We start from the raw sequence: 56424 nt of genomic DNA, 5'->3' as shown, positions 1-56424 counted from the left end.
GCAGTGGTACAGCCGGAGCCGGCGACGGGCTCAACACCGCACCCGGCCCCGGGCCGGCCGGCGCATTCGACGACGGATTCACCGGAGCACTGGCCCGCGCCACCACCCGCCCGGGCGCACCGCAGGCGCCGAGCAGCAGCAACACCACCAGCCCGATCAGCACACGCACGGCGGAATTCTCGGCCGTCCGCCCCGATCGATCCGCAACCGCCCGCCGTAACCACGCGGGTGCGCATAGCCCGGTGGCCGCGGGCCGTGCGTCCGCTCCCCGCTAGGCGAACTGGGTCAGGGACAGGTTGTTGCCATCCGGGTCGACGCCTCACAATGACACGCCCCACCCCGCCCCGCCCTCCAACCAAGGTCGACACTGCACAGCTTTATCCAGGGCCTAGTGGCCACACGGCCCCATGCGCTATGGTGCCGGTCGTGAGCATCCCGGTGATGGGGCACATAGGGCCGTGGAACGAGGAGATGTACTTCTCGCTCGGCGAGACCAACGAGCGTATCGAGCTGTACGACGGGTACCTGTTCCTGAGCCCGGCGCCCAGGAAGCGTCACCAGCGGATCCTGTCGCGGCTGTGGGCGGCGGTGGACGGGCCGGCCGCGGCGGCCGGTCTGGTGGCCTTCACCGCCGTCGACGTCCGGCTGTCCACCGACCAGATCCTGATCCCCGATCTGGTGGTGGCCGACACCGGCGAGGAAGGCTTCGTGATCGACGCCGCCGAGGTGCGGCTGGTCGCTGAGGTCGTGTCGCCGGTCAACCCGGGCGCCGACCGCATCGTGAAGCTGCGGATGTACGCGGCCGCGGGCATCACACACTGCCTGTTGGTCGAGCAGGAGCCGGAGGAGGACCTGGTCGCCCTGCGGCTGTTCCGGCTCGACGGCCGGTATTACGTGGAGCACGCCTTCGCCGAGGTCGGCGAGGTGCTCCAGATCCGGGAACCGTTCGTGTGTGATCTGCCGGCGGACACCCTGCTCGGCCAGGATTAGCGGCGAGTCGGGCAGGGGCTTGAGGGCGTGCAAGGCGACCAGCGCCTCCGACAGCGCCGCCGGGTCGCAGGCGCCATCGGGCACCTCCGCCCGCGCCCGCCACGCCGCCCGCTCTCCGACCTCCCACACCAAAGCCGCGGCACGGCACCCTAAGCGGGGGTCTTCGGGGAGTCGAGCCACGTGTTGATGAGGTCGGTGAAGTCGCGGCCGGTCTGCCGGTTGACGAACGTCACGAAGTCGGCGCGGGTGCGGGCCGTGCCGGCGTTGGACGCGGCCCAGGCGCGGCCGAGGGCGAAGAAGCGCTCGTCGCCGATGGCCTTGTGGATCTGGCGGAGCATCAGCGCCGGGCAGACGTACACGTTGTTCTCGGCGAAGCTGTCCGCGCGCGGGTGGCCGGGCGGCCCGGCGCTGTCCCGGGCGGCGGCGTCGAGGTCGCGGGCGGCCTGCTCCCAGCGGTCCATGGCGGCCGGGTCGGACTTGGCCCGGTAGAGCTGCTCGGCGTAGCTGGCCCAGCCCTCGTTGAGCCACACGTCCTGCCACGTCGCGGGGCCGACGGCGTCACCGAACCACTGGTGGGCGAGCTCGTGGACCAAGACGCCGGCACTGCCCGACCCGCCGTCCACGACGCTGTCGCCGATGGTCATCATCTGCTGGGTCTCCATCGCCGACTGCGACGGGACCAGCACGGCACCGGTGCTGGCGAACGGGTAGGGGCCGAAGCGCTCCTCCAGCCACTGGAGGTACACCGGAAGCGCCTTGAGGTTGTCGAGACGTTGCCCGCCGTCGGCCGCTCTGGTCCAGAGGGTGATGGGCAGGCCGTGCGGGCCCTGCAGCTCCGTCTTCGTGTATTGCCCGACGGCCAGGGTCGTCAGGTAGGACGCGACCGGGACGGCGGAGGAGTAGCGGAACGTGACGCCGTCGCTCGGGCCGGGGGTGCCGCTGGCGATCGCCGCCCAGCCGGACGGGACGGTGACCGCGATGTCGTAGAGGGCCTTGTCGGAGGGCTGGTCGTTGGCCGGATACCAGGTGCTGGCCCCGTACGGCTCCTGCATCGTCCACAGCGAGCCGTCCGCGGTCACGGTCAGGCCCAGCGGCTCCACGTCCCGGCGGTGCGACGGCATGGCGACGGTCGTGGGGATGCCCGTGTATCCGACCGCGAGGGTCACCGTCGACCCGGCCGTCACCGCCTTGTCGACGACCAGGTCACCGTCCGCGATCCGGCCGGGGACGGCCGCGCCGTCGACGCTGATGGCCCGCAGCGTGTAGGCCGCGGAGAAGTCGAGCCGCAGCTGCGCGACGGCGCGCACCGCGCGGACCTTGATCGTGGCCGTGCCGGTGAGCGTGCGCGTCGGCGGTGACCAGGTCAGGGACAGGTCGTAGTGCAGGACGTCGAGCGCCGGGTTGCCGTAGGCCGGGTAGATCGGGTCGGCGACCGGGGCCGACGTGCCGTCGCGGTTGGTGCGGTCGGTGCGGTCCTCGGCGGTCGCGCTCACCGCGGTGAGCGGCTGGCCCTGGGAGCGCACCGGGGCGGACGAACACCCGGCGAGCAGGACCGCCGCCGTGATCGTCGTTGCTAGAGCCCGTCGCACGCGACCCAGGTTAGCGGCCGGATCAGGCGCAGGAGAGGGCGTCACGGAGGGTGGCCAGGTTGGTCCGCATGGCCGTGAAGTAGGTCTCACCGTCCTCGACGCCTTCGATCGGGTCGAGCACCGCCGCCTTCGCACCGATCTCGCGGGCCACGGTCTCCGACAGCTTGGGGCTGACCAGGGATTCGAAGAAGATCGTGGTGACACCGCGGGCCTTCGCGACGCGGGCCACGTCCCGGATCTGCTGCGGCCCGGGCTCCTCGTCGGGGTTGATACCGGTCACGGGGATTTGCGCAAGTCCATAACGCGCTGTGAGATAGCCGAACGCCTCATGGCTGGTGACCACGTCATGACGTTGGCAGTGCCGCAAGCCTTGGGTGTACTCCTCGTCGAGCGCTCGCAGCCGCGAGTCCAGATCCGCCACCCGCCCGCGGAACTCCTCCGCGTGCGCGGGGTCGGCGGCGGCGAGCCGGTCCGCGACCCGGTCGGCGATCGTGGACAGCCGCAGCGGGTCGAGCCAGACGTGCGGGTCGGCGCCGTGCAGGGCGGCGACCTTGGCCACGTCGAACGTCTTGGCCTGGTTCTGCAGGTCGGCGCCCTCGTCGACGGCGGGCTGAAACCCGCGCAGGTAGAGGACCAGGTCGGCGTCCTCGAGCGCGGCCAGCTGGCTCGGCTGGAGCTCCAGGTCGTGCGGCTCGGCCCCGGCCCGGGTGAGGTTCTCGACCGCGACCCGGTCCCCGCCGATCTCCGCGGCGACGAACTGCAGCGGGTAGAACCCGGCGACGACGTGCACCCGCCCGTCCTGCGGCTGGTCGTGCCCCGCGCAGCCGGCGAGTGCGAGAACGGCTGCTCCCAGCACCGCGGCCGCCTTCACACGCATGCCCGCAAGTCTCTCCGGTGATGACAATCATTGTCAAAAACGCATGGATGTCGAGAACGCCGCACCGGTACCGACCGATCGGCGAAACTGACACCGCGACGAAAGGAACCACCATGCCGCAGCTGCGGGTGCACGACTTCTGCCTGTCACTCGACGGCTTCGGCGCCGGAGAGGCCCAGAGCCTCGCGGAGCCGATCGGGGCCGGCGGCGAACGCCTGCACGACTGGCTGTTCAAGACCCGGACGGGTCTGGCCATGTTCGGCCGGGAGGGCGGCACGACGGGCCTCGACGACGAGTTCGTCCGCCGCGGCTTCGAGGGCATCGGCGCCACCATCATGGGCCGGAACATGTTCGGCCCGGTCCGCGGCCCCTGGTCCACGAATGCCGAGTGGTCGGGGTGGTGGGGGCCGAATCCGCCGTACCACCACCCGGTCTTCGTCCTGTGCCACGAACCGCGCGCCTCCATCGAAATGGAGGGCGGGACCGTCTTTCACTTCGTGACCGACGGCATCGAACGGGCTCTGGAGCGTGCGTTCGACGCGGCCGGCGGCCAGGACGTGCGCCTCGGCGGCGGCGTGTCGACGATCCGGCAGTACCTGCGCGCGGGCCTCGTCGACTGGCTGCACCTGCCGATCGTCCCCATCCTCCTGGGCCGGGGCGAACGCCTGCTGGACGACGGCCTGACCGGCTACCGGACGACGTCGTTCGCCGCGTCCGACGAAGTGCTGCACGTGGTGATGGAGCGCGTCCCGTCCTGACCCGCGATCGCGTTCACGACCGGCGCCGGCCGGACGGGCCGAGCAGGACCTCCGGCCGGAGTTCGCACACGATGGGCGTATCCAGTTTCAGGACCTCACCGACGCCGGCGACGGCGTGCTCGACATAGTGCCGCCCGTCGAGGCGGAACAGCCGCAGCGTGATCGAATCCGCGGGCTCGCGCTCCACCAGCAAATAGTGTTCGATGCCCGCGGCGGCGTAGGCGTGCATCTTCTTGACTCGGTCGTTGCGGGCGTTGCTCGGCGACACGACTTCGACGACCAGCAGGACTTCGTGGGCGGGGATCGCGAGGCCTTCTTCGTCGGTGTCGGCCACCACGAGGTCGGGAATCAGGATTCGCCCGGTTCGCAGCCGGATGTTGGGCCCCTCGATCTGGATCAGCCCGGCTTCCAGCGCCGGCTCCTCCAGCGCGGACGCGAGCCGGAATGAGATTCGCTGATGGCGTACGGCCGGGTTCGGGCTCATGAGCAGTTGCCCGTCGAACAGTTCGATGCGCTCGTCGGTCTCGCCGAGCGCGAAGTATTCGTCCTCACTCCACGGCCCCATGTGCTCAATAATCGCAACACTCACGACTGACCGACCTCCAGGCTTGAAAGCTCGCCCGGAAGGTAGCGCATGGGGCCGTGTGGCCACTAGGCCCTGAACGAGGCCGTGTAGGTGTCGATCTCGGTCAGGAGGGTGGCCTTGGCGGGGGCGTCCATGAAGGAGTAGCGGACGGCCTGCTTGGCCAGGTCGGCCACGCCCGTCTCGTCCAGGTGCAGGAGGGTGGCCGCGACCAGGTACTCCTGGTTGAGCGTCGTGGAGAACATCGGCGGGTCGTCGGAGTTGATCGTCACCGGGACGCCGGCCGCCACCAGGGCCGGCAGCGGGTGCTCGGCCAGGGACGGTACGGAGCGGGTGCAGACGTTCGACGTCGGGCAGATCTCAAGGGCGATGTCGTTGTCGCGCAGGTGGGCCATGAGCGCGGGGTCGGCGGCGGCGGCGATGCCGTGGCCGATGCGTTCGGCCTGCAGGAAGCGCAGGGCGTCCCAGATGGTCGCCGGGCCCGTCGACTCGCCGGCGTGGGGGACGCTGCGCAGGCCGGCCGCGCGGGCCTGGGCGAAGTGGGGGGCGAACCACTCCCGGGGGACGCCCTGTTCGGGTCCGCCGAGGCCGAAGCTGACCAGGCCGTCGGGGCGGTGCTTGAGGGCCGTTTCGAGGGTGACGTCGGCGGAGGGGATGCCGGCCTCGCCGGGGATGTCGAAGCACCACCGCAACTCGGTGCCGTGGTCGCGGGCGACGCGGGCGCGGGCGTCCTCGACGGCCTCGCAGAACGCCTCGGCGGGGATACCGCGCGCGATCGAGGAGTAGGGGGTCAGGGTGAGCTCGGCGTAGCGGACGTTCTGCGCGGCCAGACCGGCGCCGATGTCGTACGTCAGCGTGGCGACGTCCTCGGCGTCACGGATCAGGTCCACGACCGAGAGGTACACCTCGATGAAATGGGCGAAGTCCGTGAACGTGAAGTATTCGGCCAGCAGGAGCGGGTCGGCCGGGACGGGGGTCGAGCCGGCGTGGCGTTCGGCCAGGCGGGCCACCGTCGCGGGGGCGGCGGAGCCGACGTGGTGGACGTGGAGCTCGGCCTTCGGCAGGCCGGCGACGAAAGTGGTCAGGTCGCGCATGAAAGACGACCGTAACAAGGCCGGCCGGCGGCGGGTGGGGGAGTCCCGGACGATTAGGTAGCGGTTCGTCACGGATCAGTAACGCCGCGGGCACCGGAAAACAATCTTGTTCGATACCCTTGATCGCGAACAAGGGGGCGAACAAGTGACGATCACTGATGCGACGCCGGCCGGGCCGGCGCCGATGGTGAAGGGCGTGCCGATACTCGGTAGCGCCCTCGACATGGGGAAGGACCCCGCGGCCTTTCTCGTGAAGGCCTACCGCGAGCACGGGCCGGTGTTCCGGATGAAGCTGCTCGGCCGGTCCTGCACGGTCCTCGCCGGTGCCGACGCGGCCGAGTTCATGAACTCCCGCGAGGGGCGCGCGTCGCTGCGCTCCCGGGAGTTCTGGCAGGGCATGGTCGATGAATACGGCGCGACCCGGACGATCACCGGCGAGGACGGCGAGAGCCACAAAGAACTCCGAGAATTGATGCGGCGGGGGTACTCGCGCGACGCCATCAAAGGCCGCGTGCCGGAACTGCTCGAGATCACCGATCGCGTCCTCGCGCGCGACTGGGCGGCCGGCACCACCGTGCCCGTCGTGCGGGGAATGCAGTATCTGGTCACCGAGCAGCTGGGCGAACTGCTCACCGGCAACGCGCCCCGGGAGTATGTACCGGACATCCGGCTGCTGACGTTGTACGTGCTCAACGTCCTGGTCACCAAGCAACGTCCGCGGATCCTGCTCAAGCATCCGAAGTACAAGCGAGCCAAGGCCCGGGTCTTCGAACTGGGCGACCGGATGGCGGCCGACCTCAAGGCCCGCCACGGTGAGAAGCCCGAGGCCGAGCGGATCCTCGTCGAGGACCTGATCGACGCCCACCTCAACCGGCCCGGCCTCGTGCCCGACGAGGACCTGGTGATGACCCTGACCGGGCCCTACGTCGCCGGTCTGGACACGGTGGCCAACACGACCGCGGCGTTCGTCTACGCCGTGCTCAAGCATCCCGAGGTGCTCGCGCAGGTCCGGGCCGAGGCCGACGCGCTGTTCGGTGGCGGCGGGCCGGTGAGCGAGGACGACGTGCGCAAACTGCCCGCGACCCGATACGCGCTGATGGAGACGATGCGGCTGTACCCGGTGGCGCCGATGCTGGTCCGCAACGCCGCCAAGGACTTCGAGTTCGCCGGCCACACGATCAGGGAGGGCGAGACGGTGTACATCGGCACGGCCGTCCCGCACTTCATGGAGGAGTACTTCGCCGAGCCCGCGAAGTTCGACATCACCCGCTACGAGAAGCCGCGGGCCGAGCATCTGCGGCCGGGCGCCTACTCGCCGTACGGCCGCGGCCCGCACACGTGTCTCGGCAAGAGCTTCGCCGACGCGCAGATGGCCCTGTCGATGGCCCGGCTGTTCCACCGGCTCGACCTCGAACTCGAGTCGCCGGGCTACGAACTGGTCACCAAGACCGCGCCGTCCCCGGGCCCGGCCATGTCGTTCAAGGTGCGGGTGAAGGGTTTCCGCAACTAGGGACTACGTTCAGGGGCATGAGCGGGCTCGAGTTCTCCAGTCCCAGGGGCCGTTGGGTGTTGACGGCCACGATCCTCGGGTCCGGGATCGCCTCGATCGACGCGACCGTCGTCGGCATCGCCCTGCCGGCGATCGGTCGCTCGTTCGACACCGGGCTGCAGGTGCTGCAGTGGGTCGTCACCGCATACACGCTGACCCTGGCCGGGCTGCTGCTGCTCTCCGGCGCCCTCGGCGACCGCTACGGCCGGCGGCGGGTCTTCACGATCGGGGTCGTGTGGTTCGCGGCCGCGTCCGTCGTCTGCGGGATCGCGCCCGACGGCTGGACCCTGGTCGCCGCCCGGGCCCTGCAGGGTGTCGGCGCGGCCCTGCTCACGCCGGGCAGCCTGGCGATCCTGCAGGCGTCGTTCCGGGCCGAGGACCGCAGCAAGGCGATCGGCGCCTGGTCCGGCCTCGGCGGGGTCGCCACCGCGATCGGGCCGTTCCTCGGCGGCTGGCTCGTCGGCCTCGGCGAGGCGTCGTGGCGGCTCATCTTCGCCATCAACGTGCCGATCGCGGCGGCCGTCGTGCTCCTCACCTGGCGCCACGTCCCCGAGTCCCGCGACGAGGAGGCCAGCGGCCGCGTCGACCTGCTCTCCGGGGCGCTGGTCACGGCCGGGCTGATCGGCGTCACCTACGGCCTCATCGAGGGCCAGGCCCTGGGCTGGGCCAGCCTCCCCGTGCTCGGCGCGCTGGTCGCCGGGGCCGCGCTCATCGCGCTGTTCCTGTGGCGCCAGACCCGCCTCGAGCACCCGATGCTGCCGCTCGGCCTGTTCGCGTCGGCCCAGTTCACCTCGACGAACGTGGTCACGTTCATCATCTACGGCGCGCTCGGCGGTGCGCTGTTCCTGCTGCCGATCCAACTGCAGCAGGTCGCCGGGTACAGTCCGCTCGAAGCCGGTATCTCGCTGCTGCCCGTGACGATCGTGATGCTGCTGCTCTCGGCCCGCTCCGGAGCGCTCGCCGCGCGGATCGGGCCGCGGCTGCAGATGAGCGTCGGGCCGGTCGTCGCCGGGGCCGGGATGGCGCTGTACGCCCGCGTCGATGCCGGCGGTTCGTATGTGACCGAGGTCCTGCCGGCAGTACTGACGCTGGGTCTGGGGCTTTCGATAACGGTGGCCCCGCTGACCTCGACCGCGCTGTCGGCCGCCCCGGAGACCCACGCCGGGATGGCCTCGGCGGTGAACAACGACGTCGCCCGGGCCGCCGGGCTCATCGCCGTCGCGGTGCTGCCGGCCGCAGCGGGGATCACGAGCGCCGCCTACGCGGACCCGGCCCTGCTGTCGGCCGGCTTCCACCGGGCCGTGCTGATCTGCGCCCTGCTCTGTGTCGTGGCCGGCCTGCTGGCGGCCGTGACGATCCGCAACGACAAGCCGGTCGCGGTGCCGGACTTCGCGCACTGCGCGGTGTGCGAGCCGCCGGCCGCTACACCGGCTGCAGCTCCGGCTGGGGCGTCCCGGCCGGGGCCGGGGTCTTGATCCGGCGCAGGGTCACCAGCGCGATCGGCACGCCGACGGCGACCAGGGCCGCGGCCACGACCAGGGCGAACTGGTAGCCGGCCAGGAACTGGTGCAGCGGCGCGCCCGTGGCCGAGTGCTGGCGGTTGGACAGGATCGCGCCCAGGATCGTGATCCCGAGCAGGCCGAAGACCTCCCGCGACACGTTGAGCATGCCGGACGCGATCCCGGCCCGGGCCTGCGGCAGCGCGCTCAGGACCACGTTGTTGAGCGGGACGAGCAGGCCGCCGCCGAGGCCGAAGACCATGAACCAGGGCAGGAGGTCGGTGTACCCGGAGCCCTCACCGACCGTCGCCAGCCCGCCGACCCCGGCCGCCATGAGCGCCATCCCGGCCGCGACGATCGGCCCGGCCCCGAAGCGGGCCTCCAGACGCGGGGCGAGCGTCGCCATGACGGCCATGAGCAGCGCCATCGGGATGAACGCGGAGCCGGCCTCGGTCGGGGAGAAGCCGAGCACGTTCTGCAGGAAGATCGCGGTGAAGAAGTAGATCCCGAACACGCCGAACGCCCACAGGCCCATCGTGGCCAGGCCGCCGCTGAACACCCGCAGCCGGAAGAAGTTGAGGTCCACCATCGGGTGCTCGGTGCGCAGCTCGATCACGACGAAGCCGATCGCGGCGAACGCGGCCAGCGCGAACGACCCGAGGATGACGCCGGAGGTCCAGCCGCGCGACTCGCCCTCGATGAGCGCGAACGTCAGCGCGAACAGGGCCAGGGCACTCGTGGTCAGGCCGGGGATGTCCAGGCTGCGGTTGGCTTTTTTCGAGGAGGACGCGGGCAGCGACATGGCGGCGATGATCGCGGTGGCCAGGCCGATCGGGGCGTTGATGAGGAAGATCCAGCCCCAGGAGGCGTGCTGGCTGAGGTATCCGCCGGTCAGCGGCCCGATCGCGAGCGCGAGGGCGCCGACGCCGCCCCAGATGCCGATCGCCGCCCCGCGCTCCTTGGGGTCCGGGAACAGCTCGGTGAGCAGGGCGAGGGCGGTCGGTGTGAGCAGGGCCGCGCCGACGCCCTGCAGCGCCCGCGCCCCGATCAGCACCTCCTGGCTGCCGGCGAGGCCCGCGGCGACCGATGCCACCGTGAAGATGCCCAGGCCCAGGAAGAAGACGCGGCGCATGCCGAAGACGTCGGCGACCCGGCCACCGACCAGGAGCAGACCGGCGAAGACGAGGATGTACGCGCTCGCGATCCACTCGAGCCCCGAGATGCTCAGGTGCAGGTCGCTCTGGATCGACGGCAGCGCCACGTTGACGACGTTGTTGTCCAGGTAGGTCATGAAGGTGCCCAGGGCCACGGCGACCAGGGCCAGCCAGCGGTTTCTCATCTCTCAGATCCCCCTATACGCTGTACTTGTACGTCGTACATGTACGTTGTACAGGACATCCCATACGTTGTACAGTTGTCAAGTGCCGCCGAAGACCTCACTCACCCGCACCGCCGTGGCCGAGCGCGCGCTGCGCATCGGCGACCGCGAGGGCCTGGACGCGATCACCATCCGCCGGCTCGCGACCGAGCTCGGCGTCACCCCGATGGCGCTCTACTGGCACTTCAAGAACAAGGACGAACTGCTCCTCGGCCTCATCGACCACGTACTGGCCGACGTCCGGGCCGACCGGTCCGCTTCCGACCCCTGGCCCGACCAGCTCCGGGCGATGGTCGAGGCGCTCGTGCGGGCCATGCGCGCCCACCCGTGCCTGCCCGACCTGCTGCACGCGGCCGACAAGAAGAGCGTCGAAAGCTTCACCCGGGCCACCGACGACGCCCTCGGCCTGCTCGAACGGGCCGGCTTCGACCTCGAAGAGGGCTACTGGGTCGCCACCTACCTGCTCAACTCCGCGATCGGCCTGGTGCAGGGCCAGCCCGGCTGCCCGCCGCCGCAGGTGCCGCCGGACCAGATTGACGAGTGGCTGCGCACCCAGCGGATCCACCTGCAGAGCCTCTCCGCCGAGCGCTACCCGCAGATGGTCCGCCTGGCCGACACCTACCACACGCTGCCCGACCTCGACCGCTACTACGCGTTCGGCATTCAGTTGCTGATAGGCGCGGTGGAGAAAATGGCTGCGAGCCGCCCGGTAGCATCCTGAGCGTCCCTTTGTTTCTGTGTGGAAGGTGCGCCGCGGCATGCTCGACATCGAGTTGATTCGCAAGGACCGGGCCTCGGTCGAGGCCGGACTGTCCAAGAGGCTCGATCCGTCCGAGGTGTCCCGCGCGCTCAGTTCCATCGCCGAGCTGGACAAGCGCCGCCGCGAGCTGATCGGCGAGATCGACGCCGAGCGGGCCCGCCGCAAGGAGGAGGCCCGCGCGTTCGCCGCGGCCAAGGCGGCCGGCCAGGCCATCGAGACCACCCGCGACGCCAAGGCCGCGCTGCAGTCCCTCGAGGAGCAGCTGGCCGCCGCGCAGCGGGATCTCGACACGGCGATGAGCGAGCTGCCCAACCTCCCGGCCGACGACGTCGTCGGCGGCGGCAAGGAGGCCAACCAGGTCGTCCGCGTCTACGGCGAGGCCCCGAAGCTCGACAACCCGCGCGACCACGTGCAGCTGTCCAGCGAGCTCGGCCTGGTCGACTACGAGCGCGGCACCAAGCTCGGCGGCTCCGGCTCCTGGATCTACACCGGCTGGGGCGCCCGCCTCGAGTGGGCCCTGATCAACTGGTTCATCGACCGGCACTTCGCGGCCGGCTACCAGTTCATCCTCCCGCCGCACCTGCTGCTCGACTCGGCCGGCTACGCCGCGGGCCAGTTCCCGAAGTTCTACGACGAGGTCTTCCACATCGCCGCGGCCGAGGGCGAGCGCGGCCGGTTCCTGCTGCCCACGTCCGAGACCGCGATCCTGGGCGCGTTCCAGAACGAGATCTTCGAAACCGCGGACCTGCCCCATCGGGTGTACGCCTACACGCCCTGCTACCGCGACGAGCGGGCCGGCTCGCACTCCGACGAGCGCGGCACCGTGCGCGGCAACCAGTTCAACAAGGTGGAGATCTTCCAGTTCACCGCGCCCGAGGACGGCGAGAAGACCCTCGAGGAGATGGTCGACTACGCCGAGTCCATGGTCCTCGACCTGGGCCTGCACTTCCGCCGCTCGCTGCTGGCCGCGAAGGACGCCAGCGCCTCGATGCGCAAGACCCTGGACATCGAGGTGTGGATGCCGAGCATGGACAAGTACAAGGAGATCTCGTCGGTCTCCTGGGCCGGCGACTACCAGGCCCGCCGCGCCGGCATCCGCTACCGGGTCCCCGGCCAGAAGAACAACCGCTTCGTCCACACGCTCAACGGCTCCGCCCTGGCCACGAGCCGCCTGGTCCCGGCCATCCTGGAGCAGTTCCAGCAGCCCGACGGCTCGGTCCTGATCCCCGAGGTCCTGCGCGACAAGGTCGGCACGGACCGCATCACGAAGCCGTCGAAGCGCAAGTGAGCCTCGTCAGGGCGGCCCGGGCGACGGGCAGATAGGCCAGCACGAGGGGCGCGGGCCCGGCCACGACGAGCCGGGTCCGCGCCCCTCGCCCGTGCGCCTCGACGAGGTGCTCGAACCGCATCCGCACGCCGAGCACCGACACCGCCCACACCCACCGCCTGACCGGCCCGCCGCCGTCGACGTCGAGGATCCGGAACCGCACCCGCACCCCGCCCACCCCGTGGACGACCCCACCGGTCCCGGGCGTGATCACCTCGCCCGCGTAGTCGACCGACCGGATCTGCGGCGCCCACTCCGGCCACCGCCGCGGCCGCACATACCGATCCCACACCTCGTCGGCGCCGCAGGGCCCGTCCACCGCCGTGTCCCGTCGCATCGCCACTCGCTCAGTGTGCGGTGCCCGGAAAAAAAAAGTTCGACGTCCGGTGATCCGATCCGGGGGCGGGACGCGACAGTGTGGGCATGCGAGAGCTGTCCGGCCTGAGCGACCCGGCCCTGCTCGGCCTGGTGGCCGTGCGGGACGAGGCCGCCATCCGCGAGATCGTGGAGCGTCACTCGCCGTGGTTACTGCTGCGGCTGCTGCGCAAGACACCGGACCGGGACCTGGCCCACGAGGCGTTGCACGACACGTTCGTCGCCGTATGGCAGCACCCGCGCTCCTTCCGCGGCGACGGCGACGTCGGCGCGTGGCTGTGGGGCATCGCGATCCGGCAGCTGGTGAGCCGCCTGCGCAAGCGGGCGAATCCGACCCCGATCGCCGGCCTGGACCTCTCGGCGCTGTCGCCGACCGTGCGCAGCGCCGAGGACGAGCTGCTGGTCGCGGTCGAGCACGGCGCGGTCGGTGACGCGCTGCGCTCGCTGTCGCCCGAGCTGCGGCAGGTGCTGCAGGCGACGGTGGTCGACGGGCTCTCCACGAAGGAGGCGGCCCGGCTGCTCGGCATCCCGCAGGGCACGGTCAAGAGCCGCGTGCGGCTGGCGAAGGCGAAGCTGCGCGAGCACCTGATGAGCCGGGAGGCGTGCGCATGAGCGGCCATGGAGCGAAGCGGAGTGGTTGCTCATGCGTTGTCTCGTCCGGCTTTTCAGCGCCGAAGGCTGCGGAGGTTACAGCATGAGCTGGCACGTGGATGATCGGGTCTGGGTGGCATACGCCGGTGGGCGGCTCGACCCGGCCGCCGAGGCCTCGGTGGAGGCCCACGTCACCGGGTGCGCGCAGTGCCGGGCGGCGGCCCGCGGCCACGCGCCGGCCGGGACGGAGGAGACGATCTGGACGGCGGTGCGCGAGACGATCACCGCGCCCGCGCCGCCCGTCCTGGTCCGCCTCCTGCGGCGGCTGGGCGTCCGCGACGACGACCTCGTGCTGCTGTTCACCGCGGACTCCCTGCTGGTGCCCTGGGCGGCGGCGGTCGGCTTCGCGATCGCGTGCGCGATCCTGGTCGGATTCGCCGGCCTCGGCCCGGTGAACCGGGACGCGGTGTTCCTCGCGATGGCACCCCTGGCGCCGGTCCTCGCCGTCGTGGTCTCCTACGACGCGCTGGACCCGATCCGCGAGGTGACGGCACCGACCCCGTACAGCAAGCTCCGGCTCGCGCTGCTGCGCACAGCCGCAGCGCTGGTCGTGGCGCTGCCGGCGACGGCGGCGATCGGGCTCGTCGTACCCGGCCTGAACGACCTCGCGTTCGTCTGGCTCGCGCCGTCGCTCGGCCTGACGGTGGGGGCGCTGGTGCTGCTCACCTGGCTGGAGGCGCGGGTCACGGGCGCGCTGGTGGCCTCGCTGTGGGTGGGCACGGTCGTCGTCGTGCGCACGAACGACGCCGTCGGCGCGCTCACGGTGCCCGTCGTCCAGGCGGCGTTCGCGGTGGCCGGCTTCGCGCTGGCCGCGGTACTGATCCTGCGTACCTCGACGCTGCGGCTGCAGGGAGGCGAGCAATGAGTGTCGTCGCACACCTCGACGGGGTTTCCAAGGCCTATGGCCGCACGACCGTCGTACGGCCGATCTCGGTCGATCTCCGGCCCGGCATCATCGGCCTGCTCGGCCCCAACGGCGCCGGCAAGACCACGCTGCTGCGCCTGCTGTCCACGGCACTGCCGCCGAGTGCGGGCCGGATCACGATCGCCGGCTTCGACGTCACCGCATCGCACGCGAACCGCGTGGCGGCGCGCCGCCGGCTCGGCTACTGCCCGCAGGAGGTGACCTTCCCGCGCGGCATGACGGCGTTCGGGTTCGTCGACTACATCGCGGTGCTCAAGGAGTGGAAGGACGCCGGCGAGCGGCACCGGGAGGTGCGGCGGGTGCTCGACCTCGTCGACCTCGGCGACCGCACCGCGGTGAAGGTGTCGAAGCTGTCCGGCGGTCAACGCCGCCGTCTCGCCATCGCGCAGGCCCTCGTCGGCGCGCCCGACCTGCTCATCCTCGACGAGCCCACCACCGGGCTCGACCCCGAACAGCGCGCGTCCCTGCGTGGCCTGCTCTCCGGCCTCGCGGGAACGGTGCTCATCGCGACGCACCAGACCGAGGACGTCTCGGCCCTGTGCGACCGCGTGCTCGTCATCGACGCCGGAGTGATCCACTTCGACGGCACGGTGCCCGAGCTCCTGGCCACGGCAGCCGGCCGTGTCCACCTCGGACCGACCGCCGGCTCCGGCGCGGTCCAGTCCTGGAAGACCGGAACCGGGCTGGTCCGGTCCGTCGGGGGGCAGCCCGCTCCCGACTCCTTCGTCGTCGACCCCTCGGTCGAGGACGCGTACCTGCTGCTCCGCTCGGCGGAGCGCACGAGACAAGGAGTGCAGCCATGAGTGCGACAATCCCGGATGCGGGCTCGACCTTCGCCGTCCTGGCCGGCCAGGAGATCCGCAACTACCTGCGGGCGAAGCTCTTCTGGTTCGGAGCCGCCCTGACGCTCGCCGTCGACGTCGTGATGCTCGCCGGCGACGACCCGACGTCGAGCGGGTCCTACATGATCGCGCCCGCGGCCCTGCTGGGCGTCCTCGGCCTCGTCGTCATGTACGGGCTGACCCGCCGGTCCGACCACGCCGCGGCGGCGGCCGGGGCGGTCGCCGTCCCGGAGCGGACCCGGACCCTCGCCCTGGCCGCGGCCACCGTCGTGCCGCTCGCGATCGCGGTCGTGTCGTTCGTCGCCGCGGTCGTCACCTGGTATGTCCACCCGCCGGCGGCGTACGTCGTCCCGCCGGGCATCCCGAACGCCTTCGTGTTCGCCCAGATGGTCGGCGACGGCGTGCTGTGCGCCGTCGGCGGCCCGCTGCTCGGCCTGCTCCTGGCCCGGTACTTCCCCAAGCGCGGCATCTCCGCCGTCGCCTCCGTCCTCCTGGTGATCGTCACGATCCTCCTGCAGGGCGGCCTGGTCGCGGGCGGGCAGCCGTACCGGGTGTTCTGGTTCTGGACGTACTTCCTCACCCAGTCCGCCGCGGGCGGGCCGGGGGAGCACCACTTCACCACCAACCCCGGCAATCCGTTCCTGTGGGTGCTCTACCTCGTGACGGTGTGCGCCATCGGCGTCGTCGTCGCCGTCCGCCACGACCCCGAGTCCGACCGGTCGCGGCTCGGGAAGGCGGCGATCGGCCTGGCCGTCGTCGGGGTCGCGCTCGGGGTGCTGACCATGACGGCCGGCTACACCGGGAGCGTCGTCAACCCCGCCGTCTGCACGAGCTGCTGATGCTGCGGCACGCCGCCAGGGCGGTTCCGTGGGGGCGGGTCACCCTGGCGGCGGGCCTCGTCGTGGTCCTCATGGAGCTGGTCCGCTGGAACCCGTGGGTGCTGTGGCCGCTGGAGGGCACGGCCGTCGGGCTGCTCGCCGGCGCGGCCGCGTGGTGCTTCGACGAGACGGCCATGGCGGTCGTCGACCCGGCGCCGCGCGGGCTCGCCTGGCGGACCGCGGCCCGCAGCCCCGCCGTCGCGCTGCTCGTCCTCGTCTGGGCGTTCGGCGTCGCCCGGGTCGGTGACGGCGCCGCGTTCGGCCACGCCGGGGCCGTCCTCGTCCAGGGGCTCGCCGCGGTCGCGACGGGCGCCGCCGTCGCCTGCTGGCGCCGCGCCCGGGGCGAGGCCTCGCCGGGCCTGCTGTTCGCGGCCGCCGTGGTCCCGGCGGCGACGGCCTGGGCGCTCGTCCGGCCGCTCGAGGACCACGTGGCCGTCTTCCCCTACGCCACGACCACCCCGCGCGGCTGGCACCTGAGCACGGCCGGCTGGGCGGCGGCCGGCGCCCTGGCCGCCCTGCTCCTCGTCGCGGCGCTGGCCGACGCCCCGTGGTGGCACCTGCACCGCTCGCCGCGCGCCAGCCGATCCTAGGCCGACTCCTGGAACAGCTCCGCGATCTGCAGCATCCGCGGGTCGGCGGTGAGCTGCTCCAAGGTCAGCGGGAGCGGGATGCGCCAGTTGGGGTACTGCTCCGAGGTCCCCGGCAGGTTGGGCTGGCGGGGCTCACCCAGCACGTCGTACGGGGATGCCAGCAGGATCCGGCACGGCGTGCGGGTCAGGAGCCGGTGCATGGCCACGACCAGTTCCGCGTCGGTGCTCTCGGCGGTGGCGAGGCCCTCGGCGACCAGCAGGTCCAGCAGCGCGGCGCGGTCGGCCGCGGCGGCGGCCTCCTCCTGCTCCACCGGCCGGGTCAGCACCCCGATGCCGGCCCGGACCCGGACGTGTTCGCCGGTGAGGAAGCCGGTCGCGGTCGGCAGGTCGTGAGTGGAGATGCTGGCCATCGCGTTCGCGGGCCACTGCGTCGGCGGGATGAACTTGCCGTCGTCGTCGCGGGTGAACCACAGTACCGCCGAGCCTAGGATGTTGCGTTCCTGCAGTGTCTCGGTGACGACCGGCTCGACGGTGCCGAGGTCCTCGCCGACCACGACGGCGCCGGCCCGGACGGCCTCCTCGATCAGGACGCCGAGCATCGCCTCCGGGTCGTAGTGGACGTAGGCGCCGTGGGTCGCGCCCTGGCCTGGCGGGATCCACCACAGGCGCCACAGGCCGGCCACGTGGTCGACGCGCAGGCCGCCGGCGTGGGCGAAGATGCCGCGGAGCAGGTCGCGGTAGGCGGCGTAGCCGGTCGCGGCGAGCCGGTCCGGGCTCCACGTGGCCAGGCCCCAGTCCTGACCCTGCTGGTTGAACGCGTCCGGCGGGGCGCCGACCTTGGCGCCCTGGGCGATGACGTCCTGCAGGGTCCAGGCGTCGGCGCCGCCGGGGTCGATGCCGACGGCGAGGTCGTGCACGATGCCGACGGCCATGCCCGCGGCGGCGGCGTTGGCCGCTTCGAGCTGTTCGGCGCAGCGCTGCTGGAGCCAGACGTGGAACCGGACCCGCGCCGGGTCGGCGGCCTCGTAGGCGGCCGGGCCGGGGTGGCGCAGCTCCTCGGGCCACGTCCGCCAGTCGACGCCGTGCACTTCGGCGAGCGCGGTGTAGGTCGCGAAATCGCGCAGCGCAGGCGACATTTCGGAAATGTCGGAAATGTCGTCCGGGGCCAGCCGCTCCAGCGCCGCCCGCTTCGCGCGCCAGACAGCGTCGTAGCCGATGAGGTCGGCCGAGGGCGGCCGGAGCGCGTCGACCTGCGCCTGCGTGGACGAGGACTTGTACTCGGGGAGGTCCTCGATGCGCAGGTACAGAGGATTCACGAAGCGCCGCGACGAGGGGGAGTACGGCGACGACGGCATCGGGTCGACCGGCGCGACGGCGTGCAGCGGGTTGACCAGGACCGCCCCGGCCCCGGTGAGCGCGGCCCAGCGGGCGAACGCGGCCAGGTCGGCGAAGTCGCCCACGCCCCAGGAGCCGGCCGAGCGGACCCCGTACAGCTGCAGCATCCAGCCCCACGTGCGCGGCACTTCCGGGAGGGAGACCCCGGCGGTGACCGGCGCGGGCGCGGCGGTCCGGGGCTCCAGGAGGGCCATCACCGAGCGGACGTCCGCGGGGTCGATGTCGACGCGCCGGTGACCGGCGGTCTCGTACCAGGTGGCGACGCCACGGGCGGCGGCCAGCGCTTCCAGCGAGAGCGACTCATCAGACACGCGCCAAGTCTTACCCCAACCGGAGGATCACGAAGCGGATACGGCCGGCACCTGATCGCGTATCACCAGACTGGGTACGGACCCGGCGCCGACCAGTTGTAACGCCTGCCGCACGCCCCGGCCGCAGCGCACGACGGTGTGGCGGTGCGGGCGGGAGGCGGCGAACCGGACGATGTGCCCGGCCCCGGCGGCGTCGACGAACGACAGGTCGCTGGCGTCGAGCAGGACGACCGTGTCGGACCCGGCGACGAGTTCGAGGATGGACGGCAGCGACTCGGTGTTGGAGGCGTCCAGTTCGCCGGTGAGCCGCAGGTGCGAGCCCCAGCCGCCGAGCGTGAAGCCGAGCAGGGGGCCGGGGTGGACGGCGCCGATGCGGGCGAGGAGTTCCTTGCCGAAGCGCCGCCGGTCGTAGAGGCACAGGCCGGTGACGCGGGGGTCGCCGAAGAAGCGGTTGACCTGGTGCTCGTAGGCGAACAGGTCGGTCGGGGTCCACGCGGGGCGGTCGGTCCACGTCATCTGGCCGGCGAGGGAGATCGCGGGCCAGCCGGCCCGGAGCGTGTCGTCGGCGAGCCGCTGCAGCAGGGCCAGCATGTCGGCCACGCCGAACAGCGCGCCGCCGAAGGAACCACTTTGACCGGTGCCGTAGCGGAGCAGGCTGAGCTGGCCGGGGGCGGCACCGGTTACATCGGTGGTGACCTGCCGGGCCAGCGCGGCCGAGTCCGTGTCCAGGAAGATCACCACGCGGTGACCGGCGCTGACTGCGCGTTGCGCGAACTCCGTAAGAACCTCACGAATGTGGTCGTCGCTTGAGTAAGACAGCGTGACGTGTTGGCCGAACAACGCCGCCCCAAGCTCCCGCACGGGGAACACATTACGACGTGAATGACCGGGTCGTGAACGCCGTGAGCGTGAATCCCGGACTTGCTCTACTCAACCCGTCGGCGCGTCATTACTCACCCCAGGGTCGGGCATTTCCTAAGACCAACTCCTACAGCCAACTACAACCTCGGCGCGTCGTCGGCCTTGTCGTCGGCGAGCGCCGCCGGGCCGATGATCAGCGGGTCGGGCGCGCTGACCACGTCCGGGTCCTTGCCCTCGTAGTCGAACCGGCTCAGCACGTGGCGCATCGCCTCGAGCCGGGCGCGCTTCTTGTCGTTGCTCTTCACGACCGTCCACGGCGCGTCGGCGGTGTCGGTGTAGAAGAACATCGCCTCCTTGGCCTCGGTGTAGTCGTCCCATTTATCCAGCGAGGCGAGGTCCATCGGCGACAGTTTCCACTGCCGGACCGGGTCCACCTGGCGGATCAGGAACCGGGTCCGCTGCTCGTTGCGCGAGACCGAGAACCAGAACTTGACCAGCCGAATGCCGGAGCGGACGAGCATGCGCTCCAGCTCCGGGGCCTGGCGCATGAACTCCAGATATTCCGCCCGGCTGGCGAAGCCCATGACCCGCTCCACGCCGGCCCGGTTATACCAGGACCGGTCGAACAGGACCATCTCCCCGGCCGCCGGGAGGTGCCGGACGTACCGCTGGAAGTACCACTGCGTCGACTCCCGCTCGCTGGGCTTCTCCAGGGCCACGACCCGGGCGCCGCGGGGGTTGAGGTGCTCCATGAAGCGCTTGATCGTGCCGCCCTTGCCGGCCGCGTCGCGCCCCTCGAAGAGCAGCACGAGGCGGTCGCCCCGGTCCTTGATCGTGTTCTGCAGCTTGAGCAGCTCGATCTGCAGCAGGCGCTTGGTGCGGTCGTACTCGTCGCGGGTCATCCGCTCGTCGTAGGGGTAGTCCTCCCGCCACGTGTCGACCGGCTGGCCGTCCTTGCGCAGCAGCACCGGGTCGTCATCGTCGTCGTCCTCGACCAGGTAGTCGTCGAGCGAGAGTTCCGTCATCCCTCGGTGGTACCCCAAACCCCGGCGGAGCACCACTGCCAAGGTCTGAACAGCCGACAAATGATCATCACTGGTACCCGCGGATCTCCTTGAACGCCGCCGGGAGTGTTCCGGTGCGGGCGTCGAAGCTGCGCCCGCCGGTCAGGTCCGCGATCTGCTGCATCTCGCCGACGTTGCCCTCGCCGAACAGGATCGTGAAGACCGGGACCTTGGCCAGCTGCGGCAGCCGCGCCTTGAACGCGTCGAGCCGGGCGCCCGCGGTGACCTCGCCGTCCGTGAGCAGCACGATCGACGTGAACCGGTCGGGGTCCTCCTTGGCCAGGGCCGCGGCCTGGTCGTAGGCGACGAACAGCGCGTCGTAGATCGCGGTGTCCCCGTTGACCTTGAGCCCGCCGGCGTAGCCGCGGATCTGGTCCAGCGCCGGCTGGAAGTTGTCTTGGGGGACGTCGAACCGGGTCACCGCGCCGGGCTTGGTGCTGAACGGGACCATGAGCACCTGCTCGCGCCCGTTGAACCGGCTGAACTGCCCGGACAGGCTCGTATCGACGCCGGTCAGGCCGATCAGCGCGTTCTTGAGGCCCTCGATCCGCTCGTTCTTCATCGACCCCGACAGATCCAGCACGTAGATGGTCCGGGCCGGCTTGCGCAGATCGTCACCGAACGCCCCGATGAGCGCGTTGGCCGCCTCCAGCTTGCCGGGGAACGGCAACTCCGGCAGCCCGGCCCCGCCTTGAGGACCAAACGCCGGAGCCAGAGCGATATTTGGTACTGCCGGTCGGCGCCACGTCCGACCCATGATCTCGGTCTGCACGCTCGGCCGGCGCAGGTAGTCGGTCACGGCGGCGTAATTGGTCTTCGTCTGCTCCGGTACGCCCGACAGCAGCGTCAGCGGGTAGTCAGCGGTGACGACGCCGTCGGACGGGTACACCAGCGAAAGTTTTTCCGGCAGTTTGCCCGAGGCGTTGAGCGACAGGAGCACCGACTCGTAGTTGATGAGCCCGTCGACCGCCTGGGCGTTGCGCTCCGTGGCGTTCTTGGCGAACGCGTCGGCCAGCCAGCCCGACGAGCCCGCGGTGAGGTTCTGGCCCTTGAAGAACGTCTGCAGGCGCGGGGTCAGCGGGGCGATCTGGTCGGCGGTGAGCGCGGCACCGGTGCCGGCCAGGGCGGCGGCGACCCCGACGAGCGCGGAGAAGCCGGAGTTGGAGCTGGCCGGGTTGGTCATGCCGTAGCTGAACTTGTGCTCGCCGGCGGCGACCGCGATCTCGGACCAGGACGGGCGGTGCTCGGCCCAGCCGAGCTGCTTGGCGACGGACTCGCGCAGGCCCAGCACGACCGGCGACGTCGCGATCTTGGTCGAGGTGCCGATCTTGCCACCGGCGTCGGGGTGCAGCTGGAGGTACCGGTTGCTGGCGAACCAGATCGCGTCGTAGCTCTTGGCGGCGTTGCCCGACACGACGTTCTCGACACCGTCGAGGGTGCCGGTGGCCTGCAGCTTCACCTCGACCCCGGTGGCCGCCCGCACGCCGTCGAGGATCGGCTGCAGGTCGGCGAGCTCGCTGGAGGCGAGCACCCGCAGGGTCCCGGAGCCGCGCAGGTACGGGCCCTCGCCGGTGGCCTTCGGCGTCGGCGGCGGCTGGGTGCAGGCCGCCGTGAGCAGGACCGCCGCCGCCAGGACCGCCGCGCCGAGCCGCCGCCTGGGCTTCATGACATCTTCTCCTCGAGGGACTTGAGCAGGGCCTGCTGGGACTGGAAGTCGGGGTCGGCCAGGGCGCCGTCGACGGTCTTCGGCAGCGCCGCGTCGCCGGGGCGGACCTTGTCCAGGACCGGCCCGCTCAGCGATGCGTCGGCGGTGCGGAACCCGTGCTTGGCCGCGAGCCGCTGCAGCTCGGGGTCGCCGGCCAGGAGCTTCGCGACCGTGACGCCGTTGTCGCTGAGCGGCACGATGGTGTGCCGGCACATGACGGTCGGCGTGGGGTACAGCAGCGTCTCCTGGCCCTTGAACCCCACGTTGACCGCCTGGTCGACGAATTGGGCCTCGTAGACCAGGACCATCGGGGCCGAGTTGCCGCCGGTGCGCAGGTAGGCCTCGAACGGCTCCTCGCTGGTGCTGTCCACGGCGCCCTGGTCAGTGAAGAGCTTCGCGATCGCGCCGATGTTGCCGCCGGTGGCCTGGTTGAGCAGGTACGCGAACATCGCCGCCGAGTTGGAGTCGGCCGGGCGGGCCGTGGCGACCAGCACGTTCTGCGCGACCGGGCGGGTGGTGTTGCCGGGGATGTCGGTCCATTTGAGGTTGCGCTGGTTGGCGTCGGCGAGGGCCTTGAGGTCCAGCCGCCAGACCCGGTCGGCGGGGTCGCGCGCGGCCAGCTTGGCGACCTGCAGCAGGTCGACGATCTGGCTGAACGTGGCGATGGCCAGGGGTGAGGAGAACACGACGACGTCGTCGCCGGCGGCGTGGGCGTGGGCCCGGATCTCGGCGGCGGCGGCCCGGCTGCTCGGGAAGGCGAAGTCGTAGCCGGGCGTGCGGGTCGGCATCTGCCGGGACCCGGCCTGGTCGGCCCGCACGGACCAGCCGTGCTTGGCCAGGGCCTGCTTGACCGCGGGGTCGTTGAAGTAGGCGAGCTTCTCGGACCCGACGAGTGCCTTGAGCTCCGTGGTGCCGCCCGCACGGCCGATGTCGGCGCGGCCGAGCAGCCACCCGCCGACGGCGCCGAAGATCGCCAGTACGACCACCAGGATGATCAGGGGCCTGATCCGATTCACGGCCCCGATTGTGCGCCATGCCGGCAATCATCGGCAGTCAATACCCTGTTCAGACCGCGTTCATGTGGTCCACTGTGGACTGTGAATCGATTGTGGTCGGTCCGCCCGCATGTTGGGCGTCTCCGTCCATTACGTGAGAACGGTGATCTGCCGGATTTCCGACGGAACTCCGCCTGCGTATCGGCCGGCTCACCGTGCGTCCACCCGAATGCCGGTTCTGCGGAGAATGCGTCGCCCGAACGGCTCATGATCTTGCCCGACTGGCTGACCGGGGCCCTGAATCCGCTGCCCTCGATGTCATACTTGCCCGCGATCAGGGCACTTCCCGATTTTCGGCGCTCGGAAGGTAGCGGTGACAGGCAAGCATCAGGCGGGTTCACGCACGCTCGGTGCGCTCATGCGCGGGCTGGTGCTCCTGCTCGCCGTCGGCCTCGTCGCCGCCGCCGGCTGGTATGTGCTGCGCGACGACGCGGGTGGCACCGACGGCTCCGACTGCCCGTCCACCCTGCGCGTGGTGACCGCCTCGTCGTTCTCCACCGTCGTCTCCGCCGCCGGCCGCGAGCTGCGGGCCGAACCCGACTGCATCCTGCTCGACGTCACCACCGCCGACGGGCGCCCCGCGGCCGGGCAGGTCGCCCAGCTCGGCGCCGACGTGTGGATGCCCGACGACGCCGCCTGGGCCACCGCCGCCCCGCCGGGCCTGCTCGTCCCCACCGACAAGGACGGCGCCGCCAAGCGCGACACCAGCGCCGGGACGACCTTGGCCACCTCGCCGATCTTCATGGTCACCGACGGCCCGACCGCGGAGAAGATCAAGGACAAGGGCGGCGGCTGGCTGGCCCTGGCCAACCTCCTCGACGCCAAGACCCCGGGCGTGCGCATGGTGGTCCGCGACCCGGCCCTGTCCGGCGACGGCCTCGTCGCCGCCGGCGCCGTGGGTGAGGCGGTCTGGATGAAGGAGGGCATGGACTCGTCGTCGCTGACCCTCAACAACGCGATGGCGGTGACCCGGACCGTCAACCACGACCTGGCCGCCACCCCCAACGAGCCCGGCGAGGTCGGCCTGGTCCCTGAGTACGCCCTGCTGCCGATCATGGAGCTGGCCCAGAGCCGCGTCTACATCGCCGGTGCGGACAACACGGCCCTCATGCGCTACAGCTGGCTCCCCACCGCCGCCGCGGCCGCCGACCCGAAACGCGCCGCCGCGCTCAAACGCCTCCTGGCCGCGTTCGGCACCACCCAGGTCCGCCAGGCCATCAACGCCGCCGGTCTGCGCGGCCCCGGCCAGACCCGCCCCCCGTTCGAGGGCGGCTCCGCACTACCGGAGCCGACCGCCGAGCCGTTCGCCGTCCTGGCCGCCCACCACGTGCAGCACGTCTTCGCCACCTGGGACGCCGAGGACCGCCGCGGCAACCTGCTCATCGCCGTCGACATGACCGGCACGGGCCCCGGCGGCACCCCCGGCGCGACGACCGCAGCGGGCGGCAAGCAGTCAGCCCTGGAGACGCTGAAGGCCGGCTGCCGGGCGGTCGGCGACCTGATGCCGGTAGGTTCAAGGTTGGGATTGTGGGAGATCGGCCCCGGCCAGCCCGGCGGCTACCGCAAACTCCTCCCCACCGACCGCCTCGACGACACGTCAAGGGCCGCCTTCACAAGGTCGGTCAACACGCTGAACACCCACAAGCCGGGCGCCGGCCTCCTGGACACAATCGTCGCCGCCTACCAATCAGTCCGCGACGACTGGCACGACGACATGCTCAACCAGATCTTCATCCTCACCGACGACGCCAACAAGGACAGCGCCGACGCCCAAGCAGTAGCCACAATGGTAGAGACGCTCAAGGCATTGCAAGACTCCGAGCGCCCAGTAACAATCAGCGTCGTGGTGTTGGCAAAAAAGGACGCCGCCGACCGATTGAAGTCCGCCCTGCAGCCCTTAGGCGCCTACGTAGACAACGCCTCCAGCTCGGACGACGTGCAGGCAGCATTCATCCACGTAGTAGCCGGCGGCCTACACGAATAACACGAACAGCAAGCCAAATGCAATTCCGCCCGCATATTCTTCCCCTCCTTTATTCTTCTCCTCCTTTATCCACCCAAGGCCCGTTACCACCGAATGACGACCACGACGGACCCGCCAGCCAATTCACGGACCGCAACCAACAAACCGCAACCAAATTACGGTCGCGCCCACGCCAATCCGGTAGTTCCCATCGGCCGAGCGCACATCGCGGTGCCCCTCCAGCCGGGCGACCCCGCCCCGCACCCGCCGCACCCGCCCCACCCGAACCCCAACGCACCGACGCGAGGGCGCAGTAGTCTCCGGCTCAGCGACACAAGCGTCTGCGGCGGGCACCGGCTCCTCGACCCGCACCGGCTCCTCGACCTGCACCAGCGGCTCAGCGGGCTCGGGCGCATCGGCGAGCTGCGCCAAGCGAGCCGCCCGAGCCGCGAGCCACTCTTCCTCGGTGGCCGGCACGTTGTCGCCATAGGTCCGGCGGAGCTTGGCCTGGTGCCGCTGTTCGAGTCCCCAGTCGCGTTGCGCTTTGTGCTCGCGCCGGAATTTCTCCACTATCGGGCTGTATTTCCGCGACCGGGTCCGATCGCGCATTTTCGCCACTTCGCCTTGGCTGAGAAGACCTATCTGCCCCCGCATGCATTGATTATTTCAAACCTGGATATCATGTGCATCTGTCGCTATTTCAGATGGCGTACACGCCCTTCCTGACCCGCTTGGAGGGGCACCGCAATGTGAGCTCGGCCGATGGGAACTACCGGATTAGCGTGGTTACGACCGTAGTTTGGGTGCGGTTTGTTGGTTGCGGTTCGTGGATTATCCGGCGGGTCCGTCGTGGTCGTCTTTCGGTGGTAGCGGGCCGTGGCGCCTTCGGCGGTAAAGAATTTTTTTTACAGGTTTACGTTGCCGCATAGGTGGACTTCTACGCCTAGGGTGGCCAGCATCGCGGCCTTCACTTGGAGGGCCTTGTCGGCGGTTTCGGGGTCTGGGGCGTAGGCGACGTTCAAGTGGTTCGCCTTGTGCCTGGCCATGAACTGGTCCCTGGTCACGCCGTGCAGGACTGCGTGCATGATGGGCCAAGCGGGGGTGGTGGCCTTGGAGCGGCGGTCCGACTCCTCGGGGGGTAGTGCTACGGCGGTTGAACGGCCCAGGTCGGCGTGGAGTTGGCCGGCCTGGACGAAGACTCGGCTCCAGACGACCTCGCCGGGCTTGCAGATGCCCTTGATCGTCGAGCCGCCCAGGGGAAAGTAGACCGGGTCCTGGCGCCAGCCTTCCGCCTCCGCGTATCCGGTGGCGAAGTGGCTGGCCGGGACCGAGCCCGAGATCTCCCAGACCCACACGAACTGCCCGTCATATTGTTCGCCCCAGCGGACGTCGTGCAGCGTCGTCGCCGGGTCGAGGCCCATCGCGGTCCAGATGCGGTTGGTGACGAGCGCGTCCACGGCCACGCCCTCGTCGGCCTCGTTGAAGTGGGGGAGCGGGACGCCGTCCCACAGGACGCGGCGGCCGTCGCGGGTTGTGACCGGGGGGCGGTCGGCGTTGTTGAGCAGGCCCTCGGCGAGGTCGGAGGCGGGGCAGATGTCCTTCAAACCCTGCTGATACTGGATGCCGACCGCGTCGAGGCCGAAGTCGTCGCTGATGCGCAGGGCCGCGACGTACATCTTGTACTGCCACCGTAGCTGCGCCTCGGTGAGCTCCGTCGCCTCGTCGGTGCCGAGCCGGAATGTCATGCCCTTCGCGACCAGCCACGCCCCGACCGCGTCGGCCTCGGCGTCCGGGACGCGCTGCATCTCGGCCCACAGGGCGCTCTGCGACAGCCGCTCCTTGTAGATGCCGATCGGGTTGAGCAGCTCGTCGTCGATGATGGCGTTGTACATGCCCATGCAGCCCTCGTCGAACACGCCGATGATGGCCTTGTCGGCGAGGAGCTGCGCGGCCAGGGCCCGGCCGAGCCGCGTCTCCGGATCGTCCGGCAGGGCCGGCAGGTCGCGTACGTGCGACACGTCGTGCCGCACCGTGCCGGTGGTGACCCAGGAGCGCAGGCCGGCCCTGAACCAGTCGTCGGTGAAGTCGACCGACCAGAGCGTGGAGTATTCGACGCCCATCTTCGCCATGCCGGCGTTCACCCCGAGCAGCCCGACCAGGCCCGGCCAGTCGCCGGCGAAGTTGGCGACCGTCAGGATCGGGCCGCGGTGGGTGCGCAGGCCGGCCAGGATGTGGTGGGAGTACTGCCAGACCGCCTCGGCCACGACCAGCGGCGCGTCCGGCGGGATGGTCTTGAACACTTCCAGGCCCATCCGCTGGCTGTCGATGAAGCCTTCGTGCGCCCGGTGCACGGACCAGCCCAGTTCGGCGAACGCGGCGGTGACGTCGGCCTCCATCCGCTGCTGGGTCGGCCAGCCGGCGCGGTTCGCGGCCGGGCGCAGGTCGCCGCTGGCGACGAGGTACACGGTGTCGGGCTCGGCGGCCGGGCGGGTGGGGGCGGCGGGGAGGGTGTAGGTGCTCATCAGGGTCCTCCGGGAGATGTCACGCGTGCGGCCGCTGGCGGGCCGCGAGCGTGTGGGCGATGGTGCGGGTGGCCGGGTAGAGGTCGCGGTAGAGCGCGTAGCGGTCGTCATACCCGGTCCGTTCGGAAGGGACCGGCTCGACGACCTCGGCGGGCGGGTTCCAGGCATCGATGTCGCACGGCTCGACAGCACAGGCCGCGAGGAATGCGGCCCCGTAGGCGGCCCCGGTCGTCACCCGCGGCACGACCTGCGCCAGGCCGGTGACGGCGGAGACGATCCGGGTCCACAGCCCGCCCTTGGTGCCGCCGCCGACCGCGACGACCCGCCGGATGCCGGCACCCGCGTCCCGCAGCGCCGAGATGTTGTGCCGGACCCCGAACGCGGTCGCTTCGAGCGCGGCCCGGTACAGGTCGCCCCGGGTGTGCGACAGCGTCAGCCCGGCGATCACACCGCGGGCGTCCGGGTCCATGATCGGCGTGCGCTCCCCGGCCAGGTACGGCAGCATCAGCAGCCCGCGCGCCCCGGGCCCGGACGCCTCGGCCTCGGCGAGGAGCTCGGGATAGCCGGCGCCGGTGAGGTCGCGCAGCCAGGCGGTCACGGCGCCGGACGTGGCCATCCCGCCCGCGAGGTTGCGGGTGCCCGGGAACGCACCGACCGTTCCCCACATCACGGGGCTGGTCAGGGGCCGTTCGACGGTCGCGATGAGGAACATCGTGGTGCCGTACATGAGCATCAGGTCGCCGGGTCGCTGCGCACCGACGCTCACGGCCTCAGTCCAGGCGTCGATCGTCCCGGTGATCACGGGCGTCCCGGCCGGGATGCCGGCGATGGCCCGCCCGGTGGTCCCGGTGACGTCCCCGGGCCACCGCAGCGGCGGCAGCTCCAGCCGCGGCGCGATCAGCGTGGCCCATTCGCGGTGCCAGGCCAGCGCGTGGGTGTCGAACATGGGCGTGCACTGGCTGGCCGAGTGAAAGTCAAGAGCATAGGAGCCCGTCAATTGGTACCCGAGCCACGACGCCGGCATGAAGAGTTGCCGCGCGGCGGCGAACACCGCCGGTTCGTGCTCGGCGAGCCAGGCGAGCTTCGGCCCCACCGCCTGCGTCGAGAGCTCGGAGCCGCAGCGCTCCCGGATGGCGCCGGGTCCGCCGAGCCGCTCGGTGAGGGCCGCGATCTGGTCGGTGGCGCGGGTGTCGACGCCGTAGAGGATCGCCGGGCGCAGCACAGTGCCGTCGCCGTCGGTCAGCAGGACGCAGGGCCCCATGCCGCTGACCCCGACCGCGTCGACGGTGACGCCGGCGGTGAGTTCCTCGGCGAGGGAGACGAATTCGTCCCACCAGACATGCGCGTCCATCTCGACGTGGCCCGGCTGCGGGCGCTGGACGGTGTGCTCGCGGACCGCGCCGCGCAGCACGGTGCCGTCCGCGTCGACGAGCACGCCCTTGCTGCTGGCAGTACCAATGTCGACTCCGAAGAAAAGGCTCATTGCTGCTCCCTGGTCCGCAGCACCACAGTCTTCGCCGGACCCGCGTCGCCGTCGATGCGTTCGAGCAGGAGGGCGGCGGCGGCCTCGCCCAGTTCGCGGGCCGGGACGTCGACGACCCGAATGCCGCGGCGGCCGAACGACGCGAACGGCAGGTCGCCGAAGACCGCGAGGCCGAACCCGGGCGGGGCCAGGCCGGCGTCGTGCAGCGCGTCGAGGGCCCCGGCCGCCATGAGGTTGTTGGCGACGACCGCGGCGTCGGGCGGCACGGGCAGCGCGAGCAGCTCGGCCATCGCCTGCCGGCCGCCGTCGACCCGGTAGTCGGCGTAGCGCAGCAGCTCCTCGAGGTAGGCGTCGCCGCCGTGCCGGGCCGCCGCCTGCCGCCAGCCGGCCATCCGCAGCTGCGCGGTCTCGACCGAGCTGGGCCCGGTGATGCAGGCGACCCGGGTGAAGCCGGCCGCGAACAGCGACTCGGCCGCGGACCGGCCACCGGCCCGGTTGTCGACGGTGACCGCGTCGATGTCGGCCCGGGCCAGGCTCCGGTCGACGGCGACGACGGGCCGCCGGTGCGCGACGAGGCGGCTCACGTCGCTGGCGTCGTCGGCCGGGGCCAGGATCACGCCGGCCATGTGCTCGGCGAGGGCGATGTCGATGTAGGTCGCCTCCCGGTCGGGGTCCTCATCGGTGTTGCACAGCACGACCGAGAATCCCGCGGCCCGGGCCCGGTTCTCGACCCCGCGGGCCAGGGCGGTGAAGAACGGGTTCTCGATGTCGGGAATGATCAGCCCGATCACCGCCGACCGCTGCCCGCGCAGCCGCCGGGCGGTCCGGTTGGGGGTGAACGCCAGCTCGGCCGCGGCCGCCCGGACGAGCCGCTCGGACTCGGGTGAGACCTTGGCCCCGTTCATGACCCGGCTGACGGTGGCGGGCGAGACCCCGGCCCGGGCCGCCACCTCGTAGATCGTCACCACGTCCGGAAACCCTCGAGCAGGGACCGGCGCAGCAGTTCGAGCCGCCGCGCCTCGGTGGCGACGCTGCGGTCGGCCTCGGGTTCGAAGAGCTCGAACGCGTGCACGCCCCCGGGCACCAGCTCGAACACCGTCGGCACCCCGGCGGCGGCGAGGCGGTGCGCGTAGCCGGCGTCCTCGTCGCGGAACAGGTCGCGTGAGCCGGTGTCGATGTAGGTGGGCGGCAGCCCCCGCAGGTCGGTCGCCCGGGCGGGCGCGGCGTAGGCATCGGCCACGCCGTCGCCGAGGTAGGCGGCCCAGGCGACGTCGGCCAGGCGCCGGTTCCACACGGGGGCGTCGGCGTTCTCCCGCGCGCTCGGCGTCTCGTGCCGGTCGTCGAGCATCGGGTAGTAGAGGTGCGCGGCCGCGATCGCCGGGCCGTGCTCGTCCCGGTTCAGCAGGCACAGCGCCGCCGCGAGTCCGGCCCCGGCGCTGCGGCCGGCGACGACGACGCGCTCGAACCGGTTGGCGCACCATGCCAGGGCCGTGCGGCAGTCGCGCAGGGGCGCCGGGTGCGGGTGCTCGGGTGCCAGGCGATAGTCGACCGCCACGACCGCAGCGCTGAGCCGGGCCGCGAGGTCGGCACAGAACGCGTCTTCGTACTCGGCCGCTCCGAGCACCATGCCGCCGCCGTGGATCCACAGGACGCAGGCGTCTCCGGCGCCGTGCAACCGCACGGGCACGCCCTCGACCGTGATGACCGTCGGAGCCCGCACGGGCAGTGGTGGCGGGCTCTGCGCACGGAGGCGGTCGTCGATCCCGCGGACGACGGCGACGTCCAGGGGGCCGTCCGGGAGGTGGTCGGTGAGGGACTCGCGGATCATCGGGTCGCCTGCAGGGCGTCGATCTCGGCCAGCAGGGCGGCGGTCTGACGGGACGCGATCGTCAGCAGCAGCGGGGCGACGGCGAAGGCGAGGACCCCGGCGGAGGCGGCCGCGGCGAACAACGCGATGACCGTCAGCGCGGTGAGGGTGAGGGCCCAGGCGGGGCGGTACGCGGCGAGGATGACCCCGCCGCGCAGCGCCGCCAGGCCGCGCTTGCCTCGAACCGCACCGTATGCGAGCGCGTTGGGCCCGACGAGCAGGACGGCCGCGGCCGGCACGACACCCCAGGGGGCGAGCAGGGCCAGACCGGCGGCCGAGAGCAGCAGGGCGAGAACAGGGTCCACCCGGCGCAACGCCGGCAGCGAAGGTCCGTCGCCGTCGGCGATCGGGGCGGTGAACGACGCCAGGCCGGTCAGTGCGAGCGCCACCGGCAGAACGGCGATGGCAGCCAGTGCCCGGGGCGCGCCGGCGAGCAGCGCGGCCGCGAGGGGGACGGCGGAGGCGACGGTGACGGCGCCGGCGGCCAGGGTGCGGGGCAGCTCGTGCCAGCACGCGGTGGCGCCGGACCAGGTCAGGGCCGGGAGGGTGGTGGTTTCCATTTACAGCTTCAATCCGCTTGAGGCGATCGATTGCACGATGTAGCGCTGGGCCACGATGAACACGACCAGGACCGGGACGATGGCCATGGCGATGCCGGCCGCGATGGTGCCGAGGGAGCCGGTGGAGAACCGGCCCGCGAGGAGCACCAGGCCCACCGGGAGGGTCTGCCGGTCGGTGTCACTGATCATGACGAGCGGCAGCAGGAGGTCGTTCCACCAGTACGTGAAGCACAGGATGCCCAGCGTCGCGATCGACGGGCCGGACAGCGGCAGGATGACCCGCACGAAGGTCCGCACGTGCCCGGCGCCGTCCAGCTTCGCGGCCTCCTCCAGCTCGAAGGGCAGCGCGAGGAAGTGCTGGCGGAGCAGGAAGATGCCGAACGCGCTGAAGATGCCGGGCAGGATCAGCGCCCACAGCGTGTTGGTCAGCTGCAGCTTCGACATGACCAGGAACAGCGGCACGATCGTCACCTGGATCGGGATCATCAGCGAGCCGATGACGACCGCGAACAGGATGCCCTTGCCGCGGAACTTGAGCCGGGCGAACGCGTAGCCGGCGGTCGAGCAGGTGATGAGCTGCGCGACGGTGATCGTGGTGGACACGACGATCGAGTTGAGGAAGAACCGGAAGTACGGCACCTGGTCGGTGACCTTGCCGAAGTTCGCGCCGGTCACGTTGTCCGGGTCGAACGACGGCGGCAGCCGGTAGAGCTCGGCGTCCGAGGCCGAGAACGCACCCCGGAAGATCCACAGGAACGGCGCGGTGATGGCGATGGCGGCGACGATCAGGATCAGGAACGTCGCGACGCGCGCGGCGATGCGGCTCAATCGTAGAACGTCCATCTTCTGGAGAGCCGGAACTGGATCGCCGTGAGGACGATCAGGACCAGCATGAACGTGATACCGATGGCGGAGGCGTAGCCGAGGTCGAAGTCGCCGAACGCGCGGTCATAGAGGTACTCCACGATGGTGCGGCTGGCATCGCCCGGCCCGCCCTGGGTCAGGACCCGCGGCTCGGCGAAGATCTGGAACGAGTTGATGGTGTTGATGACGACCAGGAAGAAGATGGTCGGCGACAGCATCGGGAACGTGATGCGCCAGAATCGGGTCCAGGCGTTGGCGCCGTCGACGATCGCGGCCTCCTTCAGCTGGTCCGGGATGGCCTGCAGGCCGGCGATGTAGACCAGGATCGAGAAGCCGATCGTCTTCCAGGAGTTGACCAGGATGACCGAGATCGGGGCGAACGCCGACGAGCCGAGCCAGTCGATCCGGTCGACGCCGAGCAGCCCGAGGGTGTAGTTGACCAGGCCGAGGTCCTTGTTGAGCAGGAACCGCCAGATCAGCGCGACGGCCGAGGCCGACACGACGAACGGGAACAGGAACGACAGCCGGAAGAAGCCGCGCACCCACCTGGGCATCCGGGTCTCCAGCAGGACGGCCAGGAGCAGGCCGACCACCACGTTCACGGCCAGGATGACCAGGGCCATGTAGGCGGTGGAGCCGTACACCCCGAGCAGTCGCTCGTCGTGGACGAGGCGGTCGAAGTTGTCGAGGCCGACGAACTCGCCGTCGCTGAGCAGGTTCCAGTCGTAGAAGCTCAGGTACAGCACGCCCGCCGTCGGGGCGAACACGAAGACCAGGAAGGTGACGATCGACGGGGACAGAAAGCCCAGGGCCGCGAGCCCGTCCCGGCGCCGCCTGGGGGGAGCCCCCCGGCCGGGGTCGGCGAGGACCGCGGCCGGAGGGGTGCTGCTGGTTGTCATGAGGTCAGCCATTTCCGTCAGCAGGTGACGATGCTGCTCAGCTCGCCCTGCATGTCCTTGAGCCCGGCGTCGACGGTCTTCTCGCCCGCGAAGATGAGCTGCAGGTGGCGCAGGACGGTCGACTCGAAGGCGCTGTACTTCGCCGGCGCCGGGTACGGCACGAGCGTCGGGTACTTGTCGATGCTGTCGTAGAACAGGTCCGAGTTCGCGGGCGGCACGCCGACCTTGGAGATGGTCTGCGCGAGCGAGCGGCGCGAGGGGATCGAGTCGCCGGGCTTCTCGGGCGTGCCGACGTACTGCTTCTCGATGTCGGTGGAGACCGTGAACTTCTGGTACTCCCACGCGAGGTCCGGGTTCTTGGACGACTTGAGGATCGGGTAGCCGGCGCCGCCGAAGACCGTCTTGTAGGTGTCGCCCTTCGGGTACAGCTGGATGTCGAACGCCTTGAACCCGGGCAGCAGCGTGGCGATCGGCCAGCGGCCCGCGCCGAACATGGCGACCTGGCCGTTCTGGAAGCGGGTGAAGACATCGCTCATGGGCATCGGGGCCGGGGCGACGTTCTCCTTGATCAGGTTGTCGAGGAACGAGACGGCCTTGTTGACCTGCGGGGTGTCGGCCGTCGCCTTGCACACGTCGTCGCTGGTGAGGTTGCCGTTGGCGTTGGCCACCCACGGCATGATGCCGGGGAAGATCTCGTTGCTGGCCCAGGTGAAGCCGTAGCGGTCGGGCTTGCCGTCGCCGTTGGTGTCCGCGGTCAGCTTCTTGGCCGTGGCCTCGAAGTCGGCCCACGTCCAGTCGGCCTTCGGCGGCTCGACCCCGGCCGCCTTGAACACGTCGGTGTTGTAGTAGACGACCATGTCGTTCCAGCCGTAGGTCAGCGTGATGACGTCGCCCTTGACCGTGAAGCCGTCGATGAGGCCCTTGGCGATGTCCCCGGTGATCGTCTTGGCCTCGGCGTCGGACTCCAGGTACTTGTTGATGGGCTGGATCAGCTTGTTGGCGTGCACGAACTGGGCGCCCTCGCCGGAGATGACCATGAGGTCGGGGTGCTTGCCGGACGCGATGAGCGTCGCCACGTTCGCGTAGTAGGTGCCCCAGTTCTCGCCGGTGACGGGGGTGAGCGTCACCTTGGTGCCGGCGTGGGCGGCCATGAAGGCGTCGGCCGTGGCCTTGTTGCCGGCCTCGGCCGCCGGCCCGTAGTTCCAGTAGACGATCTCGAGCGACTTGCCGTCGCCCGACGAGCCGCCGGTGTCGTTGTTCGAGCAGCCCGCCAAGGGTGATACCGCGAGCGCGGCGGTCGCGCAGAGCAGCGCGATCTTGCGTAACGGGGTGTTCATGAGCCTGCGTCCCTCTCGGATTGGGAGGCGGTTGGGAGGCGGTGCGGTGGGCACAGTGAAGTCCAAGAAATCGATTTCGTCAAGGACTCCTCCAGACGCTCGACGAACATGCCCTGATCAGGGAACTTCCCAGCTGGTATCGATTGCAGTAGCCGCCCGATAGACCGGGGGTTACGGGGCCAGCTCCGCGCGCAGGACGATCGTGCGGCCCGGCTGGTTGTCGCCGCCGATGCGTTCGAGGAGCATCGTCGCGGCGGTGATGCCCAGGTGCCGGGCGGGCAGCCGGATCTGCACGACGGCCGGCGGGGTCAGGAACATGAACGGCAGCTCGCCGACGACCGCCAGGCCGAACGTGGCCGGGTCGACGCCGGCCTCCATGATCGCCTGGAGCGCGCCGACGCCCATGAGGTTGTTCGTGGTCAGGACCGCGTCCGGGGGCTCGGGCAGGGCGAGGAGGTGGCGCATGGCCGCGTGCCCGCCGTCGGCGCGGAAGTTCGCGTGCTGCAGGTAGGTGTCCGGCACCTTGGCCCGCCGCGAGGTCATCACCTGGCGCCAGCCCAGGAACCGGTCCTCGGTCGCCTCGATGCCGACGGGGCCCGCGATACAGGCGATGCGGCGGTACCCCGAGTCGAAGAGGGCCGTGGTCGCGGCGATGCCGGCCGCCCGGTTGTCGATCTTCACGGCGTCGACCGGATACGGCGTGGTCCGGTCCACGGCCACCACGGGGCGCCCGAGCGAGGCGATCGAACCGAGATCTGCCTCATCCGAGGCAGGTGCCAGGATCACGCCCGCCATCTGCTCGGACGCGGCGATCTGCAGGTATCGCAGCTCCTTGTCCGGGTCGTCGTCGGTGTTGCACAGGACCACCGAGAAGCCCGACGCCTGGGCCCGGTCCTCGACCCCGCGGGCCAGGGCCGTGAAGAACGGGTTCTCGATGTCGGGGATCAGCAGCGCGACCACCTCGGAGCTCTGCTTGCGCAGCCGGCGGGCGGTCTTGTTGGGCGTGAAGGCCAGCTTGGCGGCGGCGTCGCGCACGGCCCGCTGCTTCTCCGGCGAGACCGTGTTGCCGTTGAAGACCCGCGAGACCGTCGCGGGTGAGACGCCGGCGAGCGCCGCTACCTCGTAGATCGTGGCCATGAAACTGCACTGTAGGTCGTCTTGACAGTCCAGGTGCGAGGATCTACCTTCCGTGAAATCGATTTCATCACCGCTTCCGGAGGGGACCCGTGGTTTCGTACACCGGAGACGCGCGGCGCGCGGTGGCGTTCCCGCTCGGCGGGCTCGGCACCGGGCACGTGGCGCTGTGCGGCGACGGTGCGCTGCGGCAGTGGCAGCTCAACGGCCCGCCCAACCACTCGGGCCTGCTGCCGGACTCGTTCTTCGCCATCCGGGTCTCGTCCCTCGAACCGCCGGACGACGTCGTGCGCCTGCTGCGGGCCGCGCCCATCGCCCCGCACGAGCATCCGGCGGCCAACGTCTCCGACGCCGACGTCCCGGACGGGGACCGCGCGTGGCGCTGGCCCTTCGTCGCGGACACGACGTTTGAAGCGGCCTACCCGTTCGCCCGCGTCACCTACGCCGACCCGGCACTCCCGGTCGCGGTGCGGCTCGAGGCCCACACCCCGTTCGTCCCCCTCGACGCCGACGCCAGCGCGTTGCCGCTGGTGCGGTACCGCTTCACCATCCGCAACGACAGCGCCGAGTTCCGGCACGGGTTTCTGCTCGGCACGCTGCAGAACGCCGCCGGCTGGGACGGTGTCACCCCGATCAGCGGCACCCGCGGGGCCGGCTACGGCGGCAACGTCAACCGCCTCCTGCGCCGCCCCGGGCAGAGCGGCGTCGTCATGGACCATCCCGGACTCGACGAGGACGACCCGGGCGCCGGGGAGCTGCTGCTGTGGACCGACGCGCCCGCCGCCGTCCTGCCCCGCGCCCACGACGCCGACGCGCTCCTGCGCTTCGTCGAGACCCTGAAGCTCGTCGCCCCGACGCAGCTCGGCGACTACTCCGCGGCCGCCCTGCGCGAAGCGCTCCGGTACGGCGCCTCGCCGATGCGGGCGCCGGGCGGCCCGAGCCCGGCCGGGCACACCTGGGACGCCGGTGTCGCCGCGGCGTTCGCGCTCGCGCCGGAGGAGTCGACGACCGTCGACATCGTGCACGCCTGGTGGTTCCCGAACCGCTACGCCGACTTCGACCGCTTCGGGCCGCAGCACCACTACGGGCCGTCCCGGTTCTGGGTCGGCAACCACTACGCGACCCGGTTCGGGGGTGCGCTCGACGTGCTCGACGCGTACCTCGCCGACCGGGAGCGCCTGGACACCGCCTCCCGCGCGTGGGCCGAAGCGGTGGCGGCGAGCGATCTGCCGGTACCACTGCGGGAGACCATCGCTCTGCAGCCGGCGCTCGTGCGCTCACCGAGCATCTTCCGGGCCGCGGACGGGCGGACCTTCGCCTTCGAGGGGGCCCTCGGCGCGTCGACCCGCAACTGGAACGGCGACGCCGGCGGCTCCTGCCCGCTCAACTGCAACCACGTCCTGAACTACGAGCAGGCCCTCGCGCGGCTGTTCCCGGCGGTGGGGCGGGACATGCGGGAGACCGAGTTCCGGATGCAGGCTCCCGACGGGTCGATCCCGCACCGGGTCGTGCTGCCGCTGTACCTGCCGCAGCTGCACGGCGTCCCGATCGGCGGGCCCGAGAAGCCGGCCCTCGACGGGATGCTCGGCGCGGTGCTGAAGACGTATCGCAGCCTGTTGGACGGCGCCGGGCTGGACTGGCTGCGGGCGCAGTGGCCGTCGCTGGTGTCCCTGATGTCGTATGTTGCCGACAAGTGGGACAGCGGCGACGGGGTGCTGCGCGGGGAGCAGCCGGTGACCTATGACATCGCGCTGCACGGCCCGAACATGTTCGTCGGTGGGCTGTGGCTGGCCGCGCTGCGGGCGATGCGGGAGATGTCGCGGCGGCTCGGCGTCGACGAGGCCTATGGCGTCGTGTTCGAGCGCGCCTCGAAGGCCTACGACGAGCTGCTCTGGAACGGCGAGTTCTACGCGCAGCCGAGCACGGGGGAGGCCTACGACTTCGGGGCCGGGTGCCTGTCCGACCAGCTGCTCGGGCAGTGGTGGGCGCACGAGCTCGGGCTCGGCCACCTCCTGCCGCCGGAGCGGGTCCGCGGTGCGCTGCGGGCGATCGTGCGGTACAACCTGCGCAGTGGCTTCGAACAACACGGCTATCGGGAGTTCGCCGACGGCGCCGAGACCGGCCTGGTCGTGTGCTCGTGGCCGCACGGCGGGCGGCCGGCCGTCCCGCTGCGCTACTGCGACGAGGTGTGGACCGGGGTCGAGTATCAGGTCGCCGCGCACTGCTTCTACGAAGGCCTCGACGCCGAGGGCCTGGCCATCGTCGGCGGCGTCCGGGCCCGCTACGACGGCACCCGCCGCAACCCGTTCAACGAGGTCGAGTGCGGCGACCACTACGTCCGCGCCATGGCCGGCTGGTCGCTGCTGACCGCCTGGTCCGGAGTGCGCCACGACGCGGCGGCGGGGACGCGCACGGATGGTGCGCGCCCCGGCCGTTTTCCCTACGTCGGGGGTACTGCCTGGGGTGCCCTGACCGTCGCGGAAGACGGACGGGTCACGCTGTGAACCTGGGCGGGATCTCCTGCAGCATCCAGGTGTTGCCGTCCGGGTCCTCGAACGGCACGTACAGGATGCCGCCCATGTCCATGACCTCACCGGCGTCGACGCCGCGCTTGCCGAGGACTTCCCGGGCCTTCCGCACGTCGTCGACCACGAGGTGCAGTCCCCGCAGTACCCCCGGCGCGGTGTCCATCCCTGGAAGGTTCTCCGACAGCAGGATCGAGCACGCCGAGCCCGGTGGGGTCAGCTGCACGATCCGCGCGCCGTTGCCGGGGGAGATGTCGTGGTCGACGGTGAAGCCGAGCTTGCCGGCGTAGAAGGCCAGGGCGGCATCGACGTCGGCGACCGGGACCGGGACCAGCTCCAGGCGCATCGTGAACTGGCCGGCGAGGTATCCGTCGAGGTTCGCGTAGCCGGCGTCGAGGCCCTCGCGCATCCCGGACCGCACGGCGTTGTCGCGGGCCTCGGCCGAGACGTACGCGATGTGGGTCGTGATCCGGGTGCGGTTGTCGAGGGCGGTGAACGTGAGGGCGTTGCGGGTCGCGGGCCAGCCGCCGCTCCACTGTTCGGTGCTGACCAGCCGGCCGGGCCGCTCGACCGTCTCGAACGTGCCGGCGATCGTCAGCTCCTCGCCGGCGTCGTTCTGCCAGACGTACCGGAACGCGCCGCCCGCGCGCAGGTCGACCTCGCAGGTCGGCATCGTCCACCCGGGCGGGCCGAGCATCCAGTGCGGCAGGTGCTTGGGGCTCGTGTGCATGTCGAACACCAGCTCCGCGGGGGCGGCCACGACGCGCGTGATCCGCACGCCGGCGTCACCGTCCAGCTCGAAGCCGGTCACGCCCAATTCGTCACTCATCTTCGATCCCATCTTGAACAAGTTGCAGATATGCGTCCAGGCGCGCGTAGTTGGCGTCCCAGAACTGCCGGTACTCCTCGGCGAACGCGGCGACGGCCCGCAACGGTGCGGCCTCGAGCCGGCACGGCCGCCACTGCGCGTCGCGCCCGCGCGAGATGAGCCCGGCCTGTTCGAGCACCCGCAGGTGCTTGGACACGGCGGGCCCGCTCATCGCGAACGGCGCGGCCAGCTCCTTCACTGTCGCCTCTCCATCGGCGAGGCGGGCCAGAATCGCCCGCCGCGTCGGGTCGGCGAGGGCCGAGAAGGTCATACTCAGGTGATCGGTCACGTCCATGTACCTAACCAATCGGTTATCTAACCTGCCGGTTACTTAAGCAGGTCGCAGCGTCCGCAGTCAAGAGGAGCCGTCCGTGCGCGTCGACGTCGTGCCTACCCCGGACGGTCCGCTGCGCGTGTCGGACGGCCGGCTCGTCGACGCCGGCACGGGCGTCCTGCGCGGTGTCTGGGCCCCGGCCGTGCGGGCCTCGGTCGCATTGCCCGGCGGCCGCACGCTCCTGCTCGCCGCCGGGGCCGCGGGCCCCCGCCGCTTCGACCTGGCCGCGGGGGAGGAGCTGCCGCCGGTCACCGATCCGGCGGAGGTCTGGGACGTGGCGGCGGCCGGCACCGTGCTCGCCGGCGCCGGCCCGACGGGCCTGCACCGCTGGGACGCCGGCACCGGCCGCCGCCTCGGCCCGGTCGCGCTGCTCGGCCCGCCGTTGCGCGCGATCACCGCGGTACCCCGCCCCGGCGGCGGCATCACCCTGATCGCCTGCGACGCGACCACCCTCTACCGGTGGGACGCGACGACCGGCGCGTCACTCCTGCCGCCGCAGCCGACCGCGGCGACGTCCCTGACCGGCCTGGCCCCGGCCCCGTCGCTGCGTCCGGCGCTGATCGGCTACGACGCGTCCGGCGTGGAGCACCGCTGGGACATTGATTGACGCTGCTACCGTCCCGGCCATGACCGAACCGGGGGAGCTGGAAGCCGTCGCGCTCGACATCGCGCGCACGGAACTGGGCGTGGAAGTGCAGCTGCAGGCCGCGGCCGCGCACGCGCTCGACCTGCGGGCGGTGGCCGTGTTCTTCGGGGCGTCGACCGCCGGGGGCCTGGCCGGGCAAGCGTTCAACGCGTTGACCGGCGCCGCGGCGTTCTTCGCCTTCGCGGCCGTGCTCGCCGCGGTGGCCGGGATGGTGACGGCCGTCCGCGCGTTCGTGCCCCGGGTCGAGTCGGGCCTGGCGCCGGGCGCCTTCCGGCGGGTCGAGCCCGGCCAGAGCGCGGCGGACCTGCACACCCGCGCGTTCAACCGGCGGTACGAGGACTACGCGCGCAACGCTGGGCTGCTGCGCACGAAGGTCGAGCGGGTCAAGTCCGCCTTCGCCGTGACCGTCACCGCCGCCGCGCTCCTGCTCATCGTCGGCGTCATCGCCTGGCTGTGGTAAGTCCGGCCAGGGTGGCCGCCGTGGCCTGGTCCCAGACCGGGCCGGCGGTGTCCTCGCCGCCGAGCACGCCCCGCAGCTCCAGCGACGCCAGCCCGTGCACCAGGGCCAGGAGGTGCCGCCCGACGGTGAACTCGTCGCGGCCCGGGAACAGCCCCAGCTCCAGGGCCCGGCGGATGGTGGACAGGACCCGGTCGAAGCTCGCGTAGACCAGCCGGAACACCGGGTCGTCCGGGTCGGCGTCGGCGTGGACCTGGGCCATGAACAGGTCGTAGAGCTGCCGCTTCTCCAGCGCGGCGGCCCGGAAGCCGGCGATCAGCCGGCGCAGCTCGGCGAGCGGGTCGGGCAGCTCCGGCACCGCCGCGTGGTGGCGGCGCATGGTCTCGGCGACATCCGAGGACAGCTCCCGCAGCAGCCCGTCCTTGTCGCCGAAGAGGCTGTAGACGGCCCGGGTCGTCGTCCCCACGGCGTCCGCGACCCGCCGGACCGAGACCGCCGCCGCACCTTCCGCGTGCACGATCTCCCCCGCGGCGGCGAGCAGTGCCGCGCGGGTGTCCGCGCCGTGTTCCCGGGGCCGACCCATGCTTGCCACCTTATCGTGACGCTGTTACGTTACGGCGTATCAAAACGACGATGTTCGACGTGATAGTGGTCGGGGCCCGCCCGGCCGGCGCGGCGACCGCGCTGCTCCTGGCCCGCGCCGGCGTGCGGGTCCTGCTCGTGGACCGGGCCCGGTTCCCCAGCGACACGCTGTCCACCCACCAGATCCAGCCGCAGGGCGTGGCGCTGCTGCGCCGGTGGGGACTCCTCGAGCCGCTGCTCGCCGCCGGGGCGCCACTGGTGCGCGCGGCCCGCTTCGACCCCGGCCGGGTGCGGCTCGAGGGCACCTATCCGGGCCCGGACGGCGTCCTGAGCCCGCGCCGCACGGTGCTCGACGCGCTCCTGGTCGCCGCGGCCCGGACCGCCGGGGCCGAGGTGTGGGAAGGATTCACCGTCGGCGGGCTGCTCCACGCCGACGGCCGGGTGTACGGGGTCGAGGGCGCGCCGCGGGGCGGCGGGGCGGCCGTCGCCGTGACCGCGGCCTTCGTGGTCGGGGCGGACGGAAAGCACTCCACCGTCGCCGAAGCGGTCCGAGCCCGCGCGTACCGGACCCGGCCGGCGACGTCGGGGGCCTTCTACGCCTACGTCGACGGACTGGACCTGCGGTGCGGGGAGATCCATGCGCGGCCGGACCGGCTCGGCTCGGCGTGGCCTACCAACGACGGCCTGTCCGTCGCGTTCCTGTCGGTGCCTCGGGCCCGTTTCGCGGAGGTGCGGGAGCGCGGTCGCCCGGCCGGGTTGACCGCGGGGTCGGCGGCCGGGTTGGCCGCCGGGTCTGCGGCTGGGTTCGCGTCCGGGTTCGCCGGGCTGGGTGACCTTGGCGAACGGATCGCGGCCGGGCGGCTGGCCGAGCACGTCCGGGCGACCGTCGACCTGCCCAATACGTTCCGGGTGCCGTACGGGCCGGGGTGGGCCCTCGCCGGGGATGCCGGGCTGGTCATGGACCCGATCACCGGGCAGGGGATCGCCAACGCTCTGCGCGACGCCTCCGCTCTGGCCGCTGCCCTTGTCGGCGGCCTTGGCGGGAGCGGGCCGCTGTCGGCCGCGCTGGCTCTCTATCACCGCGGGCGGGATCGGGAGCGCCGGGCGATGTATCGGCTCACGACGGGGCTGGCCGCGTTCGGCCCGGACCGGGTGGGGCGGCTTCTGTACCCGGCGATCGCCGACGACCCGGCCGAGGTCACCCGCTTCCTGGGCGTTCTGGGCGGCGTAGTGCCCGCGGGCCCGTACTTCGGGCCGGCCAACCTGCTGCGGCTCGCCCTACGTAGCCCCCGCAAAGCGCGCGCATCCCCCGTCGGGCGATAAATCCGATATGTCGAGCGGAGCGTGGCGCGGAGCGCCCGACATATCGGCAATGGTCGCCGGCTGCCCGGGCCGATACCGTGCCCCGCCGCCGGGCCGCGCAGGCGGTGTCGAGGTCCCGGGCGAGCGGCTCCATCGACCAGGCGTCCCCGGCGACGTGGTGCACGACCACGGTGATGACGTGGACGTCCGGATTCCACGACGGTGACCGGGGGGTGCGGCGGGCCGGGCGGGGCGATGCGCTGCCGAGCACCGTCCGGAGTGTCCTGCACGGTGGTGCGCAGGGCTTCGTGCCGGTCGACGACGTCGCCGAACGCGGCCCGCAGCGCCGAGGTGTCGAGCACGCCGGTCGCCCGCTGGCCGAACGACAGGGGACGGCGGCCGGCCGCTGGCGGCGCGCAACGGCGGGCGGTCGGCCCCGGCGGCCGCGGCCGTGGTGAGCCGCTCGGCGATACCGGCGACGGTGGGCGCCTCGAACAGCGCCCGGACGGGCAGCTCGACGCCGAACTCGGCGCGGACCCGGCCGACGAGGCGGATGGCGAGCAGCGAGTGCCCGCCGAGGCCGCGGACCCAGCGGGCACGGTCGCCGGAGTTCTAGAGCCGGGCCCCGCCGCCGCGGGGGTCGGGGACGAACCGCTCGGCGGTCAGCGCGGGCGCGCCGAGGTAGCCGCGGGCCGCGGCGGCGCCGCCGATGTGCAGCGGGCCGGGGACGCGGGCGGGGTCAGCTCGGCGCGTTCGTCGAGGACGGCGACGTCGGCGCCCGAGCAGGGACCGCCGTCAGAGGATTGCGGCGGACTCGGCGGGGAGGGTCAGGGAGTCGGATTGGAGGACTGCGGCCTCGTCGGTGGTGAGGAGGAAGCAGTCGGCGTTCAAGGGGATCGTGCGCGGGTCGGCGGTCAGGTTGGCTACCACTGTGCGGTCGCCTCGGCGGATGAGCAGGACGCCGTCGTCGTGGATCACGTGGACCTGGTCCAGGCGGGGGTCGGACAGGCCCTCGTGCTGCCTGCGGAGCGTGATCAGGCGGCGGTACAGGTCCAGCAGGTCCCGGTCCTGGGCGGCCCAGTCCAGGTGGGAGCGGGTGAAGGTCTCCGGGTCCTGGGGGTCGGGGACGTCCTCGGACGACCAGCCGTGCTCGGCGAACTCCTCGCGGCGGCCCTTGCCGACGGCGGCGGCCAGGTCCGGCTCCGGGTGGCTGGTGAAGAACTGCCACGGGGTGCGGGCGCCGAACTCCTCGCCCATGAAGAGCATCGGGGTGAACGGGGACGTCAGCAGCAGGGTGGCGCCTACCCGCAGGAGGCCCACAGACAACGTGGCGGTCAGGCGGTCGCCTACGGCGCGGTTGCCGATCTGGTCGTGGTTCTGCAGGCAGACGACGAAACGGTACCCGGGGATGCGAGCACGGTCGATCGGACGGCCGTGGACGCGGCGGCGGAAGGAGCTCCAGGTGCCGGCGTGGAAGAAGGCCTGCTCCCACACCGTCTTGAAGCACTCCTGGGAGCCGAAGTCGCCGTAGTAGCCCTGGCGTTCGCCGGTCAGCATCGCGTGCAGCGCGTGGTGGACGTCGTCGTCCCACTGGGCGTGCAGGCCGTAGCCGCCGGCCTCGCGGGCGGTGATCAGCTTGGCGTCGTTCAGGTCCGACTCGGCGATCAGGGTGAGCGGGCGGCCGAGGGCCGTGGACAGGGCGTCGACCTCGACGCTCAGCTGCTCCAGGAGGTGGGTGGCGCCCCGGTCGACGAGGGCGTGGACGGCGTCCAGGCGCAGGCCGTCGCAGTGGTAGTCGCGCAGCCACTGCAGCGCGCTGTCGATGATGAACCGGCGCACCTCGCCGCTGTCGGCCTCGTCGAGGTTCAGGGAGCGGCCCCACGTGTTGGCGCCCGCGGACAGGTACGGGCCGAACTGCGGGGTGTAGGCGCCGGACGGGCCGAAGTGGTTGTAGACGGCGTCGATGAGCACGCCGATCCCGGCCCGGTGGGCGGCGTCGACGAAGCGCTTCAGGCCGTCGGGGCCGCCGTAGCTCTCCTGGACGGCGTGCCAGCCGACGCCGTCGTAGCCCCAGTTGTGCTCGCCGTTGAAGGTGTTCACCGGGAGCAGCTCGACCAGGTCGACACCCAGCTCCCGCAGGTACGGCAGCCGCTCGATCGCCCCGTCGAACGTGCCCGACGGCGTGAACGTGCCCACGTGCAGCTCGTAGATGACGCTCCCGGCGAGCTGGCGGCCCGTCCACGCGCCGTCGCCCCAGGCGTAGCGGTCGTGGTCGTAGACCCGGCTCCGGCCGTGCACGCCGTCGGGCTGCCAGCGGGACCGCGGGTCGGGCCGCTCCGGCTCCTCGTCGAGGGCGAAGCCGTAGTCGGTGCCGTGGCCGGCGCCGGGGTCCTGCGCGGTCCACCACTGGCCGTCGGCCACCATCGGGATCGCATTGGTACCGCTGTGCAGCACGACACGGCGCGCGGAAGGCGCCCAGACACGGAAGTCCATGGTGCTCGGTCAGCCCTTCACGAGGAGCGCGACGGGGTAGGTGGCGAGGATGTCGCCGAGGGCCGCGGACGGCACACCGCGCCCGGTGAGCGCGTCGGTCCACGTGCCTTCGGGCAGCCGCAGGGCCGTGTCGCGCCAGCCGCCCGCGGCGGCCAGGGCGACGGGGAGGCGGGTCGCTACCGTGAGCGCCCCGCCGCGGTCGAACGCGACGACGTGCCCCGCGGCCGGGCCGCTCGCGGTGACCGGTTCGTAGCCGCCGAAGAGCTCGGGGCGGTCCCGGCGCAGCCGCAGGGCGCGGCTGACGACGAGGAGCTTGGCCGCGCCGGACACGTCGACCGGCGGCAGCGGCTGCTGTGCGGCGGCCGCGGCGTCGATGGCGGCGAGCAGGTCGAGGCGTTCGGCGAAGTCGACCGGTCGGCGGTTGTCGGGGTCGACGAGGGAGTTCTCCCACAGTTCGGTGCCCTGGTACACGTCCGGCACGCCCGGCATCGTGAGCTGGACGAGCTTCTGGCCCAGCGCGTTGCTCCAGCCGAAGGGGGTGATCCGGGCCGCGAACTCGTGCACCGAGTGGCGCAGGTCGGGGTTGTCGAAGACCCGTTCGAGGTTGGCGTTCACGGCCGCCTCGAACGCCTCGTCGGGCTGATCCCAGCTCGTCGACCGGTTGGCTTCGCGGGCCGCTTTCTGGAAGTACCCCCGCAGCCGCTCCTGCTCGATCGGCCAGGCACCGGCGATGGTCTGCCAGAACAGCGCCTCGAAGGACGGATCGTCAAGGGGCGCGGTCTCGCGCCAGGTCGCGACCGCGGCCGCCCACTCGGCCGGGATCTCGCTGAGGACCGCGAGCCGGGCCCGGACGTCCTCGCCGCGTTTCGTGTCGTGCGTGGAGAGCGTGGTCATGCTGGCCGGCCAGTCGCGCAGCCGGCGGGCCTGGGCCGCGTGGAACTCCTCGGGTTCGACGCCGACGCGGCTGGGGTCGCCGCCGACTTCGTTGAGGGCGATGAGGCGGTTCCAGCGGTACATCGCGGTGTCCTCGACGCCCTTGGCCATGACCGCGCCGGTGAGCTGCTGGAACCGCTGCGCCAGTTCGTCGCCCGGGTCACGCAGCCGCAGTACCAAATCCGCCGGCACTTCGGTTTTGGTCTTGGCCAGGGCTTCGTCCAGGTGCTCCTCGCCGTAGGGCAGGTATGTCCGATACACCGGGAAGTTGGCCGCCAATTCCGACAAGGCCGATTTGTCGCCGCCGAGGCGCGCCAGGCGGTTGAGCTCGGCGCCGAACAAGCGCTTGGTCACATCCAGCTTCTGGGCGTACGCCTCGTCCGGCCACGACACATCCGGCTTTTCGGGAAATGTCGGGTCCACGAACAGGCCGCACACCTCGCCCAGCGCGTCGTAACCCGAGGTGCCGTCGACCGGCCAGTGCCGGGGCAGCGGCTCGCTCGCCTCCAGGATCTTCTCGACCACCAGCCACCGGCCCGGGGTGCGCTCGCGGAGGCGGGTGAAGTAGCCCTCCGGGTCGCGCAGGCCGTCGGGGTGGTCGACCCGGATGCCGTCGACCAGGCCCTCGCGGACCCAGCGGAAGATCTCGGCGTGGGTGGCCTCGAACACGGCCGGGTCCTCGATGCGCAGCCCGGCCAGCTCGGTGACGGCGAAGAACCGGCGATAGTTGAGCCGCTCGTTGCCCTCCCGCCAGTAGGTGAGGCGGTAGTGCTGCCGCTCGTGGACCTCCTGCGGCGTGCCGCCCTCGGTGCCGGGCGCGATCGGGAAGCGGTGCTCGTAGTACCGCAGCTCGCCGTGGCCCAGCGAGAGGTCGTCGAGCGCGGGCGAGCCCAGGACCGGCACGACGATCGGGCCGGCGTCCCAGTCGATGTCGAACCAGCCGGCGTACTCGCTGCCCCGGCCGTGCTTGAGGACGTCCCACCACATGGGGTTGGCCGACGGCTGGAACAGGCCCATGTGGTTGGGCACGATGTCGACGACCAGGCCGAGGCCGTTGTCCCGGAGCGCACCGACCAGGCGGTCGAGGGCCGCCGCGCCGCCCAGCTCGGGGTTGACGACCCGGGGGTCGACGACGTCGTAGCCGTGCGGCGAGCCGGGCGTCGCGGCCAGCAGCGGCGCCGAGTACAGGTGGCTGACGCCGAGCGTGTGGAGGTACCCGGAAAGGCTCGCGGTCGCGTCCAGGCCGAAGTCCGGGCGCACCTGGACCCGGTAGGTCCCCGTGGGCGTGCTCATACCGTGCGGTCCAGGACGACGAGGGAGCGGTCCGGGACCGTGATCGTCCCGCCGGCGGTGTAGCTGACACCGTCGCGGGCCGGGCCCGTCGCCGTCGCGATCACCAGCTCCCACTCCTTGCCGAACTCCTGCGGCGGAATCGAGAACTCCAGCGGCTCGTAGTGCGCGTTGAAGCACAGCAGGAACGAGTCGTCGACGTGGCGCTCACCGTGCGAGCCGCGCTCGGTGATGCTCTCGCCGTTGACGAACAGCATCAGCGCCTTGCCGAAGTGGTTGTCCCAGTCCTCCTCGCTCATCTGCCGCCCGTCGGTGGCGAACCAGGCGACGTCCGGGATCGGGGTGCCCTCGGCCCGGGCGACCGGCCGGCCGGTGAAGAACCGGCGGCGGCGGAACACCCGATGGCGCTCCCGGAACAGCGCCAGCCCGCGGGCGAACGCCAGGAGCTGCTCGTCGACGTTGTCCCAGTCGACCCAGCTGATGTCGTTGTCCTGGCAGTAGGCGTTGTTGTTACCGCCCTGGGTCCGGCCGAGCTCGTCACCGGCGCAGATCATCGGCACGCCCTGCGACAGCATCAACGTCGTGAGGAAGTTGCGGCGCTGCTTCGCCCGCAGCGAGTGGATCGCCGAGTCGTCGGTCGGGCCCTCGACGCCGCAGTTCCACGACCGGTTGTGGCTCTCACCGTCGCGGTTGTCCTCGGTGTTGGCCTCGTTGTGCTTGTCGTTGTAGGAGACGAGGTCGTTGAGCGTGAACCCGTCGTGGCAGGTGACGAAGTTGATGCTGGCGAACGGGCGCCGGCCGTCGTCCTGGTAGAGGTCGGCCGAGCCGGTGATCCGGGACGCGAACTCGCCGAGCGTCGCCGGCTCGCCGCGCCAGAAGTCGCGGACGGTGTCGCGGAACCGCCCGTTCCACTCCGTCCACAGCGGCGGGAAGTTGCCGACCTGGTAGCCGCCGGGCCCGACGTCCCACGGCTCGGCGATCAGCTTCACCTGGTTGACGACCGGGTCCTGCTGCACGACCTCGAAGAACGTCGACAGGCGGTCGACGTCGTAGAACTCCCGGGCCAGGGTCGAGGCCAGGTCGAAGCGGAACCCGTCGACCCGCATCTCGGTCACCCAGTAGCGCAGCGAGTCCATGATGAGCTGCAAGGTGTGCGGGTTGCGCACGTTGAGGCTGTTACCGGTACCCGTGTAATCCGTGTAGTAGCGGTTGTCCTCGTCCTCGAGTTTGTAGTAGTGGCCGTTGTCGATGCCCTTGAATGACAGCGTCGGGCCGAGGTGGTTGCCCTCCGCGGTGTGGTTGTAGACGACGTCGAGGATGACCTCGATGCCGGCCGCGTGCATCGCCTTGACCATCCCGCGGAACTCCTGGACCTGCTGGCCGCGGTGCCGCCGGGCGTAGCCGTGGTAGGGGGCGAAGAACCCGATCGTGTTGTAGCCCCAGTAGTTGGACAGCCCCAGCTCGACCAGGCGCTGGTCGTGCACGAAGTGGTGCACCGGGAGCAGCTCGATCGCGGTGATCCCGAGCCGCTTCAGGTGCTCGACGATCGCCGGGTGCCCGATGCCGGCGTAGGTGCCGCGCAGCTCCTCCGGGACCTCCGGGTGGCGCATCGTGAGCCCGCGCACGTGGGCCTCGTAGACCACCGTGTGGTGGTACGGCACGCGCGGGGCGGCGTCGTTGCCCCAGTCGAAGTACGGGTTGACCACGACCGCCTTCGGCATGAACGGCGCCGAGTCGGCCTCGCTCATCTGCTCGGGGTCGTTGAAGTCGTAGCCGTAGACCGCCGGGTCCCAGCTGATGTCGCCGTCGATCGCCTTCGCGTAGGGGTCCAGCAGCAGCTTGTTCGGGTTGCAGCGCAGACCTCGGGCCGGGTCGTAGGGGCCGTGGACGCGGAAGCCGTATCGCTGCCCCGGCTCGACCCCCGGCAGGTAGGCGTGCCACACGAACGCGTCCACCTCGACCAGCCGGATGCGTTCCTCCGTGTCGCCGTCGTCGAAGAGGCACAGCTCCACGGACTCGGCCACCTCGCTGAATATCGCGAAGTTCGTGCCCTGTCCGTCGTAGGTCGCACCCAATGGGTACCGGTTGCCCGGCCACACCTGCATGCTCGCTCCTGCTCCTCTATCGCTGCGCACCGTCGTACAACGGCGCCGTCATTGCCACCACGTTACGTGCGTCGAAAGTTCACGCACGGATACGCCCGAAGCTGGCTGCCATATGCCCCGCGCACCCAATAATGAATCGTGCTCGTCCGCGCGTCGGATTTCCGACACGGTCGGCGGATGAATCTCCGGCGAATTCAGCCGTGGCGCGTGTTTGAAACGAGGGGGAACAGATCATAGTTGGGCACATGCCCCCCGGATCGGTGATGACCTTCGGCCCGCATGCCTGCACCACCCCGGCCGGCTTCGAAGGGGAGTGGCTCGTCACCGACGGCCTCGGGGGTTACGCGACCGGCACGATCGCGGGCCTGCGCACCCGTCGCTACCACGCGCTCCTCGTCACCCCCACCCGTCAGGTGGCCCTCGCCGCTCTGGATCCGGTGCTCCGTCTACCCGGCGGCGTCGAGCACCGCCTCGCGGTCCATGAGTGGGGCTCGGGCTCGCTCGATCCCCAGGGCCACCACTTCCTCGAATCCTTCGAGATCATCGAGGGGGTACCGCGCTGGCGGTGGCGCTTCGGCGAGTACGTCCTCGAGCGCGAGGTCGCGATGGTCCACGGCCGCAACGCCGTCGCCGTCGTGCACCGCCTCGTCGCCGCACCGCCCGGCGCCTCGGTCCGGCTGTCGCTGACCGCCCTGTGCACGTGGCGCGACGCCGACGGCGAGCGGTTCGCCGAGCTGGATTTTTCGGACTTTTCCGATTTTTACGATCTGTCCGGACCGGGCTTCGTCCCGATCGGGGAGTGGTACCTCGACGCGTACTACCGCGAGGAGGCCGCCCGCGGGCTCAACCCCGTCGAGGATCTCTGGGCCGCCGGAATGTTCGCCGCCGACCTGCGCGCGGGTGAGACGCTGACCGTGACCGCCCGGTCCGATCTCGCCGACGAGACCCCGCTGCCCGACGGGCCCGCGATCGTCGAGGCGGCCCGGCGCCGGGCCCGCAAGCTCATCCGCCAGGCCGGCGCCCGCGGCGTCACCGACAAGCTGCTCACCCTCGCTGCCGACGCCTTCATCATCGACCGCAACGGCACCCCCGACGTCGTCGCCGGATATCCGTGGTTCGGCAGCTACCCGCGCGACACCATGACCGCCTACGAGGGCCTGTTCCTCCACACGAACCGCGCCGCCGAGGGGCGGCGGCTTCTGCTGTTTTGGGGGGATCTCGGCACCCGCATGCGCGAGGCTGCATTGGGTGACTGCGACAGCCCGCTCTGGTACATCCACGCCGTCGACCGGCACATCGCGCACACCGGCGACGACAGTCTCGCCGCCGAGCTGCTGCCCGCCGTCGAGGGCGTCATCGCGGCGTACACCAAGGGCACCGCGGACGGCGTCACCGTCGACCCGCTCGACGGACTCCTGGCGCTGGATGCCGATCACGCCGGCGGCACCTGGATGAACGCCCGCCTGCCGCGCGGCCCCGTCACCCCGCGCGACGGCAAACCGGTCGAGCTCAACGCCCTGTGGGCCAACGCCCTGGGCGTGCTCGCCGCCCTGCGGGAGCGCTGCGGGCGCGACGCGTCCGTCGTGCACACCCGCCGCGACGCCGTGCGGGCCCAGTTCGTGAAGCGCTTCCGGGCCCCCGACGGCTGGCTCTACGACGTCGTCGACGCCGGCCCCGCGCCCTACCCGAAGGGCGGCTCCGGCGTCCACGACGACTCGGTGCTGCGCCCCAACCAGCTCCTCGCGTTCAGCCTGCCCTACGCCCCGGCCGCGGACGAGACCCGGCTGCGCGACGACGTGCTGCGGGCCGTGGGGGAGAGCCTGCTCACGCCGCTGGGGCTGCGCACGCTCGGGCCGGGCGAGTACGGGTACCTTGGGGGCCACCGCGGCGGCGTCGTCGCCCGGGACACGGCATATCACCAGGGCACGGTGTGGCCGTGGTGGCTCGGTCCATACTCCGACTCGATGTGCGCCGCCGGCCGGCCGGTGGACGCGCTGCCCCCCGCCCTTGAGGGACATTTGGGCGAGTACGGTCTCGGCTCGGTCAGCGAGATCGCGGAGGGTGACGCGCCCTACCGCCCGACGGGAGCGCCGTTCTCCGCCCGCTCGGTCGCCGCGCTGCTGCACGCCCGCACGGTCATCAGGCAAAACTGCAATCTGCAAGCTGCACAAGCACCCCAAACCGGAAAACTGAAATTGGCCCGCGAAGCCGCTCCGCGGAAGCGTCGGAACGCGCTACGGTGACAGTCGGCGACGAGAGGTATCCGCTATGCGCGTATTGATGATCGCCTGGGACTTCCCTACGAGTGACGTGATAGCCGCCCGCGAGGGCCGCATCGCCGCTCTTTCGTCCGCCTTGGCCGCTCTGGGCCACGACGTCACCGTCGTCACCCGCGACGGTGCGCTCGACGGCTCGTTCGGCAAGGTCCGGGTCGTCTGCGCCGACCCGCTCGCCGAGTTCGACGACACCGACCTCGGCCACACCATGGCCGTCAACCACCTCCTGGCCGAGGCCGCGATCCGCACCGCCCCGCCCGGCGGCTACGACGTCATCCACGCCCACGACTGGCTCGTCACCCACGCCGCGGTCACGCTCAAGGAACACTTCGGCATCCCGTTCGTCGCCGCCCTCCAGGCCACCGAGGCCGGCCGCCACCAGGGCTACGTCGCCGGCGCGACCAGCCGCTCGGTGCACTCCGTCGAATGGTGGCTCGGCTCCGAGGCCTGCCGCGTCATCGTCCCCACCGAATACCTGCGCTGGGAGGTCCAGCACCTCTTCGACGTCCCCGCCGAGCGCGTCGACGTCGTCCCCAGCGGCATCGACCCCGACGTGTGGACCGCCGGACCCCGCGCCGTCCTGCAGGCCCGGCTCCGCTTCGCCGGCGAGGGCCCGCTGCTCGTCTACGCCGGCCGCCTCATCGCCGAGAAGGGCGTCCAGGACCTCCTCGCCGCCATGCCCGCGATCCGCGAACGCCACCCCGGCACCCGCGCCGTCGTCGCCGGCGACGGCCCCTACCGCGGCGCCCTGATCGAAGAGGCCCGCCGCCTCAAACTGCACCGCGCCGTCTCCTTCCCCGGCACCCTGGACCAGCCGACCCTGGCCGCCGTCCTCGCCGCCGCCGACGCGTTCGTCATGCCGAGCCGCTACGAGCCGACCGGCACCGTCGCCCTCGAAGCCGCCGCGTCCGGCGCCGCCCTGGTCGTCGCCTCCACCGGCGGCCTGGCCGCGATCGTCGAACACGGCGTCACCGGCATCCGCTTCCCCGCCGGCGACCCCGACGGCCTCGCCGACGCCGTCGGCGCGCTGCTGCAGGACCCGATGTTCGCACAGACCCTCGCCACCCGCGCCCGCGCCATGGCCCGCGAACGCCACTCCTGGCACGCCATCGCCGCCCGCACCGCCGCCGTCTACGGCGCCGCGATCGACGAGTCCCCGGCCTTCGAGGCCCGCCGCCGCGCCACCGTCCTCGGCAACGGCCTCCCCGTCGTCCTCGTCCCGCCCGGCAACCTCCTGGCCGACCCGCCCCGCGTCCCCGTCGGCGAACGCCCGGCCAGCCTGATCCGCGCCGCCGCCGAAGAGGCCGCCTGGCAGGCCGGCGCCGACGCGGCCCGCGCCGCCCTGGCCGCCGAGGGCGGCCTGTGGTCGGAGGCCGCGGCCCGCGAGGCCGCCGACCGCGACGCCGCCGCCCGGGCCGCCGCCGCCCCGTTCGACGTGGTCATGGCCGCGGTGGAGCGCCGCTGACGACCTGACAGTTCTCCCCGACCCCGGCCCGGCGCCTTGCTCTGGGCCGGCGTGCGTGTGGCGGTTGCGCGACGCGGTTGTCGCGGGACGCCTGTTTTGCGGAATGCGTTTGCTCGCGGCTGGCGTGCCGGTCACGTGGGCGCTGGGCGTTACGACGGGTCGGTGGTGAAGGTGTCCCAGGCGGCCATCGCGCACGTGATGACCGTTTCGAGCTCGGCGCGGGTGGCGCCGTCGCGGGCCTGGATCGACAGGCCCTGGACGACGGTCGTGTAGTAGCGGGCCACCGCGTCGAGCTTCGCCGCCGGCGCGGTCAGGTCGCCGTCTTGCGCGCCGCGGGCCAGCCGGTCCCGGATCGCCGCCCGCTGGCCCCGGCGGCGCTCGGCCAGGAACTCGCGGACCTCATGGTTCTCGACCGCACCGACCGGGGCGGCCAGGATCAGCATGCAGTAGTGCGGCGTGTCGGCCCCGGTGACCTGGTCCGCGGTCGCCCGCAGCATCGCGTGGATCGCGCCCCGGGCCGTCGGCTCCTCGCGCAGGGCCCGCCGCGGCGGCTCGCCCGCGGTCGCCCCGTACAGGGCCATGACCTGGCGGAACAGCTCCTCCTTGGTGCCGAAGCAGGCGTAGATGCTGCCCGCGGCGACCCCCATCGCCTTGGCCAGGTCCTGCAGCGACGTCCCCTCGTACCCACGCTCCCAGAACAGGTCCAGGGCCTGGCGCAGCGCGATGTCCGGGTCGAACGTCCGCGGCCGGCCGCGAGCGCCCATCTCGATCGCCCCCCGTTTGTTGGTCGCCTGACCAACTTTATCTTGACCGCCGCCCGCTCCGGCTGCCATGGTTTGTTGGTCGTTCGATAAACAAATCTCGCACCCCGAGGAGCCGCCCATGCGCGCCCTGCAGCAGACGTCCCTGAACGGTCCTCAAGACCTGCGCCTGATCACCGACGCGCCCACGCCGCACCCCGGCCCGGGCGAGATCCTGATCCGGGTCACCGCCGCCGGGGTCAACTTCGTCGACATCTCGCAGGCCCGCGGCACGTTCGCCGGTGGACCGAAGCCCCCGTACGTGGCCGGCATCGAAGCCGCCGGCGAGATCGTCGCCATCGGCCCGGACGCGTCCGGTCCCCCGGCCGGCCCGAATGTCCCCGGGCTCGCCGTCGGCGCTCACGTCATCGGCGCCAGCATCGGCGGGGGAGCGTTCGCCGAACACCTCGTGCTGCCCGCGGCCGCCGCCGTGCCGCTCCCGGCGGGCTGGACCGGCGAGCAGGCCCTCGGCCTCGTGGTGAGCTGGCCGACGGCCTTGGCCGCGCTGAAGCCGCTCGGTGGCCTCACCGCCGGTCAGACTGTGCTGATTCAAGCCGCTGCGGGGGGTACCGGTCAGGCCGCGCTCGCCATGGCCAAGCACTACGGCGCCACCGTCCTGGCCGCCGCGTCCCCCGGCAAGCACGAGGTGCTGCGGGCCCTGGGCGCCGATCACGTCCTCGACGCCCGCGGCCAGGACCTGGCGGCCGAGGTTCTGGAGCTGACCGGCGGGGCGGGCGTGGATCTGGTGCTCGAGTCGGCCGGCGGCGCGATGCTGGAGGCGAGCCTGGCGGCGGCGAAGCGGGTGACGGGCCGGGTGGTCGTCTACGGCACGGCCGGGGGTACGGCGCCGATCACCAACTGGGACCTCGTCTACAAACACCAGGTGCAGCTCGTCGGCCTCAACATCGGCACCCTGATCCGGGCCACGCCGCACATCTTCGGCGAGGTCATGGCCGAACTGTTCGCCTTGCTGGCGGCCGGCGTGCTCCAGCCCGGCCACCCCACCACGTACGCCCTCGCCGACGGCCCGAAAGCCCTCGCCGAACTCGAGTCCCGCAACACCGTCGGCAAGCTGGCCCTCCGGCCCTGAAAGCGCCCTCCGCATCAGCCCGACGTGCGGCCGGCTCGGTCCAAGCCCACTCCCTTGCATCGGCGTCTCGGTCATGGATTCGACTCGCGCCCGGTGCGGTGGCGCAATCGTGTCCGGCCGGCTTCCGCGGGGCGGCGGTGAGCTGAGGCCGGGCCGGTTCCCGTGCGGCGGTGGCTCGGTCGTGCGGCGGCTGGTCGCTTGCGGGCTTGGCTTGTGCGGCTTGTGCGGCTTGCGAGGTCGGTTCGCTTGAGGTGGGTTCGCTTGAGGTCGGTTCGCTTGAGGTGGGTTTGCTTGAGGTGGGTTCGCTGGCCGCGTCGACTGTCGCCGACGACACCTTGCGTTGACACGAACTTAGTTCGTCAAGTAGAACTTAGTTCGTCAACATGGAACTTAGTTCGTCAGCGGGGAGTGAACATCGATGACGACTCCGGTCGCGGTTGTGGGGGCGGGGCTCGGCGGGCTCACCCTCGCTCGGGTGTTGCAGCGCCACGGTGTGCCCGTCACCGTGTATGACCTGGATGCGTCTTCGGGGGCGCGGGCGCAGGGCGGGCAGCTCGACCTCCACGAGCACAACGGCCAGCTCGCGCTGGAGATCGCCGGGCTGACCGACGAGTACCGGGCGATCATTCACCGCGGTGGCGGGGCGCGGCGGATTCTCGACCCGCAGGGGGCGGTGCTCGCCGAGGTGCCCGACAACGACTCCCTGGCCCGGCCGGAGGCGCTGCGCGGGGACATCCGGCGGATCCTGCTGGAGTCCCTGGCGCCCGGGACCGTGCAGTGGGGCAAGAAGCTGCGATCGGCGACACCCCTCGGCGGTGGGCGGCACGAGCTCGCGTTCGCGGACGGTTCGACGGTCGTGTCCGAGCTCCTCGTCGGCGCGGACGGGGCCTGGTCCAAGGTTCGCGCGCTCGTGTCGGACGAGCAGCCGGTGTACGCCGGGATGAGCTACGTCGACACCTACCTGCACGACGTCGACAACCGGCACCCGGAGGCGGCCAAGGCGGTCGGCAGTGGTGCCATGTACGCCCTCACCCCCGGCAAGGGTTTCCTGGCGCACCGCGAGGCCGGCGACGTCATCCACACCTACGTCGTGTTCTTCCGCCCGGTCGAGTGGTTCGCCGGCATCGACTTCACCGACGCCGCGGCGGCGAAGCGGCGGATCGCGGCCGAGTTCGAAGGGTGGGCCCCCGAGCTCGTCGCCCTGATCACCGCCGGCGAGACCGGCCCGGTCCTGCGCAGCATCCACCGCCTGCCCGACCGGCACCGCTGGGCCCGCGTCCCCGGCGTCACCCTCCTCGGCGACGCCGCCCACGTGACGTTGCCCGGCGGCGAGGGTGCGAACACGGCGATGCTCGACGGCGCCGAGCTCGGCCTGGCGATCGCCGCGAACCCCGGCGCCCCCGAGACCGCCCTGGCCGCCTACGAAGCGGTGATGTTCGAACGCGCCGAGACCGAGGCCATCGCCGCCCACCGGACTATCGACATCGTCTTCGGCGCCCGCGCACCGTACGGCTTCATCGAACTGCTCAACAACGCCGCTCCGCGCCCGGCTTGAGCGCCCGCTTGTGCGCGC

At 71.6% G+C, this 56424-nt stretch carries 50 protein-coding genes and 1 pseudogene (1 of these 51 cut by a window edge); 21 read left to right on the top strand and 30 right to left on the bottom strand.

Features of this window, described 5'->3' with window-relative positions; all coding sequences use genetic code 11:
- Positions 1-169, bottom strand: the start of a protein-coding gene (locus ACIA8L_RS23930; protein WP_395908013.1) for a M15 family metallopeptidase. 674 nt of this gene lie to the left of the window's left edge; the window shows 169 of its 843 coding nt (coding positions 1-169); its start codon is at positions 167-169; its stop codon lies off the left edge, out of view.
- Between the two features lie 257 nt (positions 170-426).
- On the opposite strand from ACIA8L_RS23930, the gene ACIA8L_RS23925 reads away from it, so the two are divergent.
- Entirely contained in the window at positions 427-990 is a 564-nt protein-coding gene (locus tag ACIA8L_RS23925) for a Uma2 family endonuclease (protein ID WP_395908011.1), read from the top strand.
- A gap of 149 nt (positions 991-1139) precedes the next feature.
- Here ACIA8L_RS23925 and ACIA8L_RS23920 read toward each other — a convergent pair whose 3' ends face one another.
- Entirely contained in the window at positions 1140-2579 is a 1440-nt protein-coding gene (locus ACIA8L_RS23920; RefSeq protein WP_395908009.1) for a M1 family metallopeptidase, read from the bottom strand.
- A 22-nt stretch (positions 2580-2601) separates the two neighbouring features.
- Positions 2602-3456, bottom strand: a complete 855-nt coding sequence (locus ACIA8L_RS23915; protein WP_395908007.1) for a metal ABC transporter substrate-binding protein — start codon at positions 3454-3456, stop codon at positions 2602-2604.
- Between the two features lie 113 nt (positions 3457-3569).
- Between ACIA8L_RS23915 and ACIA8L_RS23910 the strand changes: the two genes are divergently transcribed.
- On the top strand, positions 3570-4214 hold the full coding sequence (locus tag ACIA8L_RS23910) for a dihydrofolate reductase family protein (protein ID WP_395908006.1): 645 nt from the start codon (positions 3570-3572) through the stop codon (positions 4212-4214).
- A gap of 13 nt (positions 4215-4227) precedes the next feature.
- On the opposite strand, the gene ACIA8L_RS23905 is transcribed toward ACIA8L_RS23910, so the two are convergent.
- Together ACIA8L_RS23905 and ACIA8L_RS23900 are read right to left on the bottom strand one after the other, a co-directional pair.
- Positions 4228-4779: a Uma2 family endonuclease gene (locus ACIA8L_RS23905; RefSeq protein WP_395908004.1), complete on the bottom strand. Its 552-nt coding sequence runs from the start codon at positions 4777-4779 to the stop codon at positions 4228-4230.
- An 86-nt stretch (positions 4780-4865) separates the two neighbouring features.
- Positions 4866-5891 carry an adenosine deaminase gene (locus ACIA8L_RS23900; RefSeq protein WP_395908002.1) on the bottom strand — a complete coding sequence of 342 codons (1026 nt, stop codon included), beginning with the start codon at positions 5889-5891 and terminating at the stop codon, positions 4866-4868.
- A 145-nt stretch (positions 5892-6036) separates the two neighbouring features.
- Between ACIA8L_RS23900 and ACIA8L_RS23895 the strand changes: the two genes are divergently transcribed.
- The gene (locus ACIA8L_RS23895) at positions 6037-7401 is read left to right on the top strand and encodes a cytochrome P450 (RefSeq protein WP_395908000.1); all 1365 of its coding nucleotides are present in this window, start codon (positions 6037-6039) and stop codon (positions 7399-7401) included.
- Positions 7402-7418: 17 nt separating this feature from the next.
- On the top strand, positions 7419-8915 hold the full coding sequence (locus ACIA8L_RS23890) for a DHA2 family efflux MFS transporter permease subunit (RefSeq protein WP_395907998.1): 1497 nt from the start codon (positions 7419-7421) through the stop codon (positions 8913-8915).
- Here ACIA8L_RS23890 and ACIA8L_RS23885 read toward each other — a convergent pair.
- Positions 8863-10278, bottom strand: coding sequence for a DHA2 family efflux MFS transporter permease subunit (locus tag ACIA8L_RS23885; protein ID WP_395907997.1), 1416 nt, complete (start codon positions 10276-10278; stop codon positions 8863-8865). The genes ACIA8L_RS23890 and ACIA8L_RS23885 overlap by 53 nt on opposite strands.
- 82 nt (positions 10279-10360) lie before the next feature.
- Here ACIA8L_RS23885 and ACIA8L_RS23880 point away from each other — a divergent pair, with 82 nt between their 5' ends.
- Together ACIA8L_RS23880 and serS are read left to right on the top strand one after the other, a co-directional pair.
- On the top strand, positions 10361-11038 hold the full coding sequence (locus ACIA8L_RS23880) for a TetR/AcrR family transcriptional regulator (RefSeq protein ID WP_395907995.1): 678 nt from the start codon (positions 10361-10363) through the stop codon (positions 11036-11038).
- 37 nt (positions 11039-11075) lie between these two features.
- Positions 11076-12365, top strand: a complete 1290-nt coding sequence (gene serS / locus ACIA8L_RS23875; RefSeq protein WP_395907993.1) for a serine--tRNA ligase — start codon at positions 11076-11078, stop codon at positions 12363-12365.
- Here serS and ACIA8L_RS23870 read toward each other — a convergent pair.
- Positions 12340-12741 (bottom strand): SRPBCC family protein, encoded by a 402-nt coding sequence (locus ACIA8L_RS23870; RefSeq protein WP_395907991.1) that lies wholly within the window; start codon positions 12739-12741, stop codon positions 12340-12342. The two genes, serS and ACIA8L_RS23870, sit on opposite strands and share 26 nt — an antisense overlap.
- Before the next feature lie 86 nt (positions 12742-12827).
- Between ACIA8L_RS23870 and ACIA8L_RS23865 the strand changes: the two genes are divergently transcribed.
- The 5 genes from ACIA8L_RS23865 to ACIA8L_RS23845 all read left to right on the top strand — a co-directional run bounded on the left by ACIA8L_RS23865 (position 12828) and on the right by ACIA8L_RS23845 (position 16665).
- On the top strand, positions 12828-13391 hold the full coding sequence (locus ACIA8L_RS23865; RefSeq protein ID WP_395907989.1) for an RNA polymerase sigma factor: 564 nt from the start codon (positions 12828-12830) through the stop codon (positions 13389-13391).
- An 82-nt stretch (positions 13392-13473) separates the two neighbouring features.
- Positions 13474-14295 (top strand): zf-HC2 domain-containing protein, encoded by an 822-nt coding sequence (locus tag ACIA8L_RS23860; RefSeq protein WP_395907987.1) that lies wholly within the window; start codon positions 13474-13476, stop codon positions 14293-14295.
- Positions 14292-15158 carry an ABC transporter ATP-binding protein gene (locus ACIA8L_RS23855; RefSeq protein WP_395907985.1) on the top strand — a complete coding sequence of 289 codons (867 nt, stop codon included), beginning with the start codon at positions 14292-14294 and terminating at the stop codon, positions 15156-15158. Before ACIA8L_RS23860 ends, ACIA8L_RS23855 begins: the two co-directional genes overlap by 4 nt.
- A complete protein-coding gene (locus ACIA8L_RS23850; RefSeq protein ID WP_395907983.1) occupies positions 15155-16036 on the top strand; it encodes a hypothetical protein in 882 nt (293 codons plus the stop codon). The genes ACIA8L_RS23855 and ACIA8L_RS23850 overlap by 4 nt, the downstream gene beginning before the upstream one ends.
- Positions 16036-16665 (top strand): hypothetical protein, encoded by a 630-nt coding sequence (locus ACIA8L_RS23845; protein ID WP_395907981.1) that lies wholly within the window; start codon positions 16036-16038, stop codon positions 16663-16665. The genes ACIA8L_RS23850 and ACIA8L_RS23845 overlap by 1 nt, the downstream gene beginning before the upstream one ends.
- Here the strand turns inward: ACIA8L_RS23845 and malQ are convergent.
- The 5 genes from malQ to ACIA8L_RS23820 form a co-directional block, all read right to left on the bottom strand.
- A complete protein-coding gene (gene malQ / locus ACIA8L_RS23840) occupies positions 16662-18371 on the bottom strand; it encodes a 4-alpha-glucanotransferase (protein WP_395907979.1) in 1710 nt (569 codons plus the stop codon). The genes ACIA8L_RS23845 and malQ overlap by 4 nt on opposite strands.
- A 27-nt stretch (positions 18372-18398) precedes the next feature.
- Positions 18399-19232, bottom strand: coding sequence for an MEDS domain-containing protein (locus ACIA8L_RS23835; RefSeq protein WP_395907977.1), 834 nt, complete (start codon positions 19230-19232; stop codon positions 18399-18401).
- 137 nt (positions 19233-19369) lie between these two features.
- Complete coding sequence (gene ppk2 / locus ACIA8L_RS23830) at positions 19370-20257, bottom strand: polyphosphate kinase 2 (protein WP_395907976.1); 888 nt, start codon at positions 20255-20257, stop codon at positions 19370-19372.
- Positions 20258-20324: 67 nt separating this feature from the next.
- Entirely contained in the window at positions 20325-21962 is a 1638-nt protein-coding gene (locus tag ACIA8L_RS23825; protein WP_395907974.1) for a VWA domain-containing protein, read from the bottom strand.
- Positions 21959-23017 carry a hypothetical protein gene (locus ACIA8L_RS23820; RefSeq protein ID WP_395907972.1) on the bottom strand — a complete coding sequence of 353 codons (1059 nt, stop codon included), beginning with the start codon at positions 23015-23017 and terminating at the stop codon, positions 21959-21961. The genes ACIA8L_RS23825 and ACIA8L_RS23820 overlap by 4 nt, the downstream gene beginning before the upstream one ends.
- Positions 23018-23369: 352 nt before the next feature.
- Between ACIA8L_RS23820 and ACIA8L_RS23815 the strand changes: the two genes are divergently transcribed.
- Complete coding sequence (locus tag ACIA8L_RS23815; RefSeq protein WP_395907970.1) at positions 23370-25040, top strand: substrate-binding domain-containing protein; 1671 nt, start codon at positions 23370-23372, stop codon at positions 25038-25040.
- Between the two features lie 123 nt (positions 25041-25163).
- Here the strand turns inward: ACIA8L_RS23815 and ACIA8L_RS23810 are convergent, their stop codons facing one another.
- The 10 genes from ACIA8L_RS23810 to ACIA8L_RS23765 form a co-directional block, all read right to left on the bottom strand.
- Entirely contained in the window at positions 25164-25589 is a 426-nt protein-coding gene (locus ACIA8L_RS23810; RefSeq protein ID WP_395907969.1) for a hypothetical protein, read from the bottom strand.
- 335 nt (positions 25590-25924) lie between these two features.
- Positions 25925-27541 carry a fucose isomerase gene (locus ACIA8L_RS23805; protein ID WP_395907967.1) on the bottom strand — a complete coding sequence of 539 codons (1617 nt, stop codon included), beginning with the start codon at positions 27539-27541 and terminating at the stop codon, positions 25925-25927.
- Between the two features lie 19 nt (positions 27542-27560).
- Complete coding sequence (locus ACIA8L_RS23800) at positions 27561-29024, bottom strand: FGGY-family carbohydrate kinase (protein WP_395907965.1); 1464 nt, start codon at positions 29022-29024, stop codon at positions 27561-27563.
- A complete protein-coding gene (locus ACIA8L_RS23795) occupies positions 29021-29992 on the bottom strand; it encodes a LacI family DNA-binding transcriptional regulator (RefSeq protein ID WP_395907963.1) in 972 nt (323 codons plus the stop codon). The genes ACIA8L_RS23800 and ACIA8L_RS23795 overlap by 4 nt, the downstream gene beginning before the upstream one ends.
- Positions 29986-30852 carry an alpha/beta hydrolase gene (locus ACIA8L_RS23790; RefSeq protein ID WP_395907961.1) on the bottom strand — a complete coding sequence of 289 codons (867 nt, stop codon included), beginning with the start codon at positions 30850-30852 and terminating at the stop codon, positions 29986-29988. The genes ACIA8L_RS23795 and ACIA8L_RS23790 overlap by 7 nt, the downstream gene beginning before the upstream one ends.
- On the bottom strand, positions 30849-31451 hold the full coding sequence (locus ACIA8L_RS23785; protein ID WP_395907959.1) for a hypothetical protein: 603 nt from the start codon (positions 31449-31451) through the stop codon (positions 30849-30851). The genes ACIA8L_RS23790 and ACIA8L_RS23785 overlap by 4 nt, the downstream gene beginning before the upstream one ends.
- On the bottom strand, positions 31452-32279 hold the full coding sequence (locus ACIA8L_RS23780) for a carbohydrate ABC transporter permease (protein WP_395907958.1): 828 nt from the start codon (positions 32277-32279) through the stop codon (positions 31452-31454).
- Entirely contained in the window at positions 32276-33214 is a 939-nt protein-coding gene (locus ACIA8L_RS23775; protein ID WP_395907956.1) for a carbohydrate ABC transporter permease, read from the bottom strand. The genes ACIA8L_RS23780 and ACIA8L_RS23775 overlap by 4 nt, the downstream gene beginning before the upstream one ends.
- A 17-nt stretch (positions 33215-33231) precedes the next feature.
- The gene (locus tag ACIA8L_RS23770; protein WP_395907954.1) at positions 33232-34551 is read right to left on the bottom strand and encodes an ABC transporter substrate-binding protein; all 1320 of its coding nucleotides are present in this window, start codon (positions 34549-34551) and stop codon (positions 33232-33234) included.
- Positions 34552-34722: 171 nt separating this feature from the next.
- Positions 34723-35688, bottom strand: coding sequence for a LacI family DNA-binding transcriptional regulator (locus ACIA8L_RS23765; RefSeq protein WP_395907952.1), 966 nt, complete (start codon positions 35686-35688; stop codon positions 34723-34725).
- 89 nt (positions 35689-35777) lie between these two features.
- Between ACIA8L_RS23765 and ACIA8L_RS23760 the strand changes: the two genes are divergently transcribed.
- Positions 35778-38189: a GH116 family glycosyl hydrolase gene (locus ACIA8L_RS23760; protein WP_395907950.1), complete on the top strand. Its 2412-nt coding sequence runs from the start codon at positions 35778-35780 to the stop codon at positions 38187-38189.
- Here ACIA8L_RS23760 and ACIA8L_RS23755 read toward each other — a convergent pair.
- Both ACIA8L_RS23755 and ACIA8L_RS23750 read right to left on the bottom strand, forming a co-directional pair.
- Entirely contained in the window at positions 38179-39039 is an 861-nt protein-coding gene (locus ACIA8L_RS23755; protein ID WP_395907948.1) for an SRPBCC domain-containing protein, read from the bottom strand. The genes ACIA8L_RS23760 and ACIA8L_RS23755 overlap by 11 nt on opposite strands.
- Positions 39032-39373, bottom strand: a complete 342-nt coding sequence (locus ACIA8L_RS23750; RefSeq protein ID WP_395907946.1) for an ArsR/SmtB family transcription factor — start codon at positions 39371-39373, stop codon at positions 39032-39034. Before ACIA8L_RS23750 ends, ACIA8L_RS23755 begins: the two co-directional genes overlap by 8 nt.
- Before the next feature lie 76 nt (positions 39374-39449).
- Between ACIA8L_RS23750 and ACIA8L_RS23745 the strand changes: the two genes are divergently transcribed.
- Both ACIA8L_RS23745 and ACIA8L_RS23740 read left to right on the top strand, forming a co-directional pair.
- Positions 39450-40019 (top strand): hypothetical protein, encoded by a 570-nt coding sequence (locus ACIA8L_RS23745; protein ID WP_395907944.1) that lies wholly within the window; start codon positions 39450-39452, stop codon positions 40017-40019.
- Between the two features lie 19 nt (positions 40020-40038).
- Positions 40039-40518 (top strand): hypothetical protein, encoded by a 480-nt coding sequence (locus ACIA8L_RS23740; protein ID WP_395907942.1) that lies wholly within the window; start codon positions 40039-40041, stop codon positions 40516-40518.
- Here the strand turns inward: ACIA8L_RS23740 and ACIA8L_RS23735 are convergent.
- Positions 40499-41098 carry a TetR/AcrR family transcriptional regulator gene (locus ACIA8L_RS23735; protein WP_395907940.1) on the bottom strand — a complete coding sequence of 200 codons (600 nt, stop codon included), beginning with the start codon at positions 41096-41098 and terminating at the stop codon, positions 40499-40501. The genes ACIA8L_RS23740 and ACIA8L_RS23735 overlap by 20 nt on opposite strands.
- Before the next feature lie 50 nt (positions 41099-41148).
- Between ACIA8L_RS23735 and ACIA8L_RS23730 the strand changes: the two genes are divergently transcribed.
- Both ACIA8L_RS23730 and ACIA8L_RS23725 read left to right on the top strand, forming a co-directional pair.
- Positions 41149-42420: an NAD(P)/FAD-dependent oxidoreductase gene (locus ACIA8L_RS23730; RefSeq protein WP_395907938.1), complete on the top strand. Its 1272-nt coding sequence runs from the start codon at positions 41149-41151 to the stop codon at positions 42418-42420.
- A gap of 77 nt (positions 42421-42497) precedes the next feature.
- Complete coding sequence (locus ACIA8L_RS23725) at positions 42498-42857, top strand: hypothetical protein (protein ID WP_395907936.1); 360 nt, start codon at positions 42498-42500, stop codon at positions 42855-42857.
- Positions 42858-42867: 10 nt separating this feature from the next.
- On the opposite strand, the pseudogene ACIA8L_RS23720 reads toward ACIA8L_RS23725, so the two are convergent.
- The 4 genes and pseudogenes from ACIA8L_RS23720 to glgX all read right to left on the bottom strand — a co-directional run.
- A pseudogene (locus ACIA8L_RS23720) lies at positions 42868-42969 on the bottom strand (acyl carrier protein); the annotation flags it as partial.
- 225 nt (positions 42970-43194) lie between these two features.
- Complete coding sequence (gene treZ / locus ACIA8L_RS23715) at positions 43195-44892, bottom strand: malto-oligosyltrehalose trehalohydrolase (RefSeq protein ID WP_395907934.1); 1698 nt, start codon at positions 44890-44892, stop codon at positions 43195-43197.
- A 9-nt stretch (positions 44893-44901) separates the two neighbouring features.
- Positions 44902-47118, bottom strand: a complete 2217-nt coding sequence (gene treY / locus ACIA8L_RS23710; protein WP_395907932.1) for a malto-oligosyltrehalose synthase — start codon at positions 47116-47118, stop codon at positions 44902-44904.
- Entirely contained in the window at positions 47115-49220 is a 2106-nt protein-coding gene (gene glgX / locus ACIA8L_RS23705; protein ID WP_395907930.1) for a glycogen debranching protein GlgX, read from the bottom strand. The genes treY and glgX overlap by 4 nt, the downstream gene beginning before the upstream one ends.
- 245 nt (positions 49221-49465) lie before the next feature.
- Between glgX and ACIA8L_RS23700 the strand changes: the two genes are divergently transcribed.
- Both ACIA8L_RS23700 and ACIA8L_RS23695 read left to right on the top strand, forming a co-directional pair.
- Positions 49466-51463, top strand: a complete 1998-nt coding sequence (locus ACIA8L_RS23700; protein ID WP_395907928.1) for an amylo-alpha-1,6-glucosidase — start codon at positions 49466-49468, stop codon at positions 51461-51463.
- Between the two features lie 25 nt (positions 51464-51488).
- The gene (locus ACIA8L_RS23695) at positions 51489-52961 is read left to right on the top strand and encodes a glycosyltransferase family 4 protein (RefSeq protein ID WP_395907926.1); all 1473 of its coding nucleotides are present in this window, start codon (positions 51489-51491) and stop codon (positions 52959-52961) included.
- 149 nt (positions 52962-53110) lie between these two features.
- On the opposite strand, the gene ACIA8L_RS23690 is transcribed toward ACIA8L_RS23695, so the two are convergent.
- Entirely contained in the window at positions 53111-53725 is a 615-nt protein-coding gene (locus tag ACIA8L_RS23690; RefSeq protein WP_395907924.1) for a TetR/AcrR family transcriptional regulator, read from the bottom strand.
- A gap of 118 nt (positions 53726-53843) precedes the next feature.
- Between ACIA8L_RS23690 and ACIA8L_RS23685 the strand changes: the two genes are divergently transcribed.
- Complete coding sequence (locus ACIA8L_RS23685) at positions 53844-54851, top strand: zinc-binding dehydrogenase (protein WP_395907922.1); 1008 nt, start codon at positions 53844-53846, stop codon at positions 54849-54851.
- Between the two features lie 418 nt (positions 54852-55269).
- Entirely contained in the window at positions 55270-56406 is a 1137-nt protein-coding gene (locus ACIA8L_RS23680; RefSeq protein ID WP_395907920.1) for an FAD-dependent oxidoreductase, read from the top strand.
- Positions 56407-56424 lie beyond the last annotated feature (18 nt).

The sequence above is a fragment of the Dactylosporangium sp. NPDC051541 genome (assembly GCF_044454505.1).
GTDB lineage: Bacteria > Actinomycetota > Actinomycetes > Mycobacteriales > Micromonosporaceae > Dactylosporangium.
Note: the sequence above shows the minus strand (reverse complement) of the source record. Positions and strands in the feature narration are given on the sequence as shown.

Excerpts from the sequence above, each read along its gene's own strand:
- ACIA8L_RS23915 (WP_395908007.1), bottom strand. The coding sequence starts at position 3,456 with ATGCGTGTGAAGGCGGCCGCGGTGCTGGGAGCAGCCGTTCTCGCACTC.
- ACIA8L_RS23910 (WP_395908006.1), top strand. The coding sequence starts at position 3,570 with ATGCCGCAGCTGCGGGTGCACGACTTCTGCCTGTCACTCGACGGCTTC.
- ACIA8L_RS23905 (WP_395908004.1), bottom strand. The coding sequence starts at position 4,779 with ATGGGGCCGTGGAGTGAGGACGAATACTTCGCGCTCGGCGAGACCGAC.
- ACIA8L_RS23900 (WP_395908002.1), bottom strand. The coding sequence starts at position 5,891 with ATGCGCGACCTGACCACTTTCGTCGCCGGCCTGCCGAAGGCCGAGCTC.
- ACIA8L_RS23890 (WP_395907998.1), top strand. The coding sequence starts at position 7,419 with ATGAGCGGGCTCGAGTTCTCCAGTCCCAGGGGCCGTTGGGTGTTGACG.
- ACIA8L_RS23885 (WP_395907997.1), bottom strand. The coding sequence starts at position 10,278 with ATGAGAAACCGCTGGCTGGCCCTGGTCGCCGTGGCCCTGGGCACCTTC.
- serS (WP_395907993.1), top strand. The coding sequence starts at position 11,076 with ATGCTCGACATCGAGTTGATTCGCAAGGACCGGGCCTCGGTCGAGGCC.
- ACIA8L_RS23870 (WP_395907991.1), bottom strand. The coding sequence starts at position 12,741 with ATGCGACGGGACACGGCGGTGGACGGGCCCTGCGGCGCCGACGAGGTG.
- ACIA8L_RS23865 (WP_395907989.1), top strand. The coding sequence starts at position 12,828 with ATGCGAGAGCTGTCCGGCCTGAGCGACCCGGCCCTGCTCGGCCTGGTG.
- ACIA8L_RS23860 (WP_395907987.1), top strand. The coding sequence starts at position 13,474 with ATGAGCTGGCACGTGGATGATCGGGTCTGGGTGGCATACGCCGGTGGG.
- ACIA8L_RS23855 (WP_395907985.1), top strand. The coding sequence starts at position 14,292 with ATGAGTGTCGTCGCACACCTCGACGGGGTTTCCAAGGCCTATGGCCGC.
- ACIA8L_RS23850 (WP_395907983.1), top strand. The coding sequence starts at position 15,155 with ATGAGTGCGACAATCCCGGATGCGGGCTCGACCTTCGCCGTCCTGGCC.
- ACIA8L_RS23845 (WP_395907981.1), top strand. The coding sequence starts at position 16,036 with ATGCTGCGGCACGCCGCCAGGGCGGTTCCGTGGGGGCGGGTCACCCTG.
- ppk2 (WP_395907976.1), bottom strand. The coding sequence starts at position 20,257 with ATGACGGAACTCTCGCTCGACGACTACCTGGTCGAGGACGACGACGAT.
- ACIA8L_RS23825 (WP_395907974.1), bottom strand. The coding sequence starts at position 21,962 with ATGAAGCCCAGGCGGCGGCTCGGCGCGGCGGTCCTGGCGGCGGCGGTC.
- ACIA8L_RS23805 (WP_395907967.1), bottom strand. The coding sequence starts at position 27,541 with ATGAGCACCTACACCCTCCCCGCCGCCCCCACCCGCCCGGCCGCCGAG.
- ACIA8L_RS23800 (WP_395907965.1), bottom strand. The coding sequence starts at position 29,024 with ATGAGCCTTTTCTTCGGAGTCGACATTGGTACTGCCAGCAGCAAGGGC.
- ACIA8L_RS23790 (WP_395907961.1), bottom strand. The coding sequence starts at position 30,852 with ATGATCCGCGAGTCCCTCACCGACCACCTCCCGGACGGCCCCCTGGAC.
- ACIA8L_RS23785 (WP_395907959.1), bottom strand. The coding sequence starts at position 31,451 with ATGGAAACCACCACCCTCCCGGCCCTGACCTGGTCCGGCGCCACCGCG.
- ACIA8L_RS23775 (WP_395907956.1), bottom strand. The coding sequence starts at position 33,214 with ATGACAACCAGCAGCACCCCTCCGGCCGCGGTCCTCGCCGACCCCGGC.
- ACIA8L_RS23770 (WP_395907954.1), bottom strand. The coding sequence starts at position 34,551 with ATGAACACCCCGTTACGCAAGATCGCGCTGCTCTGCGCGACCGCCGCG.
- ACIA8L_RS23765 (WP_395907952.1), bottom strand. The coding sequence starts at position 35,688 with ATGGCCACGATCTACGAGGTAGCGGCGCTCGCCGGCGTCTCACCCGCG.
- ACIA8L_RS23755 (WP_395907948.1), bottom strand. The coding sequence starts at position 39,039 with ATGAGTGACGAATTGGGCGTGACCGGCTTCGAGCTGGACGGTGACGCC.
- ACIA8L_RS23750 (WP_395907946.1), bottom strand. The coding sequence starts at position 39,373 with ATGGACGTGACCGATCACCTGAGTATGACCTTCTCGGCCCTCGCCGAC.
- ACIA8L_RS23740 (WP_395907942.1), top strand. The coding sequence starts at position 40,039 with ATGACCGAACCGGGGGAGCTGGAAGCCGTCGCGCTCGACATCGCGCGC.
- ACIA8L_RS23735 (WP_395907940.1), bottom strand. The coding sequence starts at position 41,098 with ATGGGTCGGCCCCGGGAACACGGCGCGGACACCCGCGCGGCACTGCTC.
- ACIA8L_RS23730 (WP_395907938.1), top strand. The coding sequence starts at position 41,149 with ATGTTCGACGTGATAGTGGTCGGGGCCCGCCCGGCCGGCGCGGCGACC.
- treZ (WP_395907934.1), bottom strand. The coding sequence starts at position 44,892 with ATGGACTTCCGTGTCTGGGCGCCTTCCGCGCGCCGTGTCGTGCTGCAC.
- treY (WP_395907932.1), bottom strand. The coding sequence starts at position 47,118 with ATGAGCACGCCCACGGGGACCTACCGGGTCCAGGTGCGCCCGGACTTC.
- glgX (WP_395907930.1), bottom strand. The coding sequence starts at position 49,220 with ATGCAGGTGTGGCCGGGCAACCGGTACCCATTGGGTGCGACCTACGAC.
- ACIA8L_RS23700 (WP_395907928.1), top strand. The coding sequence starts at position 49,466 with ATGCCCCCCGGATCGGTGATGACCTTCGGCCCGCATGCCTGCACCACC.
- ACIA8L_RS23695 (WP_395907926.1), top strand. The coding sequence starts at position 51,489 with ATGCGCGTATTGATGATCGCCTGGGACTTCCCTACGAGTGACGTGATA.
- ACIA8L_RS23690 (WP_395907924.1), bottom strand. The coding sequence starts at position 53,725 with ATGGGCGCTCGCGGCCGGCCGCGGACGTTCGACCCGGACATCGCGCTG.
- ACIA8L_RS23685 (WP_395907922.1), top strand. The coding sequence starts at position 53,844 with ATGCGCGCCCTGCAGCAGACGTCCCTGAACGGTCCTCAAGACCTGCGC.
- ACIA8L_RS23680 (WP_395907920.1), top strand. The coding sequence starts at position 55,270 with ATGACGACTCCGGTCGCGGTTGTGGGGGCGGGGCTCGGCGGGCTCACC.